At 39.5% G+C, this 57,671-nt stretch carries 51 protein-coding genes and 1 tRNA gene (2 of these 52 only partly in view); 20 read left to right on the top strand and 32 right to left on the bottom strand.

The genetic code is table 11. The features are described 5' to 3' along the window. From panB to ESZ36_RS09375, 3 genes are all read left to right on the top strand, one after another. Positions 1 to 451, top strand: partial view of a 3-methyl-2-oxobutanoate hydroxymethyltransferase gene (panB, locus tag ESZ36_RS09385; RefSeq protein WP_146786769.1) — the 3' portion only. The gene continues 344 nt to the left of window position 1, outside the view; the window shows 451 of its 795 coding nt (coding positions 345–795); the start codon falls outside the window, past its left edge; its stop codon occupies positions 449 to 451. A gap of 110 nt (positions 452 to 561) precedes the next feature. Next, positions 562 to 1,428, top strand: coding sequence for a pantoate--beta-alanine ligase (gene panC, locus ESZ36_RS09380; protein WP_146786766.1), 867 nt, complete (start codon positions 562 to 564; stop codon positions 1,426 to 1,428). Positions 1,429 to 1,515: 87 nt separating this feature from the next. After that, on the top strand, positions 1,516 to 2,028 hold the full coding sequence (locus ESZ36_RS09375) for a GNAT family N-acetyltransferase (protein WP_146786763.1): 513 nt from the start codon (positions 1,516 to 1,518) through the stop codon (positions 2,026 to 2,028). Between the two features lie 170 nt (positions 2,029 to 2,198). Here ESZ36_RS09375 and ESZ36_RS09370 read toward each other — a convergent pair whose 3' ends face one another. From ESZ36_RS09370 to dmeF, 7 genes are all read right to left on the bottom strand, one after another. Continuing rightward, positions 2,199 to 3,071: an urea transporter gene (locus tag ESZ36_RS09370; RefSeq protein ID WP_146786761.1), complete on the bottom strand. Its 873-nt coding sequence runs from the start codon at positions 3,069 to 3,071 to the stop codon at positions 2,199 to 2,201. Positions 3,072 to 3,221: 150 nt separating this feature from the next. Continuing rightward, positions 3,222 to 3,662: a YtoQ family protein gene (locus tag ESZ36_RS09365; protein WP_146786758.1), complete on the bottom strand. Its 441-nt coding sequence runs from the start codon at positions 3,660 to 3,662 to the stop codon at positions 3,222 to 3,224. A gap of 302 nt (positions 3,663 to 3,964) precedes the next feature. Beyond that, a complete protein-coding gene (locus ESZ36_RS09360) occupies positions 3,965 to 5,230 on the bottom strand; it encodes a uracil-xanthine permease family protein (RefSeq protein WP_146786755.1) in 1,266 nt (421 codons plus the stop codon). 56 nt (positions 5,231 to 5,286) lie between these two features. Continuing rightward, positions 5,287 to 5,913, bottom strand: a complete 627-nt coding sequence (upp, locus tag ESZ36_RS09355; protein ID WP_146786752.1) for a uracil phosphoribosyltransferase — start codon at positions 5,911 to 5,913, stop codon at positions 5,287 to 5,289. 451 nt (positions 5,914 to 6,364) lie between these two features. Continuing rightward, complete coding sequence (locus ESZ36_RS09350) at positions 6,365 to 7,303, bottom strand: spermidine synthase (protein ID WP_146786749.1); 939 nt, start codon at positions 7,301 to 7,303, stop codon at positions 6,365 to 6,367. Next, the gene (locus ESZ36_RS09345) at positions 7,296 to 7,958 is read right to left on the bottom strand and encodes a fused MFS/spermidine synthase (RefSeq protein ID WP_146786746.1); all 663 of its coding nucleotides are present in this window, start codon (positions 7,956 to 7,958) and stop codon (positions 7,296 to 7,298) included. The genes ESZ36_RS09350 and ESZ36_RS09345 overlap by 8 nt, the downstream gene beginning before the upstream one ends. Positions 7,959 to 8,301: 343 nt before the next feature. Beyond that, on the bottom strand, positions 8,302 to 9,198 hold the full coding sequence (gene dmeF / locus ESZ36_RS09340) for a CDF family Co(II)/Ni(II) efflux transporter DmeF (protein ID WP_146786743.1): 897 nt from the start codon (positions 9,196 to 9,198) through the stop codon (positions 8,302 to 8,304). Positions 9,199 to 9,304: 106 nt separating this feature from the next. Between dmeF and ESZ36_RS09335 the strand changes: the two genes are divergently transcribed. Next, complete coding sequence (locus ESZ36_RS09335; RefSeq protein ID WP_146786740.1) at positions 9,305 to 9,580, top strand: metal/formaldehyde-sensitive transcriptional repressor; 276 nt, start codon at positions 9,305 to 9,307, stop codon at positions 9,578 to 9,580. 183 nt (positions 9,581 to 9,763) lie between these two features. Here the strand turns inward: ESZ36_RS09335 and ESZ36_RS09330 are convergent, their stop codons facing one another. The 6 genes from ESZ36_RS09330 to ESZ36_RS09305 all read right to left on the bottom strand — a co-directional run bounded on the left by ESZ36_RS09330 (position 9,764) and on the right by ESZ36_RS09305 (position 26,082). Beyond that, positions 9,764 to 10,975: a beta-barrel domain-containing protein gene (locus ESZ36_RS09330; RefSeq protein ID WP_146786737.1), complete on the bottom strand. Its 1,212-nt coding sequence runs from the start codon at positions 10,973 to 10,975 to the stop codon at positions 9,764 to 9,766. Further along, a complete protein-coding gene (locus ESZ36_RS09325) occupies positions 10,965 to 13,268 on the bottom strand; it encodes a peptidase domain-containing ABC transporter (RefSeq protein ID WP_146786734.1) in 2,304 nt (767 codons plus the stop codon). Before ESZ36_RS09325 ends, ESZ36_RS09330 begins: the two co-directional genes overlap by 11 nt. Then, positions 13,255 to 14,607 (bottom strand): TolC family protein, encoded by a 1,353-nt coding sequence (locus tag ESZ36_RS09320; RefSeq protein WP_246129044.1) that lies wholly within the window; start codon positions 14,605 to 14,607, stop codon positions 13,255 to 13,257. Before ESZ36_RS09320 ends, ESZ36_RS09325 begins: the two co-directional genes overlap by 14 nt. Positions 14,608 to 14,744: 137 nt before the next feature. Beyond that, positions 14,745 to 17,402 carry a tetratricopeptide repeat-containing sulfotransferase family protein gene (locus ESZ36_RS09315; RefSeq protein WP_146786731.1) on the bottom strand — a complete coding sequence of 886 codons (2,658 nt, stop codon included), beginning with the start codon at positions 17,400 to 17,402 and terminating at the stop codon, positions 14,745 to 14,747. Between the two features lie 311 nt (positions 17,403 to 17,713). After that, the gene (locus tag ESZ36_RS09310) at positions 17,714 to 25,531 is read right to left on the bottom strand and encodes a cadherin domain-containing protein (protein WP_146786728.1); all 7,818 of its coding nucleotides are present in this window, start codon (positions 25,529 to 25,531) and stop codon (positions 17,714 to 17,716) included. Further along, positions 25,531 to 26,082, bottom strand: a complete 552-nt coding sequence (locus ESZ36_RS09305) for a hypothetical protein (protein ID WP_146786725.1) — start codon at positions 26,080 to 26,082, stop codon at positions 25,531 to 25,533. Before ESZ36_RS09305 ends, ESZ36_RS09310 begins: the two co-directional genes overlap by 1 nt. A gap of 230 nt (positions 26,083 to 26,312) precedes the next feature. On the opposite strand from ESZ36_RS09305, the gene ESZ36_RS09300 reads away from it, so the two are divergent. After that, on the top strand, positions 26,313 to 26,612 hold the full coding sequence (locus tag ESZ36_RS09300; protein ID WP_146786722.1) for a hypothetical protein: 300 nt from the start codon (positions 26,313 to 26,315) through the stop codon (positions 26,610 to 26,612). Between the two features lie 179 nt (positions 26,613 to 26,791). On the opposite strand, the gene ESZ36_RS09295 is transcribed toward ESZ36_RS09300, so the two are convergent. The 6 genes from ESZ36_RS09295 to rpsU form a co-directional block, all read right to left on the bottom strand. Continuing rightward, a tRNA-Ile gene (locus ESZ36_RS09295) sits at positions 26,792 to 26,868 on the bottom strand. 177 nt (positions 26,869 to 27,045) lie between these two features. Next, on the bottom strand, positions 27,046 to 27,663 hold the full coding sequence (locus ESZ36_RS09290; protein ID WP_146786719.1) for an outer membrane beta-barrel protein: 618 nt from the start codon (positions 27,661 to 27,663) through the stop codon (positions 27,046 to 27,048). A 107-nt stretch (positions 27,664 to 27,770) separates the two neighbouring features. Next, entirely contained in the window at positions 27,771 to 29,621 is a 1,851-nt protein-coding gene (gene rpoD, locus ESZ36_RS09285; RefSeq protein WP_146786716.1) for an RNA polymerase sigma factor RpoD, read from the bottom strand. Positions 29,622 to 29,838: 217 nt separating this feature from the next. After that, entirely contained in the window at positions 29,839 to 31,596 is a 1,758-nt protein-coding gene (gene dnaG / locus ESZ36_RS09280) for a DNA primase (protein ID WP_146786713.1), read from the bottom strand. Between the two features lie 245 nt (positions 31,597 to 31,841). Then, complete coding sequence (locus ESZ36_RS09275; RefSeq protein WP_146786710.1) at positions 31,842 to 32,291, bottom strand: GatB/YqeY domain-containing protein; 450 nt, start codon at positions 32,289 to 32,291, stop codon at positions 31,842 to 31,844. Between the two features lie 51 nt (positions 32,292 to 32,342). Next, on the bottom strand, positions 32,343 to 32,558 hold the full coding sequence (rpsU, locus tag ESZ36_RS09270) for a 30S ribosomal protein S21 (RefSeq protein ID WP_011045067.1): 216 nt from the start codon (positions 32,556 to 32,558) through the stop codon (positions 32,343 to 32,345). A 423-nt stretch (positions 32,559 to 32,981) separates the two neighbouring features. Between rpsU and tsaD the strand changes: the two genes are divergently transcribed. Beyond that, on the top strand, positions 32,982 to 34,031 hold the full coding sequence (tsaD, locus tag ESZ36_RS09265) for a tRNA (adenosine(37)-N6)-threonylcarbamoyltransferase complex transferase subunit TsaD (protein WP_146786706.1): 1,050 nt from the start codon (positions 32,982 to 32,984) through the stop codon (positions 34,029 to 34,031). 389 nt (positions 34,032 to 34,420) lie between these two features. Here tsaD and plsY read toward each other — a convergent pair whose 3' ends face one another. Then, positions 34,421 to 35,011 (bottom strand): glycerol-3-phosphate 1-O-acyltransferase PlsY, encoded by a 591-nt coding sequence (gene plsY / locus ESZ36_RS09255; protein ID WP_146786703.1) that lies wholly within the window; start codon positions 35,009 to 35,011, stop codon positions 34,421 to 34,423. A gap of 155 nt (positions 35,012 to 35,166) precedes the next feature. Between plsY and folB the strand changes: the two genes are divergently transcribed. The 4 genes from folB to ESZ36_RS09235 all read left to right on the top strand — a co-directional run bounded on the left by folB (position 35,167) and on the right by ESZ36_RS09235 (position 37,851). After that, positions 35,167 to 35,538 (top strand): dihydroneopterin aldolase, encoded by a 372-nt coding sequence (gene folB, locus ESZ36_RS09250; protein ID WP_146786700.1) that lies wholly within the window; start codon positions 35,167 to 35,169, stop codon positions 35,536 to 35,538. Then, positions 35,538 to 36,035, top strand: a complete 498-nt coding sequence (folK, locus tag ESZ36_RS09245) for a 2-amino-4-hydroxy-6-hydroxymethyldihydropteridine diphosphokinase (RefSeq protein ID WP_146786697.1) — start codon at positions 35,538 to 35,540, stop codon at positions 36,033 to 36,035. The genes folB and folK overlap by 1 nt, the downstream gene beginning before the upstream one ends. Before the next feature lie 61 nt (positions 36,036 to 36,096). Next, positions 36,097 to 36,918, top strand: a complete 822-nt coding sequence (locus tag ESZ36_RS09240; protein WP_146786693.1) for an undecaprenyl-diphosphate phosphatase — start codon at positions 36,097 to 36,099, stop codon at positions 36,916 to 36,918. Positions 36,919 to 37,008: 90 nt separating this feature from the next. Beyond that, entirely contained in the window at positions 37,009 to 37,851 is an 843-nt protein-coding gene (locus ESZ36_RS09235) for a tetratricopeptide repeat protein (RefSeq protein WP_146786690.1), read from the top strand. A 102-nt stretch (positions 37,852 to 37,953) separates the two neighbouring features. Here the strand turns inward: ESZ36_RS09235 and zapE are convergent, their stop codons facing one another. Next, on the bottom strand, positions 37,954 to 39,069 hold the full coding sequence (gene zapE / locus ESZ36_RS09230; RefSeq protein WP_146786687.1) for a cell division protein ZapE: 1,116 nt from the start codon (positions 39,067 to 39,069) through the stop codon (positions 37,954 to 37,956). Positions 39,070 to 39,488: 419 nt separating this feature from the next. Between zapE and ESZ36_RS09225 the strand changes: the two genes are divergently transcribed. The 3 genes from ESZ36_RS09225 to ESZ36_RS09215 all read left to right on the top strand — a co-directional run bounded on the left by ESZ36_RS09225 (position 39,489) and on the right by ESZ36_RS09215 (position 42,659). Beyond that, positions 39,489 to 39,944: a Z-ring associated ZapG family protein gene (locus ESZ36_RS09225; RefSeq protein ID WP_146786685.1), complete on the top strand. Its 456-nt coding sequence runs from the start codon at positions 39,489 to 39,491 to the stop codon at positions 39,942 to 39,944. Positions 39,945 to 40,071: 127 nt separating this feature from the next. Next, positions 40,072 to 41,451, top strand: coding sequence for a Do family serine endopeptidase (locus ESZ36_RS09220; RefSeq protein WP_146786682.1), 1,380 nt, complete (start codon positions 40,072 to 40,074; stop codon positions 41,449 to 41,451). 203 nt (positions 41,452 to 41,654) lie between these two features. Continuing rightward, positions 41,655 to 42,659, top strand: coding sequence for a trypsin-like peptidase domain-containing protein (locus tag ESZ36_RS09215; RefSeq protein ID WP_246129043.1), 1,005 nt, complete (start codon positions 41,655 to 41,657; stop codon positions 42,657 to 42,659). A 158-nt stretch (positions 42,660 to 42,817) separates the two neighbouring features. Here ESZ36_RS09215 and ESZ36_RS09210 read toward each other — a convergent pair whose 3' ends face one another. The 3 genes from ESZ36_RS09210 to ccoG all read right to left on the bottom strand — a co-directional run bounded on the left by ESZ36_RS09210 (position 42,818) and on the right by ccoG (position 45,995). After that, positions 42,818 to 43,462 carry a thiol:disulfide interchange protein DsbA/DsbL gene (locus ESZ36_RS09210; protein WP_146786676.1) on the bottom strand — a complete coding sequence of 215 codons (645 nt, stop codon included), beginning with the start codon at positions 43,460 to 43,462 and terminating at the stop codon, positions 42,818 to 42,820. Between the two features lie 83 nt (positions 43,463 to 43,545). Next, positions 43,546 to 44,532 carry a serine/threonine protein kinase gene (locus tag ESZ36_RS09205; protein ID WP_146786673.1) on the bottom strand — a complete coding sequence of 329 codons (987 nt, stop codon included), beginning with the start codon at positions 44,530 to 44,532 and terminating at the stop codon, positions 43,546 to 43,548. After that, positions 44,532 to 45,995, bottom strand: a complete 1,464-nt coding sequence (gene ccoG / locus ESZ36_RS09200; RefSeq protein WP_146786671.1) for a cytochrome c oxidase accessory protein CcoG — start codon at positions 45,993 to 45,995, stop codon at positions 44,532 to 44,534. The genes ESZ36_RS09205 and ccoG overlap by 1 nt, the downstream gene beginning before the upstream one ends. Positions 45,996 to 46,170: 175 nt before the next feature. Here ccoG and ESZ36_RS09195 point away from each other — a divergent pair, with 175 nt between their 5' ends. After that, a complete protein-coding gene (locus ESZ36_RS09195) occupies positions 46,171 to 46,527 on the top strand; it encodes a hypothetical protein (RefSeq protein ID WP_170235813.1) in 357 nt (118 codons plus the stop codon). A 47-nt stretch (positions 46,528 to 46,574) separates the two neighbouring features. Here the strand turns inward: ESZ36_RS09195 and ESZ36_RS09190 are convergent, their stop codons facing one another. Further along, on the bottom strand, positions 46,575 to 47,969 hold the full coding sequence (locus ESZ36_RS09190; protein ID WP_146786668.1) for a formimidoylglutamate deiminase: 1,395 nt from the start codon (positions 47,967 to 47,969) through the stop codon (positions 46,575 to 46,577). Positions 47,970 to 48,041: 72 nt separating this feature from the next. Continuing rightward, positions 48,042 to 48,830, bottom strand: coding sequence for an N-formylglutamate deformylase (gene hutG, locus ESZ36_RS09185; protein ID WP_146786665.1), 789 nt, complete (start codon positions 48,828 to 48,830; stop codon positions 48,042 to 48,044). A 296-nt stretch (positions 48,831 to 49,126) separates the two neighbouring features. On the opposite strand from hutG, the gene ESZ36_RS09180 reads away from it, so the two are divergent. From ESZ36_RS09180 to ESZ36_RS09165, 4 genes are all read left to right on the top strand, one after another. Beyond that, positions 49,127 to 49,855 carry a glutathione peroxidase gene (locus ESZ36_RS09180; protein WP_146786662.1) on the top strand — a complete coding sequence of 243 codons (729 nt, stop codon included), beginning with the start codon at positions 49,127 to 49,129 and terminating at the stop codon, positions 49,853 to 49,855. A 148-nt stretch (positions 49,856 to 50,003) separates the two neighbouring features. Beyond that, positions 50,004 to 50,255 (top strand): VF530 family protein, encoded by a 252-nt coding sequence (locus ESZ36_RS09175; protein ID WP_146786659.1) that lies wholly within the window; start codon positions 50,004 to 50,006, stop codon positions 50,253 to 50,255. 128 nt (positions 50,256 to 50,383) lie between these two features. Further along, positions 50,384 to 51,244 carry a formyltetrahydrofolate deformylase gene (gene purU, locus ESZ36_RS09170; RefSeq protein ID WP_146786656.1) on the top strand — a complete coding sequence of 287 codons (861 nt, stop codon included), beginning with the start codon at positions 50,384 to 50,386 and terminating at the stop codon, positions 51,242 to 51,244. 185 nt (positions 51,245 to 51,429) lie between these two features. After that, the gene (locus ESZ36_RS09165; RefSeq protein WP_146786652.1) at positions 51,430 to 51,960 is read left to right on the top strand and encodes a VOC family protein; all 531 of its coding nucleotides are present in this window, start codon (positions 51,430 to 51,432) and stop codon (positions 51,958 to 51,960) included. Between the two features lie 251 nt (positions 51,961 to 52,211). Here ESZ36_RS09165 and ESZ36_RS23170 read toward each other — a convergent pair whose 3' ends face one another. Further along, on the bottom strand, positions 52,212 to 52,307 hold the full coding sequence (locus tag ESZ36_RS23170; protein ID WP_425457380.1) for a hypothetical protein: 96 nt from the start codon (positions 52,305 to 52,307) through the stop codon (positions 52,212 to 52,214). Positions 52,308 to 52,396: 89 nt separating this feature from the next. Next, positions 52,397 to 52,528, bottom strand: coding sequence for a hypothetical protein (locus ESZ36_RS09155; protein ID WP_246129060.1), 132 nt, complete (start codon positions 52,526 to 52,528; stop codon positions 52,397 to 52,399). Positions 52,529 to 52,713: 185 nt separating this feature from the next. Here ESZ36_RS09155 and ESZ36_RS09150 point away from each other — a divergent pair, with 185 nt between their 5' ends. Further along, the gene (locus tag ESZ36_RS09150; RefSeq protein ID WP_146786649.1) at positions 52,714 to 53,694 is read left to right on the top strand and encodes a LysR family transcriptional regulator; all 981 of its coding nucleotides are present in this window, start codon (positions 52,714 to 52,716) and stop codon (positions 53,692 to 53,694) included. A gap of 21 nt (positions 53,695 to 53,715) precedes the next feature. Continuing rightward, positions 53,716 to 54,135: a secondary thiamine-phosphate synthase enzyme YjbQ gene (locus ESZ36_RS09145; RefSeq protein WP_146786646.1), complete on the top strand. Its 420-nt coding sequence runs from the start codon at positions 53,716 to 53,718 to the stop codon at positions 54,133 to 54,135. 208 nt (positions 54,136 to 54,343) lie between these two features. Here the strand turns inward: ESZ36_RS09145 and dnaB are convergent, their stop codons facing one another. From dnaB to ESZ36_RS09125, 4 genes are all read right to left on the bottom strand, one after another. Beyond that, positions 54,344 to 55,762, bottom strand: coding sequence for a replicative DNA helicase (gene dnaB, locus ESZ36_RS09140; RefSeq protein WP_146786643.1), 1,419 nt, complete (start codon positions 55,760 to 55,762; stop codon positions 54,344 to 54,346). A 181-nt stretch (positions 55,763 to 55,943) separates the two neighbouring features. Further along, a complete protein-coding gene (locus tag ESZ36_RS09135; RefSeq protein WP_146786640.1) occupies positions 55,944 to 56,909 on the bottom strand; it encodes a DUF4097 family beta strand repeat-containing protein in 966 nt (321 codons plus the stop codon). A gap of 86 nt (positions 56,910 to 56,995) precedes the next feature. Continuing rightward, positions 56,996 to 57,571, bottom strand: coding sequence for a hypothetical protein (locus ESZ36_RS09130; protein ID WP_246129042.1), 576 nt, complete (start codon positions 57,569 to 57,571; stop codon positions 56,996 to 56,998). After that, a protein-coding gene (locus ESZ36_RS09125) for an RNA polymerase sigma factor (protein WP_425457379.1) crosses the window boundary here: on the bottom strand, positions 57,564 to 57,671 show its end. It continues 507 nt past the right edge of the window; only the last 108 of its 615 coding nucleotides appear in the window; its start codon lies off the right edge, out of view; its stop codon occupies positions 57,564 to 57,566. Before ESZ36_RS09125 ends, ESZ36_RS09130 begins: the two co-directional genes overlap by 8 nt.

Genomic DNA, 57,671 nt, shown 5'->3' with positions numbered 1-57,671 from the left:
TGGCGCTTGGCTTAATGACACCATTTCTGCTCTTGTTGAGCGTGGTGTCCCAGTATGTGCTCATTTAGGTTTAACACCACAATCAGTGAATATTTTGGGTGGTTTTAAAGTACAAGGTCGTGATGATGATAAAGCCCAAAAAATGATCGCTGATGCAAAAGCACTTGAAGCAGCTGGCGCTCAATTATTGGTACTTGAATGTATTCCAGCAACTTTAGGTGAAGCCATCACACAAGCGCTTACTATTCCAACTATTGGTATAGGCGCAGGTAAAGAGACTGATGGACAAATTTTGGTTATGCACGATGCTTTAGGTATTGCGTGTAATTATATGCCTAAGTTTTCACGCAACTTCTTAAAAGATACTGGTGATATTAAACAAGCCGTTGAGCTTTATATCAGTGAAGTAAGTGAAGGTAACTTCCCAGGTGATGAACATATATTCAAGTAATCATTACAAACAAATGAATTTAGCTCTTCTCAGCAAAAATTCAAAATATAGCTCTATTAATAAGATACTAACAATAAAATACTTATAAGAAATAACGGCAAGATAAACTTATGAAAACAGTCAGTCAAATTAGTGAATTACGTGCGCAAGTAAAAACATGGCGTCAACAAGGTTTAACCGTCGCTTTTGTGCCGACTATGGGTAACTTACATGCGGGTCATATTTCCTTAGTAGCTGAAGCACACAAACATGCTGATAAGATTGTTGCCAGTATATTTGTGAATCCAATGCAATTTGGCGTAAATGAAGACATTGAAAACTACCCGCGTACGATGATTAATGATCAGCAAAAATTGACTGCCGCTGGTACTGATTTACTATTCACACCATCACCTGACATTATTTACCCAAAAGGCCTCGCTAAACAAAGCTTTGTTGAAGTACCAAATATCTCTGACGGATATTGTGGGGAAAGTCGTCCTGGTCATTTTCGCGGTGTTGCCACGATTGTCTGTAAATTATTTAACCTAGTACAACCAGATGTGGCTTGTTTTGGCTTAAAGGATTATCAGCAAGTGCAAGTCATTCAAAGAATGGTTGTAGACTTGTCGATGCCAATAACTATAATGCCAGTGGCAACCATCAGAGAAGAAAGTGGTCTGGCCCTGAGCTCTCGTAATGGTTATTTAACAGCCGAAGAGAAAGCTATCGCGCCTGCCCTACACCAAAGTTTACACTGGTTAGGCGAACAAATTAGTGCAGGTTATGCTCAACAAGATAGTATTGATTTTATTGGCTTAGCTAAACAAGCCGCTAAAACAATTAATGATGCTGGTTTACACACAGATTACCTACATGTCTGCCACGCACAAACATTACAGCCAGCAAGTGAAGATGATACTCAGTTAGTGATTCTAGCGGCAGCACATTGCGGTAAAGCTCGCCTAATTGATAACTTGCAAGTAAAGCTAGCTTAACGTCCTTTGCTCATTACTTTAAATGTTTACCTAGCTTATTATTCTTAGCTAAGTAAACATTTTGTTAGCGCCGATTTAATCATAGCAATGTCTCATAGTTCATTAAATTTTTATCCAGTACTATCGAAGAAAGCCGATAAAAAGGCCATTTTACGCTTCTATAGAGATAACCATTATTCCGCAAGATTTATTGGCTTTGATAATTGTTACTTTATTAAAATGGATGACAAGATTATTGCTAGTGTAATTATTTCACAAGGTAATAGATCGCAACAGATAGAAACAGCTAGTGAACTAACTTCCACTGATACTTCTCAAGACTTAAGCCAAAATAAACCACAGTACTTACTGCATGCATTGCTTGTTGCACCTGATTATCAGAAGCTAGGATATGCACAGCATCTATTAAAATATGCGCTAACACATCATCAGCCGCTAATTTGTTTTGCAGACGCTTCGTTAATCAGTCTATACCTAAAAAATGGTTTTACTCTTATTACAGACGACTTACTTAATAAGCTTTTAAGCCCTGCTCTATACAATCGATTCCAGCTGTATTCAAAAAACAAACCTGAACTCAAAGCCTTTATTAATAAGTAAGCTGTGTAATGAGAACTCGTTTAAAGTATATATTTTAACCACTAGATAAGTCTCGTTTTTAAAAAATTTTTATTTTGAAAGTTAACAATCATTTGATCCGCATTATATAATCCTTGGATACTCTTTTGCCTAACGATTACCTACTTTGAAAAATCATGGCTAAAACAACTTTAACCAAAATCGGGCTTTAATTTAACAACTCCAATCATAAGCCAAGTAGTCATAACAAACGGCGCAGTAAAAGCAGGTATGGCTACCATCTCAAAAACTCTTGTAAACACCACAGAGGATAAAATAGCTAACATGATAAGCCAATACTTATTAGGATAGCGATCGACAAGTGCGATAGCGACAAGGCAGCCATTGAAACCATAAAGTCCCATCATTGCTTTCTCTTGAGAAAAACCAAAAGTAGTCGCAACCAGTAAACCAATGAGTGAACCCAATATTGCCCATACTGCCTTTTTATAAGAACTGAACAATAATGCACAACAAAATATAGCGCCTGAAAGCCAGTTATCTTGCAACATAACTTGCCCAACACCACGAAGAACTCCGTGTAAAGAATCAATGAGTGTCGGTGATATAGAACCAGTAAAACGTCCCTGCATTGGACTTGAGAGTCCTGCAGAATCCATAATCAATACGACCGTCCATATTGAAAGAATAAAGGGCGTAGTTAATGCTGGAAAATCTGGCATTTTAGTTATCATCAAGTGCATTATAAGTGCCGAAAAAGCACCTCCCAATAGCACCAAAACAAGAGATATAAAACTAAGTGGTAAAAGTGAAAATACTGCGAGGCCAACCAATGCAGCATTGAAGCCATATAAACCTTTATTTATGCAGTTTGAATCATACTGAAGTAATTTAGCGATAGCTAAACTCGATGAAATTGCCAGTATGCATCCCAGCAACATCGTAGGTGAATTTACTCCAATACCTACCAAAAATAACAAGCCGGTGATCGCGTTTGATTGCAACATGATTTGAGCTGAGCTACTTAAAAAACGTTTAGCAAAAGGCTCAAATAGATAATTCATGAATATTTATTGACCGAAATAGGTGTATCGACAGTAACAACTAAAATTGCGACTTACCCTAACGGCTATACCGCTAGGATGAAGGAAGGCTAACCTTATGTATTCATTGTCACTAAAACTATCATCAGCTAGTGAGTTTAGCGTTTAAAGCTAGTTGCTACTGATATACTTTAACGTTGTTATCACTTGTTCAACCGATGTAGCCCAAGCTTGTGCAGTTGCGTCCACTTCTTTTAACGGGTGAATTAACTCTTCACTATGTAACGTAATATAAGGCTTATTTAATGCGGCACAATAACCCGCATCAAAAGCGGCATTCCATTGCTTGTACTTATCACCAAAACGGATAATAGCCACATCACAACGCTCAATAAGTGTTTTTGTTCTAATGGCGTTCACTTTTGCCGATTTATTATCCCGCCAAAACTGATCTGTTTCTGCACCAAGGTGGTCTCCCGCACTATCACTCGTTTCATGATGAGTAACTGCCGAAGAAAAGACGATGTTTAAATTACTTTCTTGGCAACCTTGAATAATTTTTTCGCGCCAATCGGTATGAATTTCACCAGAAAGATATACATTAAATTTCATTGTTAAGCCCTTATTTCTATTTAGCCAAAACTATATCCATCCATAATACATGAATTACGCGTTATTCAATATATCTATGAAGTGGAATGACATTTCACTATATGAAATACAGAGGAATGTAAGTGAATTAAACTTCACGGTCATTCAAGTTAATCTACTCACAACTTGGGAATTAAATACTAACAATAAGTACTCTATAAAGATGACATGATAAAACTGTCTCCTATAAAAGTAAAAAGCCCCGCTACGGTTAATTATCCATAGCAGGGCTTTAGTAACTTCAATTAACAACGATGTACTCGTTAATTTTTTTCTTCTTCAAGCTGAGTTTTTGGAAGAGCTGCATTAAGTGCTATGGCGACTAAGCCACATAAACTAATGCCTGTTAGACTGAAATCATCATTACCAATAGCCATGCCACCAATACCAAAGACTAGTGTAGTTGAGACGATCACCAAATTACGTTGCTCAGCAAGGTCTACTTGAGCTTTTATGAGAATGTTCATGCCTACGCCTGCGATTGAACCAAAAAGCAGAATCAGGATACCGCCCATAACTGGCGCTGGAATGGTTTGTAATGCAATACCAAATTTAGCTACGAATGCTAGACCAATAGCAAAAGCAGCAGCCCAAAGCATGATACGAGGATTGAACATTTTAGTGAGCATTACGGCACCAGTAACTTCTGAATAAGTGGTATTAGGCGGTCCACCAAATAACGAAGCTAAAGAGGTAGCTAAACCATCACCTAACAGTGTGCGGTGTAAACCTGGATTTTTAGTGTAATCTTTACCGGTGACGCTACCAATCGCGATAATATCTCCTACGTGTTCAATGGCAGGTGCAATGGCTATCGGAAGCATGAAAAGAATAGCAGCTAGATTAAACTCAGGCGTTACAAAATTTGGGATTGCAAACCACTCACTAGTCGCTATTGCTTCGGTACTAACCATGCCCATAACAGACGCCATAATATAGCCAACAAAGACTCCGGCCATAATCGGAATTAATCGGAAGATACCTTTACCTAGGGTTGCTACTAACAATGTAGTAATTAATGCTGACATAGACACTAATAATGAATCAGCATAGGGGAATAGTTCAGCAGCACCATCTCCTGTTTTACCCATAGCCATGTTCACGGCTATTGGCGCTAGACTAAGTCCGATGACCATTATGATTGGACCTGTTACTACTGGAGGCATTAGCTTATGCAAAAAACCAGCTCCGCGCACAGCAACGACGCCAGCAATTAATACATAGACTAAACCTGTAACAAATAAAGAACCCATAGCTGCCGCAATGCCCCACGTTTGTACTGAGTAGGCAATTGGAGCAATAAAAACAAAAGAAGATGCCAAAAATAATGGTACTTGCTGTTTGGTAATAAACTGAAACAAGATAGTACCAATACCCGCAGTAAATAAAGCTACACTTGGGTCTAGTCCTGTAATTAATGGCATTAATACCAATGCGCCGAAAGCGACGAACAGCATTTGCAGTCCGGCAAGGGCACTACGCCAAGAAGGTTGATTGAAGCTGCTTTGATTTAAAGAGGGTTCCGACATAAAGCGTCCTATTAAGTGATTTATTATTTAATTTATTTACAACTATCTAGCAGCTTTTACTTAGTACCAAATATTTTATCGCCCGCATCGACAAGTCCAGGAATGATATAACCACTCTCGTTCAAATGGTCATCAATCGATGCGGTATAGATATCTACATCTGGGTGGGCACTTTGAACCTTTGCAATACCTTCTGGAGCAGCAACTAATACTAAGGCACGAATATCAACACAACCTGCTTTTTTTAATATGTCGATGGTAGCATTCATTGAACCACCAGTAGCTAGCATTGGGTCGATAATCAAGGCCAAACGCTGGTCAATATCACCCGCTAATTTTTCGAAATAAGTGACGGGCTCTAACGTTTCTTCATCACGATAAAGACCTACTACACTAATTTTTGCACTTGGCATTAACTCTAATACACCATCCAACATACCTATACCAGCACGTAAAATTGGCACTACGGTTGCTTTTTTACCCACGAGACGCTGACCGGTAATTTCACCGTCCCAACCTTCCATTTGGAAGTCTTCCAGTTCAAGACCTTTGGTCGCTTCGTAAGTTAATAAAGAACCAACTTCAGCTGATAGTTGACGAAAGCTACGAGTACTCATGTCTTTGGCGCGCATTAGGCTAATTTTGTGTTGTACTAGTGGGTGTTTTATTTCGAATACTGACATGCTTTATAATCCAATGAAAAAATTTTGCTTATTTTCACATAAATTGGTCAGATATTGGAGAGATTTTCAGTATATTTCTCTACTTAGTCAGCAAGATCAAAGAAAATGAGTAGTGGTAATTACTGACGAGAAAATTATTTCTCATCAGTAAAAGTTATAGTCAACTTTTTGTAGTAATACCAATCGGACTAATTTATTGAACACTTAGCGAGAATTAAAAGGCTTAGAGGCAAGGCATTGATTGAAGAGAATGGTTACTCCCTTGTCAAAATCAATAACGCTGCTTATAAGCCTTTTAAACTCGCCCTTCAGGAGCTCATTAGCAAACTGATAACATCATAAAATGAATGAAATATAGACTAACTATGTTTAACTCATTTTACTTGTTTTAAGCTCACTAATGTAGCTCTAAGCTGACCAATAAAATAATCCGTTTGGTATAAATTCAGAATTAATCACCATCAATATTAAGTAAGTTCGCTGGAGAAAATTGATCCGTTAGTACTGGACTATCATCAGGCCAGTCTTGATGTGTAGCAGTTGATTTTATATTTTTATAAAGTTGCTTTGCATCGACACCAATGGTGAGTAATTTAATAGCTAACTTAGTGATACTTTCACTTTGCTCTATTGCCGCTTGCTCTTTATAAAGGTTTTCATCGAGTCCATTATTACGAGCTAATATTATTCGATTACTATTGTCAGGATTACTCACTTGATAATAATCACCAAAAACAGCTTTATAAGTTGCTGATTCATAGACATATAACTTACTAGAAGAAAAGGTATTAGCCGTTAGTATCCCTTGGGGAGAAAGCAAACGTTTGGTTTCTTCTAAATACTCTTTGGTCATTAAGTGCTCTGGAATATAATCACCGTTAAAAGCATCAAGTATAATCCAATCGTACTGTAGCTTCTTTAATAGTGCTCTTTTGACAAAAACCCTACCGTCTTGACTATACGTTTTTATTTGATCATTTTCTAAAAAGCCAAAGTATTGTCGAGCTACTTTAATAACACTTTCATCTATTTCCACATTATCAATATAACTATCAGGCAATAATTGGTGCAAGGTATTTGACATTGTGCCGCCGCCAAGACCAATGATCAAAATGCGCTTGGGCTTAGGATTAACTAATAAACCGGTGAGTAATTGTTTGGTATAATTAAAAACTAATCGTTGTGGCTGGCTTTTAAGGAGACAACTTTGCCGCGTTTTATTACTCTTAACATTAAATTTTAAACAACGTAAATCGCCTTTATCTTCCACCAGAATATTTCGATATAAAGAACGCTCACTGTGAATAACTTCAGCCATTGCATTATTGACAATACTAATACCCAATAAAAAGTAAAGGCCGTAGATAAGCTTACCTGCTGAATTAAGCATGACTAATATCTCGTTGTGCTTTCGATTTAAATAAACTTGCGTTCATTTTTGCAACCACAATAGTGATGAAACCTAATAAGCTTAGTAATAGGCTAACACTTACCACAATCGTATTTATATCAAACCATAAGACCAGGTAAAAAGAAGTAATAATGGTACCTAGAGCACTACCTAAGGTAGAAACGAAATATAATTTACCGGCAACCTGACCACTTTCATTAGAGTTTCTTACCAATAATCTTACCGAGTAAGGGGATAACATACCTAAAATAATCGTTGGTATAAAAAAGAGTGCAGTTGAGGCTAATAAAGATCCATAACGGGAATCCTCTACCGATAAGAAAATACTTTCCATTAACCAAGTACTTGATGTAACTATTGGTAGCAAGGTGAGGCCAGCAATAATGAAAATAGCACCATATCGGGTAAGTGATGCTGAGCGAGTGGAAAGCTTACCACCAAATAAATAACCTAACGCTAAACTGAGCATGAAAACCGTGATGATACTGCCCCATATATGGACACTGCTGCCAAAAAATGGGGCAAGAATTCGCCCAGCTAACAGCTCAATACACATTATGGAAAAACCACTGGTAAAGGCAAGAAAATAAATAAAAAGGTTGTTGTAATTAATTGATTTTTTGGGTTCTTGCATGCTTTGTATAATTTTTATTATTTAAATTTATATAAGCACTGTAAATTATTTTTCTGATTTTGGGTAGTAAGCAACAATATATCGCTGATGGAACAATGTTCTTTGCTCTATTATTTCAGATGTTAATAAGCAAGCTGGCGTTACAAAAAATAAAAGTAGTGGGGCTTTCCTTACTCATAAAAGCCATGGGATAAGATAAGTTCATCCGTATGAAATAGTATATCTGTTTATAGCAATAAAAACCCTTACACCACTTATTAGCGAACCAAAACAACGGGTTTTCGATATTTGAATGAACCGTGGAGCCATCATTATAATCAGACCTCCCACGGTGTCATGAGTTTTAATCACGGCAAATTTCAATGGATATATGTGAAAGCTGCGGCAATATTTCCTTTAAAATACCTTCGTATTCATCTGAATTCAGTGGTTGCGCAGAAGTTACTTTAAGAATTGCAGCTTGGTGAGCTGTCGCTATTGTCCATATATGTATATCGTTAATTACAGTATTTTTTTTGCTTAATGCTTTTGAAATTTGTTCTAACGTTGATTTTTTTACCGATTTATCGAGAAGAATGTTACTAGAATCCTTAATTAAACCATAAGACCAACGTAAGATTACGATGGCGCCAACAATCCCCATTAATGGATCCATCCATATTAAACCGACATATTTTCCTACTAATAAAGCAACAATGGCTAATAACGACGTGAGTGTATCCGCAAGTACATGAAAGTAAGCTGCTTTCATATTATGGTCGTGATGATGGTGGTGCTCTCCATGATGATCATCATGGAGAATAAAAACAGAGGCAACATTGACAACTAAACCAATAATGGCAACAACAATTGCTTCATTAAAATGAATTGATTGTGGTTCTAATAGCCTTTGAACCGATTCAACTATCATCAACAATGCGACTATTGCTAATGCAATAGCACTGGCAAAACCACCTAAAGAATTGACTTTACCAGTACCAAAGCTGAAGTCCTTATTGTTTGCATGTTTTTTTGCATAGGAATAAGCGAAAATCGCAATTAAAAATGCTGCAGAATGAGTGCCCATATGCCACCCGTCAGCAAGAAGGGCCATAGAACCCGACCAAGTACCAGCACCAATTTCAAGCACCATGATCACTGTGGTTAACCAGAAAACAGTTTTGACTTTATTTTCATGAAGTTTATTATCAATACCGAAATTATGAGAATGTTCCCATTGAATACTACTATCGTTTTCCATTGAACTTCCTAATATTGATTACTTTATGTTACTTAGAAATAGCATATATTTTAAACCTGAAATATACTACCCCCCTGTATATTGTTTTTTCAAACAAAGGAAAAGAATGTCACATACCATAGTAAGTAAAAAAAAGCTGCTCAGTCGCGTTAGACGAATAAAAGGTCAATCTATTGCTTTAGAAAGTGTTTTAGAAGGTGAGCCAGACTGCATGGCAGTGTTACAACAGGTAGCGGCGATTAAAGGCGCTGTTAATGGACTCATGAAAGAGGTATTAGAAGGTCATTTAAGGGAACACTTAGGTGCCGACGATTTGACTCAAGAAGAAAGAGCAGAAGAAGTTGAGCAAGTTATTTCCGTTTTAAAGAGTTACCTAAAATAAATTGAGCAATGGAGAATTTTTTAGCATTGTATTTTACTCTTCGAAACGAGCAATACGTTAACCAACTTTAACTTTGTTCTTCTTAGTGGAGTAATCAGCTACTTTGGGGGAATGGTCACAGATATAAATACCTCATATGGGATAAGGCAATAACACGAAATTAATAATAGCATGTAGAGTTATTTATCGTTCACCAAAAGATTCTGCCAATGTTTTACGCAAAGGTTTCAGTAAATAATTCAACACTGTACGGTCGCTTGTTTTAATATCAATCTGTGCTGTCATACCCGGTAAAATATCTAAAATCTTACCTGAAGTCGTTGTCACAGGATTTGTTTTTGTTGAAACATGCACACGATAATAGATCTCTTCACCTTGGCCTGTTTCTTCTTTTAAGGTGTCAGCACTAACATAAACGACCTCCCCAATAACACCGCCATAAATAGTATAATCGAACGGGTCAAAACGTATAGTGGCATTAAGCCCCTTACGCACTTGAGCAATATCTGCAGGACTAATTTTCGCTTCAAGAATTAACTCATCACCCACAGGAATGATTTGCATTAACTCTTCCCCGGCGCGCAGTACACCGCCGATGGTAGTTACGCGAACATTTTTCACTATTCCAGGTAATAGTGCCTTAAAAATACTATCTTCTAATTGCTGTTTACGTTGCGTTAGCACTTGTACATTTTGAGCAATTTCATCTTCAGCTTTTGCTAATTCCGCCCCGGCATCTTCAAGGTAAGTATTTTTTCTATTCAATAATTTGGCTTCACTGTCATTCAAGCTTCTAGCGGCTCTAATAACTTCAGTACGATTCACATCACCTGACGCTGATAATTTTTTAATCAATTCAGATTCTTCTCGCGCTAAATCTACCCCTTTTTTTAAAGCCTTTAACTCTTCAGCCAGCGTTGTACTTTTTTGCTCAAATAAAGCACGTTCAACCTTTATCTGTTCTGGAAAACGCAGTAAATCATCAGCAAAAACTAACGTTTTTTTGCCAAGAATTTCTGCTCGTAATCGCGCTGCTTTTGCTCTTAGTGCAGAAAGGCGTGCATCAACCTCTTTCACGGCAGCGCCAATACGCGTGGTATCTAATGTCGCAATTACCTGCCCTTCAGTAACGCTATCCCCTTCTTTTACATATAAATTGGAAATAACACCACCATCAACTGATTGAATAATTTGTACACGGCTACTGGCAATCACTTCGCCTGTACCTCGTGCCACTTGGTCAAGCCGAAAGTTTGAAGCCCACAACACAAAAACAACCAGCCCGATAAATATCCCCCATAATACTAATGAATAATTACGCAGGTAATAATTCTCTAAACGCGCGGTTGTCTTTTGATTACCGTCATCATCGGAAAAAAAGCTATCAAATAACATGATTATCTCCTTGACTCACGTTAGCCGCGACAAAACCTTTTGGTGTGCGTAATGTTGGCGCATCTCTGTTTGAGACAGTTACTTTATTTTTCGTAACATTAGACATAACTTTGGACAGAACCTCCTCCGGTATCCCATCATTGATTATCTCACCATGCTGCATCACAATAACGCGATTCGCGATCTTCGCCGCTAAAGCTGGGCGATGAGTTGAAATAATTAAGATATCATCGGCTTTAACATTGTCTTGTAATGCCTGTAATACTTTTTGTTCCGATTCATTATCTAAGGTCGCCGTAGGCTCATCCAACAACCATACTTTAGGTTGTGCTAAAAAGGTACGTCCAAGACCAACCAGCTGACGCTGACCGCCTGATAATCCTTCTCCGCCTTCACTTATCGCTAATTCCATACCTAAGGAATCATCAGCGGCAATTTTATCAATACCAAGTTGCTCAGATACCTGTAACAAATGAGAGTCACTTACCGCGCCAGACAATGCTAAATTACTACGTAAGGTTCCCTTAAATAAATGCACACTTTGGGGTAAATAACTGACCTGATCCGCGACAATATTGGGCTCTATTTCCCATAAATCAGCCTGACCCAGTTTAATTCTGCCTTCCGCTGGTTTATATAAGCCTGCTAGCACTTTAAGTAAGGTAGATTTACCTGATCCTATCGCGCCAAGTAATACAACACGCTCCCCCGCCGTAAAGATTAATTTATTAATATTTAATTGCCGTATAGGCGATTCAGGGTAGGAAAACATTATTCCGTCTAAACTGATTTTTTTAGGTAACTCATCGGGTAATAATAAGTTTTGATCTACGCGGCGCTCCGTGTTTAATAATAATACCTGGTTCACCATTTCTAAGGCTTGCGCAACATTTTGCCACTGCGAAAAATACTGCACACTTTGCGCAACTGGGGCAATAACACGGCCACCTAAAATACTACAAGCAATCAACGCGCCCATGGTTAAATTACCGGCTTCAATTTGGCCAACACCAACAACAATAGCACTAATATAAGCAGCTGTAGATAAACTGCTGGTACTAACAGTGGCAAAATTGCTGATCGCTTTTTGACGTATATTATAGCTCGAAATTGTTTGCGTTATCTCTTGCCATTTTGCTGAGAAGCGCCATGTTGCATTATTCGCCCGAATAGATTCAGCGCCTTTAATGGCATCAACTAATAACCCTTGCCGTTCATTAGAGCGCATCATTTGCTGTTTAAGTAATCGGCGTAATCGTCTTTGTGTGACCCAACCTAAAGTCAATGCTACAGGTAATAACATCAGATAAACCCAGCCAATATGGCCGCCAATGAGTGCAATCATAGCAATAAAAAATAAGGCAAAAGGTAGGTCTACTAAAGCAAAAACAACCCCAGAGCTAAAAAATTGTCTAACCGAATCTAAACCACCCACTTGCGCGGCCAGTGTACCCAAACTACGAGGACGCTCATCTAACTGCAAGTGCATCACATGGTCAAACACTTGTTGTGACACCGCTTTATCTACCGCACAACTCACACTGTCTAAGGTACGTGCACGGATTGTTTTTAAAAACCAATCAAGTACAACCACAATAAACATCCCCATGACTAAGGTAGTTAGAGTGGCATACGCTAAGGTTGGAACCACTCGATCATAAACTTGCATTGCAAAAATAGCGGTCGATACCGCCAAAATATTAATAATAACCGTGGCAACAATAATATCGATGAGCCAACGACGGCTTTTAAACATTTCACTAAACACAAGTCGAGCGGCAATATTGCCCTTTAATGAAAAAATGGAGGTTTGCTCACGTTTTTTTTCGACGCGAAGCCACAAGACAATGCCCGCTTCGAGTTGATCGTGTGTACGTTGCTCGCACTCACCTGCCTCATTCGTCACTAATAACTTATTATCTTTTGCATGTTCAACCAATACCCAGCCCGAGTGCGTAAAAAGCATGGCCGGTAATCGACGTTGGTCAAAACGCGCCCACCTTACTTGAGCTGCCTGTATACCTTTTAATTTTAATGTATTAAAAACAAAGTACAGTCGTTTAATTACCGGCGCTTGTGGCAGTTGCGTTTGAGCCTGCTGACAAGCGTCAACTAAAGCACCTGCTTGCACCGAAAGAGCTAACTTATCCAATAAATTTTTTAATACATTAGCTGGTAGCGCTTGATGTAATAAAGCCTGCTCTAATGTTAATTCATCTACTGTATTGGGTGCAGCCGCTTGTGTGGCTGCTTTTGCTACAGTTGGCTGTTCTACAGTATTACTGCTGTTCATATGTATTTAATCCCGCGGGGTCATCCAACATCCCCATTAAGGTCAATAATTGTAACGACAACTGCTGCCAATCACTGGCTATCTGTACAAGTTGTAAACGTAGCTCTGTTAGCTCTCGTTGGTTATTAAGTACTTCTACCCATGATTTACGTCCTGAATTATATTGGCGTAAAAACGATGCCATCGTTGCTTCAACTTCATCTACTATATCTTTTTGTGAACGCATTAAATCGTGTTGCACGTCCCTATTAATCATTAACACATTGATTTGGCGCCTAATGTCATTCAAGGCAGACTTTACCTCTTCGTCTGCAGCATTTAAACGCGCAGCAGCGGCGTTCACCCGCCCTACGCTTACTAAGCCAAGTCCTTCCATATTACCTTCGAATACTAAGCCAGCCCTAGTTTGGTCGACACTTATGTCGTTATCAAAGAAATCATACTCAACACGAAAAGAAATGGTCGGCAGTGATGCCACTTTTTCCTGTTTTAAATTTAAACGTACCACCTTAAGTTGCTCACGCTTATAGCGAACATTTGCATCATTTTTCATCACTAATTTGTTAACCACCGAGCGCTGAGGCAAACCTAATAAACGATCATCAATAGCGCCTTCGCTAGAAACCCTGATTTGTGTTAATGCCTGTAACTCAGCTTGAGCCACTAACTCCTCGCCCAAAATACGTTGTAATCTTGAACGCGCTTGCAGTAAACGCGAGTAAGCTAATCGGGTATCTGCATTAGAGGCTAACTGGCCCTGTTGACGACGAGAAATACGACCATGTAAGTTTTCATGTTCTGTAATATTTTGTTTTGCCACGATAATACGTAGCTTAATCCCTTGTATTTTGGCGTAAATTTTTGCGGTATCGCTTATCAACTCACGCTGTGTTTGTATTAAGCCCCATTGCTCAGCGGTATAATTGGCGGTCGCTTCATCAATCGCCGTATCTATTTTACCAAAGGCCCACAGTGGTTGATTTAACCTTAGTGTGCCTTGGTCTGCATTATTATTTAAATTATTGGCCTGCGCAGATAAAGTGGGATATCGCCTCGCTTTTGCACTGTCAATATTCGACTCATACGAATTAAGAGCCGCTTGTTGGCCTTTTAATGCAGGGTTATGAATCATGACCGCTTGTAACGCGTTTAAAAAATCACGTGGTAACGTTGGCTTTTTAAGCTGTGTAAAATCATCCTGTTTTAATAGCGTAACTGATGACATAGTCGAACTATTGTCCTCTATATTAGGGGTATGCTGAGCCTGAAATTCTGTTGCCTCTATTGCCATTGATACCATTGCGATTAACGATAGCGTGATTAATAACAAGCTAGGCATAGATAAAGAATACCTACATCTCAGCTTGGTATTAATTGTCCTTATTTTCTGCATTTTTTTTTGCATTAAATATTAAGCCTCTGTTCGATTAACAAACACTTTATGGTGTGAATAGCAAAGCGTGGTTATGCTATTTTTTATAAAAAAACTGTAGTCTTCGTTGTAAAAGCATCACTGGTAGCCGTTCGTTGGTAACTTTTATTAAACGCCGCTATTTTATTTGTTTCACCTTCTTGCTCATACGCTTTCAATAAGTTTTGTCGCCATTCTTTTTGCCAAGGACAGCTAGCAACTGCTTTTTCAAAGTGGCGAATACCATCTTGAGCATGGTTTTTAGATAAATAAACCAGCCCGACCATATAATGACACGCTGCATGCTCAGGGTTATGATGTAACATCTTTTTAAAGCACATTTCAGCTTCATCAAGCTTACCCTCTTTGTATAGTGCGACACCGTCAGTTAAAAAACCGGGCTCTGGCAAGGTGAACAAATCAGTAATAGGGTTTGATACTATTTTTGTATTAGTGCCTTTAATTAATGGTGTTAACTGGGTTTGATAATGCTGCCACTTCGCTTTTGATGTTTTATAAATATGTTGGCGTACCTGCCAAACACTGGCCGTTTTAACTGTACGCACTAACTCATTAAATTTAAGCACTCTGGGTTGCCAATCTACGCCAATATAATTCAACATTTTACGGGCGCTACCCTCTAAGTTATCAACGACATCTTCATAATTAATTTCTAGAATTTCACCAGGAAAAGTTTGCTGCCAGTGATGCATTAACAGATTATGGTCGGCTAACTGTTCTCCAATATGCTCTAGATCATAAGCAAAGCCCATTCCGCCATGTTTGGCTTGATAATCGGTAAAATAATTAGACATAGCTATGTCGCGTGGGTCGCGACATACTGAAATGATTTTAGCATTGGGGAATAGAAATTTAATTAAGCCAATATTTTCAAAGTTATGTGGCATTTTATCCACCACATATTTCGACTCTGGCTTAGCTTCTGCAGCGAGCTCTTGTAATTCTTTTAGCACATTATTGGCAATACCTGCGATGGCATAGGCATTAAAATCGTCAATACAATCCGGGTATTGTCGACCAGAGCCAGTGTGGCGTTCCCAGCGATTTATCCCCTGTACAACTTGCGGAATAACCCCTAACTCACCGGCACCAAAAATATCACTGTGCCCGGATAAAATTTGTTCAATCAAGGTAGTGCCCGAACGAGGCATGCCTAACACATATACCGGCATTGATGATCCAATGCCGTAGTTAGGCCTATGCTGATACAAGGTTTTGTTAAAACAAGCACGTAATCGCGCACAGTCTTCTCGGTGTTTTTGAGCATTGTATGATAAAAGTTTTTTACTGGCATTATTGGCCTGTTCAGCAAAAATAAAAGCTTTACCATAGTCTTCCTTTTTTTCCCACGCGGCCGCTAATTGGAACAAAATACCGGCGCGCAGCGAGCCCTCCATGCTGGGCTTGTTGGCCGCAATAGCCATTTTATCTAAGGTACCTACATCATCAGGAAAACGCCGAACATTAATTAGAGCCGAATAACCTTGTAGTGGGTCAATGTCTTTAACACGTTCAAACAAGACTACGGCTTCATCAATATGCCCCTGCTGCATTTGTTGCTGACCTAAGCCTAGCAGCGCCGGTAAAAATTGGCTGTTCTCAGCTAAAATACCACGATAGAGCTGCTCTGAAACTTCAAAATTTTGCCCTTGGCTTTCTACTTGCGCTAAGGCATTATTTGCCTGGGCTTGTTTCATTTTAACCAGCACTAAGGATTGTTGATCTGTAACCTCTAGCGTTTCTGCCAAACTGACCGCACGCACTGCCGCTTTGCGTGCCTTTTTATCAAAACGGTACAAACAGGCTGTTGATAGCTGCACCCAAAGGGCACTATTTCCTTCATCCTTTTTTAACGCTTTCTGCAGTAAGTTAATGGCCTGCATAAAGTGCCCTTGTAATTGTGCTAGTTCAGCAAGTGCCATGAAGAGCTCTATGTTATCGTTATAGCGCTTTAAGTATTCACGTAAAATATCCGTTGCTTGTTGATGAAAATTTTTTTCCGCTAACACTTGGCTATAGCTTTTAACGCATTGTACTAATACGGCCTCTTCACAGTCACCCATTTGTTGTTGCATACCTAACTGAGAAAGCCATTCTTCAGCAGAGGTAAAAAAGCCTTGCGCTACCCATAGTTGTAATTGCGTAGTGTTCAATTGCAACCAATACTGCTGATAAAGCGCATCACTGACCGCATGATTATTGTCTAGCACTTCTGTTGCGCTATCGAGCTGTTTTTGTGCCTGACTGAGCTCATTTTGTGCAATATATACGGCCACTAAATTGCGGTGTACGACAAAGCGCTCAGGAGTAATTATTAATGATTTTTTAAAAAAGTGTTGCGCCTCAGTTAAGCGGCCAGAAGCTAAATAACAATACGCTAAGCGTGCCAGCGCTAATGCATGGTTGGCTTGTTCCACCAAGACATCACTTAACATTTTAATGGCGTCATCTATACGCTGCATCACAATTAACACCACCGCCAAATCACAACGGGCATCGGCGTCAAGCACGTCAAAATGTTCAAGCGATTGTTGGTATAAGGCTTGGGTATTTTCTTTCAATCCCATATGGGCGTTTGCTGTCGCTAACAAGGGTAATACTGCCGGGTTGCCGCTGTCATACCAAAGTGATTGCGCCAATTCGAGCAAACTAGGGTATTGTTGATTTTCAGCAAGTTGTCGCAACAGAATTAATTCATTCATCACTACTTCTTTATGTTGTTATCAGTTAATTTCTAACTGAATCAAGGTTTATTCACTTTTGTTTTAAGCAGTATCCCAATAAAATCTTTATAGGACGAATTTATAAAGGCTTTGATTGGCTAAGTTATCAAATGAATGAACAAAGGTTTTATGCCGCCGCCCAGAGCCTAAAACATGATATAACAAAAATATGTCAGCGTTACGAACACGCTAAACAACGCTGTTTATCAAGCCAACGAACAATGTCGTTGGCGACAGATTATGATCAGTGTTGTTAACAATGGTAACTGACAAGCTTTACCGATGGAGCGCTACGCGAGACCTTGGCTGGTCATTATGCCTACTGGCATGGTATTAGTGTATAAGTCGCTGCCTGCCCCAGCATCTAGCTGCATATTCAGTACTGTTCCGGTCCAAATATCAAAAGTGTCGTTTTCTCCGTCTACATTACGAAACAACATCCCCGCTTGATTAATAACCACGACTGTCGTTGAACCAGTAGTCCATAGATTTAATGCATTAACCGTTTCTGATACTGAAGCCACCGGTAAGTTACCCGCTCCACCTTTTAAATCCAAGCCATTCCCGGCGATTATCACTCGGTCATCGCTGCCCAAATTATCCGCCCCCGACCATAAACCCCATGTCCCATTTGCACTGTTTTCATTAGTGAGTAAAGTACTAACACTCGAATCGACCTTAATATAGATCGTATAAGTTGTATTACTATCGAATGTTCGGCTTGAATGGTCCGATGAAGTCCCTCCGACTAAATCAAACACCACGACAGCTTCATTGACCACCACTGTAGTATCTATAGCGAAGTTATCTGATGTAACGGCGTCTGTTGGCACATTTCCTGCTAAATCAGCTATCCCCGTATTGACTACGGTTATAGTATTGCTCGTATCTGTGATCCCGTCTGTTGGTGTAAATGTACCGGTCCATGTCACGCCGCTATCACTTGTACTAATTGCCGACAGTGTGCCGTTTGCACCCGTTAAATCAATGTCGTCGTTAGTAAAATTGGTTACCGCCTCACTAAAAGTAATTGTTAAGGTCGCCGTTTCACTTTTAGCTAAGTCTGTATCACTTAATACAACACTGTTAATAATCGGTGCGACCTCATCCAGATCATTAATATCAAGCGTGACGACTTGTTCACTACTGTTATTGCCGGCATCGGTCGCCACCACGATAAAGCTGTAATCGGCTTTGATTTCATCATCCGGGTTTGCCGTTAACGTCACTGCTCCTGTACTGCTGTTGATGGTAAATAGTGCCGCATCATCACCGCTCTTTAAGCTATAAACTGTTGCGCCCGAGGCAATATCACCGCTATCGGTTGACGTGACCGTGTACACCACTTGACCAGCACCACTGTTTTCATCAATAGCGGCTGCTATCGCCGCCGAGGTGATCGTCGGCGCGATTTCATCAAGATCGGTAATATCAAGCGTGACCGCTTGTTCGCTGTTGTTACCAGCACCATCACTCGCCACCACGGTAAAGCTATAATCAGCTTTGGTTTCATCATCCGGATTAGCCGTTAAGGTCACTGCTCCTGTACTGCTATTGATGGTAAATAGTGCCGCATCATCACCGCTCTTTAAGCTATAAACTGTTGCGCCCGAGGCAATATCACCGCTATCGGTTGACGTGACCGTGTACACCACTTGACCAGCACCACTGTTTTCATCAATAGCGGCTGCTGTCGCCGCCGAGGTGATCGTCGGCGCGATTTCATCAAGATCGGTAATATCAAGCGTGACCGCTTGTTCGCTGTTGTTACCAGCACCATCACTCGCCACCACAGTAAAACTGTAATCGGCTTTAGTTTCATCATCCGGATTTGCCGTTAAGGTCACTTCTCCTGAACTGCTGTTGATGGTAAATAATGCCGCATCTTCACCGGTTTTTAACCGGTAAGCTGTTGTGCCCATGGTAATATCGCCGCTATCGGTTGACGTGACCGTGTACACCACTTGACCAGCACCACTGTTTTCATCAATAGCGGTTGCTGTCGCCGCCGAGGTGATCGTCGGCGCGATTTCATCAAGATCGGTAATATCAAGCGTGACCGCTTTTTCGCTGTTGTTACCAGCACCATCACTCGCCACCACGGTAAAGCTGTAATCAGCTTTGGTTTCATCATCCGGATTAGCCGTTAAGGTCACTGCCCCGGTACTGCTGTTGATGGTAAATAGTGCCGCATCTTCTCCGGTTTTTAAGCTATAAACCGTTGCGCCCGTGGTAATATCACCGTTATCGGTTGACGTGATCGTGTATACCACTTGACCTGCACCACTGTTTTCATCAAGGGCTGTCGCGCTGGAAGCTGAGGTGATCGTTGGTGCAACTTCATCAAGATCGGTAATATCGAGTGTGATCGCTTGTTCGCTGCTGTTACCGACACCATCAGTCGCTACCACGGTAAAGTTGTAATCGGCTTTGGTTTCATCATTCGGATTGGCCGTTAAAGTCACCACCCCCGTACCGCTATTGATGGTAAATAATGCCGCATCATCCCCAGTTTTTAAGCTGTAAGCCGTTGTGCCCGTGGTAATATCGCCGCTATCGGTTGACGTGACCGTGTATACCACTTGGCCGGCACCACTGTTTTCATCAAGGGCTATCGCGCTTGAAGCTGAAGTGATCGTTGGCCCAACTTCATCAAGATCGGTAATATCTAACGTGATCGCTTGTTCGCTGCTGTTACCAGCCGAATCACTCGCCACCACGATAAAACTGTAATCGGCTTTGGTTTCATCATCCGGATTGGCCGTTAAAGTCACCGCCCCCGTAGTGCTGTTGATGGTAAATAGTGCCGCATCATCACCGCTCTTTAAGCTATAAACTGTTGCGCCCGAGGCAATATCACCGCTATCGGTTGACGTGACTGTGTATACCACTTGGCCAGCGCCACTGTTTTCATCAATAGCGGTTGCTGTCGCTGCCGAGGTTATCGTCGGTGCAACATCATCAAGATCGGTAATATCGAGCGTGATCGCTTGCTCAGTGCTGTTACCAGCACTATCACTCGCCACCACAGTAAAATTATAATCGGCTTTGGTTTCATCATCCGGGTTTGCCGTTAACGTCACTGCCCCCGAACTGCTGTTGATGGTAAATAATGCGGCATCATCACCGTTTTTTAAGCTATAAACCGTTGCGCCCGAGGCAATATCACCGTTATCGGTTGACGTGATCGTGTATACCACTTGACCTGCACCACTGTTTTCATCAAGGGCTGTCGCGCTGGAAGCGGAGGTGATCGTTGGTGCAACTTCATCAAGGTCCGTAATATCGAGTGTGATCGCTTTTTCGCTGCTGTTACCGGCACCATCAGTCGCCACCACGGTAAAGTTGTAATCTTGTCTGATTTCATCATCCGGATTGGCCGTTAAAATCACCACCCCCGTACTGCTATTGATGGTAAATAATACCGCATCATCTCCCGCTTTTAAGCTGTAAGTCGGTGCACCCGTGGCAATATCACCGCTATCAGTTGACGTGACCGTGTACACCTCTTGACCAGCACCGCTGTTTTCATCAAGGGCTGTCGCGCTTGAAGCTGAAGTGATCGTAGGCCCTACTTCGTCAAGATCGGTAATATCGAGCGTGATCGCTTGTTCGCTGCTGTTACCGGCGGTATCAGTCGCCACCACGGTAAAGTTGTAATCGGCTTTGGTTTCATCATCCGGATTGGCCGTTAACGTCACTGCCCCCGTACTGCTGTTGATGGTAAATAATGCCGCATCATCCCCAGTTTTTAAGCTGTAAGCTGTTGCGCCCGTGGCAATATCACCGCTATCAGTTGACGTGACCGTGTATACTACTTGGCCAGCACCGCTATTTTCATCAATAGCTGTCGCACTTGAAGCTGAAGTGATCGTTGGTGCCACTTCATCAAGATCGGTAATATCTAACGTGATCCCTTGTTCGCTGCTGTTACCGGCGGCATCACTCGCCACCACGGTAAAACTGTAGTCGGCTTTGGTTTCATCATCCGGATTGGCCGTTAACGTCACTGCCCCCGTACTGCTGTTAATGGTAAATAATGCCGCATCATCCCCAGCTTTTAAGCTGTAAGCTGTTGCGCCCGTGGCAATATCACCGCTATCGGTTGACGTGACCGTGTATACCACTTGACTAGCACCGCTATTTTCATCAATACCTGTCGCGCTTGAAGCTGAAGTGATCGTTGGTGCAACTTCATCAAGATCGGTAATATCGAGTGTGATCGCTTGTTCGCTGCTGTTACCGGCGGCATCACTTGCCACCACTGTAAAATTATAATTCGCTTTGGTTTCATCATCCGGATTGGCCGTTAAGGTCACTTCCCCCGTATTACTGTTGATGGTAAATAATGCGGCATCATCACCAGTTTTTAAGCTGTAAGCCGTTGCGCCCGTGGTAATATCGCCGCTATCGGTTGACGTGACCGTGTATACCACTTGGCCAGCACCACTGTTTTCATCAAGGGCGCTTGCTGTCACTGCCGAGGTTATCGTCGGCGCAACATCATCAAGATCGGTAATATCGAGCGTGATCGCTTGCTCACTACTGTTACCGGCGGCATCACTCGCCACCACCCTAAAGTTGTAATCTGCTTTGGCTTCATCATCCGGATTGGCCGTTAACGTCACTGCCCCTGTGCTGCTGTTGATGGTAAATAATGCGGCATCATCACCGGTTTTTAAACTGTAAGTCGTCGCGCCCGTGGCAATATCGCCGCTGTCAGTCGACGTGACCGTATACACCACTTGGCCAGCACCACTATTTTCATCAAGGGCAGTGGCTGTCGCCGCCGAGGTTATCGTCGGCGCGACTTCATCAAGATCGTTAATATCTAACGTGATCGCTTGTTCGCTGCTGTTACCGGCGGCATCACTCGCCACCACGGTAAAACTGTAATTGGCTTTAGTTTCATCATCCGGATTTGCCGTTAACGTCACTGCTCCTGAACTGCTGTTGATGGTAAATAATGTGGCATCTTCCCCGGTTTTTAAGCTATACGCCGTTGCGCCTGAGGCAATATCACCACTATCGGTTGACGTAACCGTGTACACCACTTGGCCGGCACCACTGTTTTCATCAAGGGCTGTCGCGCTTGAAGCTGAAGTGATAGTTGGTGCCACTTCATCAAGATCGGTAATATCAAACGTGATCGCTTGTTCGCTGCTGTTACCCGCGGTATCAGTCGCCACCACGGTAAAGTTGTAATCGGCTTTGGTTTCATCATCCGGATTGGCCGTTAACGTCACCACCCCGGTACTGCTATTGATAGTAAATAATGCAGCATCATCGCCAGTTTTTAAGCCGTATGCCGTGGCGCCCGTGGCAATATCACCGCTATCGGTTGACGTAACCGTGTACACCACTTGGCCAGCACCACTGTTTTCATCAAGGGCGGTTGCTGTCGCCGCCGAGGTTATCGTCGGCGCTACATCATCAAGGTCGGTAATATCGAGCGTGATCGCTTGCTCACTACTGTTACCCGCGGTATCAGTCGCTATCACAGTAAAGCTGTAGTCAGCTTTACTTTCATTATCTGGATCCGCCGTTAAGATCACCGCCCCGGTACTGCTATTGATGGTAAATAATGCCGCATCATCACCGGCTTTTAAGCTATAAGCCGTGGCGCCCGTGGCAATATCATCGCTATCGGTTGACGTGACCGTGTACACCACTTGGCCAGCACCACTGTTTTCATCAAGGGCGGTTGCTATCGTCGCCGAGGTAATCGTCGGCGCAACTTCATCAAGATCGATAATATCGAGTGTGATCGCTTGTTCACTGCTGTTACCCGCGGTATCAGTGGCCACCACAGTAAAATTGTAATCGGCTTTGGTTTCATCATCCGGATTGGCCGTTAAGATCACCGCCCCGGTAATGCTGTTGATGGTAAATAATGCCGCATCATCACCAGCTTTCAAACTATAAACTGTTGCGCCCGTAGAAACATCATCGCTATCGGTTGACGTGACCATATATACCACTTGGCCGGCTCCGCTATTTTCGTCAAGGGCGATTGGTGTCACCACCGAGGTAATCCTCGGCGCTACATCATCAAGATCCGTAATATCGAGCAAGACCGCTTGTTCGCTGCTGTTACCGGCGGCATCACTTGCCACCACGGTAAAATTGTAATCCGCTTTGGTTTCATCATCCGGATTGGCCGTTAAGGTCACCACCCCCGTACCGCTATTGATGGTAAATAATGCGGCATCATCACCGGCTTTTAAGCGGTAAGCCGTTGTGCCTACAGAAACATCATCACTATCAGTCGACGTGATCGTGTACACCACTTGACTGGCGCCGCTATTTTCATGGATGCTGCTAGCCGTCGCCGCCGACGTAATCATTGGCGCGACTTCATCAAGATCAGTAATATCGAGCGTGACCACTTGCTCACTACTGTTACCTGCCAGATCGCTCGCCACTACGGTAAAACGGTAATCAGCTTTGCTTTCATCATCAGGATTAGCAGTTAAGATCACCGTACCTGTAATGCTGTTGATGGCAAATAAAGCGGCATCATCACCCGTTAAGCTATATCTGGCATTCTCATCATTAGTAACTGCTTGATAAACAACCTGATGAGTACCACTGTTTTCATTTAAATCAGTCGCAAGAGAGCCAGAATCAAAAACTGCATTAATGGTATCTACATTAATAATAGTTGCCGGACTTCTAACTTGTTCGCTTATATGAGAGGTAACTTCAATACGTCCTTCACCGCCAGCATTTATAACTGAGCCTGGGACTAAAATGGTTGCTACGCCATCTAGCAGCTCAGCACCACTAATTTCAACAATATGAAATTGGTTACCCCATTGGATAACAACCGAATCGCCAATTTTTACATTGGCTACCTGAACAGCTACACCAGCCTCACTTTCTACTTTATTAACGCTGCCCTGCGCTGCATCAATGATAGGAGGTTTAATCAATGCGGCGGCTAAATCAGCCTTTTCAGCATTCACACCCGCTTCAAAAGCCTCCACTCCGTCCTGCAGTAATTCAAATCCAGACTTCGTAAAGGCCAACTCACCATTAGCCTGCGTTTCTATCTCGGTTCTTATTTTATTAATGGTCACATCAATACTCAGTGTTGATGTTGAATCACCCCCATTCAAGCTTGCTAATGCATTCTCTGTTCCTGATAACAATGCCAAAATATTACCGTACTGCTCTGCGGCATTAAGGCCATCTGAACTGTCATAATCGGCATCTAAGATAGTTGTTACAGGGGCTAATATATCTTCAACATCGAATAACTTGGAAACATCAGCGTTTACTGCAACATTTTCTGTTGTTACTTTATTGTCTTCACTAATACCTGCCTGACGCGAAGCAAGCTCAGTTAAAGGAGTAATGCTCATAATGACATCACCAAAGCCATCAGTGTGTCCCATTGCACGCAGTGACGAATCGCCTAAACTAACAAGTTTCCCGGTAGTTTCATCCAGATAATCACCTTCACTCCCATTGCTATCGACAACCTTAGCTAATAGTGGTCCTTGATAACCATTATCAATGGTGAAAACAACCGGTCCATCACTAAAGTCATGCTTTTTATTTGCCAGCTCATTACCATCTTTATCATATAATGTAACAGTCGCAATTGACTTAAAAGGACCAGCTACTGGATTCAATGTCACCTGGTAGCTTGGATAATCTTCATCATCACCATCCAACGCTACGGAGACAAGAACACTAGCGCCAAATAAGCCAACACCCCATGTTAAAGGGGACAGTCCTAAAAAATCATTATCCTCTTGTGATTTTCGAACAATAGGTTCATTGCCTTCAATAATAACTGGTTTATCCGTACTGCTGACACTCATCCCTTCAGCGGGCGTAAAACTACCATCCGCTGAGAAATTCGCAGTCATCGATTCACTATAAAAGCCTTCAACTTTAGCAACAGTTACCCCTTCTACCTCCACTTCTAAATCATCATCTTTACGCTTTAACACTAACTCTTGAGGAGCTTGTTGAGTTCCTTCTTTAACCACCGTATAAATTGCACCATTTAATGCGGTCAATATCTGTAATTCGACCAAAGAAAATGTTTGACGTTCGCCATTTGCTAATTCAACAAGTAAAGTTAACTTTATCATTATATGCCCTTTAAAACGGCGTTATAGCGTTGAATGTTGTAGGATTGAAATACCTGAATTAATCCACCATTGAATACCATACTCAACGCTTCTTTTTTTAATGCTTTACTGCTTCTATTTACGAGAAAATCACACCAACCAAGCATATAGTCTTTCGTTATATCGCTTCGTTCTTTAACAATGAGTACCTTTATTTTATCTTTGTTAGAACCTTGTTCGCCTTGTTTACCACGTTTTCTAGATACACATTCGAAGATAGTTTTATTTCCTTCAAGTGATACTGAAAAGAAGGTTTCATCCGATTCTATTATTCCACTGACTTCATTAGATCTTGCTTCCGTTTGCGCAGCTAAACATCGATATCCCCATCGATAAATTGCAGTACTAACGCAATGTGCAAAACAAATTACTTCACCTTTAATATTTTCAATCATTGATTTAGTTTGAGTACGATTTAACTCAGATTTAACCACATCAAGAAACCCACGTTTTTGTGTGCCAGTAAGATTAAAAAATGAATGAATAATTTGTCTAAATTCGTGATTGTTCATAAGAAACCATCTCGTCTATCTCAACGACATGGTATTAGTTTAGTAGAGAGCTACAATTAACGCTAATAGCTCTTTTAAAGTCTAGATAGAGGCGAGTAGATATAGCTAGAGGTAAAATACCGATAAAAAATGCTTATGGTAAAGAGCATAATTGAAGTAAAAATAACTAATTGTATATCAATATTTTCAGAAAAATAGTGGAAGGTGTTATCACTAAATCAACAAAATAAATGAACTACCTAAACGGTATTCAAATCATCGAAAAAAATGTTCTATTAGTACAATTTACTGATAGAGACATCGAGTTATCACATGATTATACTTTTATTAACTTCAAAGAAAAGATAGATAATTATTCTGATGTAGATGGTTATTTATACTTAATTAATGGCCTAAATAAGACATCAATAGATAGCTCGATATCTTCTGGTATAAATAGTATTTGTCAGCTTGATAAAATGAAAGATAAAGATATTTTATCTTTCAAGGATATTGGAAGTGTTTCACTTAAAAAACTAGCACATCAATAGATGGACATTAATCATAACATTGAAAATAAACGTAAGATATTTTAAGACTCATTTGCACTAATTATTTAGACAGGGATAAATAGTAAAAATAAATTCCTAACTAGACCTACAAGTAGACCTTGGCTGGATTTCTTATTGATTAGCTTTGTGATTGCTTACTGTAGATGTGCCTAGGAAAATGGTGGGCCTTCGCAGACTTGAACTGCGGACCTGCCGATTATGAGTCGGATGCTCTAACCAACTGAGCTAAAGGCCCATTTTCACATGTTTGGCCTGATATTTTCTAACGCGTTTGTTGGTGCAATTAAATGAGTGAACTAACAAAGCGGGTGCAGTATAAGCATTTTTTATTTTATTGTCACCTAATGAACTTTAAATAATCGTGTTTTTTTACTGACCGCTCATTTCTTAAACAAACAGAGGTATCTTCGCACTAAAATCGGTAAGTTAACCCTACACTCACTTCAGTTTGAACCCAAATACTACTAGAGATGTATATCGCACAAGTTTCAACATCACAAAATATTGCGCTATCAGAATTAAAAAATGTTCCGTATACACGACTATCTAGCCTTAGGCTAAATCGTTCACTTAGCTCAATTTTACTAGCTAAACCAATATTCACTGAAAAACGTGTTTCATTACTGAGTTGTTTATCATTAGGAGCAAGGTGAGTTAAACCAAGGCCGCCTGTTAGATAAAAAGGAATCGGTCCTTCAGAGATAGGCACATTACCGCCTAAGTGGGCATAGGTGATACCAAGACCCGTATTGCTTGCAGAAAAATCACTCGACTCAGAGAAATTGGTATTGTAATGGCTTATTAAGAATTCACCTTGTCGTTTTCGATCAAAAGACCAAGCAGTTAATAAACCGTAGCTAGTTTCATCACTTAACTCTATTCGATTGTTGATATTATCTTGAGTCGTATCAAAATCACCGCCGAAGCGATACCCAATCAAAGGAGTAATTTCAAATTCTAGTGCTGGTTTTGCCATAGTGGGCATAGATATGATGGTAAGTGCACAAAACATGGCTAAAATAACGCGCATAAAGATTCCTATCTTATAAAGTAAAAAGAGTAAGCTAGGCTACTAACTTACTCTTTTTTATGTCTATTTAAAATAGAATTTAAAGGACTATTTTAAATTTTTAGTTTTTATTCACCATCTAAGAAGCTTTTAAGCTGCTCTGAACGAGATGGATGACGTAACTTACGCAAAGCTTTCGCTTCAATTTGGCGAATACGTTCACGTGTAACGTCAAATTGCTTACCGACTTCTTCAAGCGTATGGTCAGTATTCATATCAATACCAAAGCGCATTCTAAGTACTTTAGCTTCACGAGCAGTTAAACCAGCAAGTACTTCATGAGTTGCACCTTTAAGGTTTTCTGAAGTCGCTGAATCAACAGGAAGTTCTCCACTACCATCTTCAATAAAGTCACCTAGATGCGAATCTTCATCATCACCGATTGGCGTTTCCATTGAAATTGGCTCTTTAGCTATTTTCAATACTTTACGGATTTTATCTTCAGGCATTACCATACGCTCAGCTAATTCTTCTGGCGTAGGTTCACGTCCCATTTCTTGTAACATTTGACGCGAAACACGGTTTAGCTTGTTAATAGTTTCAATCATGTGCACAGGAATACGAATAGTACGCGCCTGATCGGCAATAGAACGAGTGATTGCTTGACGAATCCACCACGTTGCATAAGTTGAGAATTTGTAACCACGACGGTATTCAAATTTATCAACGGCCTTCATTAAGCCAATATTACCTTCTTGGATTAAATCAAGAAATTGTAAGCCACGGTTGGTGTACTTCTTCGCAATTGAGATAACTAAACGTAAGTTTGCCTCAACCATTTCTTTCTTTGCACGACGAGCTTTCGCTTCACCAATTGACATACGACGGTTAATATCTTTAATGCCGTGAATGTTTAGGTGCGTTTCTTCTTCAATTTGGTTAAGTTTGTAAATGCAACGACCAATATCATGCTCAATATCACCAAGCTTCGTTGAATACGGATTACCTGCAGCTTTTTCTGCTTCAAACCATTCTTTTGAGGTTTCATTACCCGGGAATATTTTGATAAACGTCGTTTTAGGCATGCCAGCACCAACACAATGCTTCATGATCAAACGTTCTTGGACACGTAATCTGTCCATCATGCTACGCATGTTTTTAACTAACTTATCAAATAACTTAGGGATTAAACGGAATTCTTTAAATACTTCGGCAACTGCATCAATGGCTTCTTGAGCATCTTTATGACCACGGCCTTTTTTCTTTATTACTGTGCTAGCATTCTCATGGGCTTCACGTAACAAAGTAAATTTTTCACGTGCTAGCTCTGGATCTGGACCAGTATCTTCTTCTTCTTCCTCTTCTTCTTCAGCGTCGCCTTCTTTCTTCTCGCTATCTTCATTAGCGAGTTCTTCTTTAGATAATTCACTACCAACATGTGTTGCTGCTGCTGGTACATCTTCATCTTCGGCATCAGGGTCTAAAAAGCCAATAATAATATCAGTTAGACGAACTTCTTCAGCTTCAAAGTTATCCCACATATCTAATAAGTAGTTTATCGCTGGTGGATACTCAGAAACACTGCGCTGTACTTCTTTAATGCCTTCTTCTATACGCTTAGCAATGACGATTTCGCCTTTACGCGTAAGAAGTTCAACAGTTCCCATTTCACGCATATACATACGTACAGGGTCAGTTGTGCGACCAATTTCACTTTCTACCGTTGCAAGCGCTTGTGCTGCTGCTTCGGCTGCATCTTCATCAGTATTCCCTTCGCTCATCATCAAGGTGTCTTGATCCGGCGCATTTTCAAATACTTGAATACCCATATCGTTAATCATACTAACGATATCTTCAACTTGATCAGAGTCGATTATGTCTTGTGGAAGATGATCATTAACCTGCGCAAACGTTAAATAACCTTGTTCTTTACCTTTGGTTATCAGGTCTTTAAGTCTAGATTGAGGGGCTGGTTCCATTGACGAGTGTCCACCTGTATATTATAAATATGGGATGTAAAATATGCGTTTAAAACATTAGTAAAAGCTAATAAATGACGCAATAAAGCCGGAAATTATAGCGAATTTTTAACGCAGTTACCAGCAAATATCCTGTCTTAATCGCGTGTTAACATTTCAAGCTAATATATTAGCTCTAATCTCATTAGTGCTTACTAAGTATAGCTAAAACTAAGAGTTAAGCATTGAGTATTGCTTGTAACTCTTGCTTTTCCTCAGCAGTCATTTGTCCAGCTCGTGCTTTTTGTAATAATACTTCAGCACGTTGTTCAACAAAGTTATTCAGCAACTTCTCAATACTATCAAGAAAAACATCGGTTGCTGCATCGGCTTCTACATGGTGCTGCCAACACATCAACTTTGCTAATTGTGATCCTTGCTCTGTACCACGAAAGTATTCAAGTAATTGCGGTGACTTAATATCAGGGTTTTGCTGGCACACACCAAGTACCTGCATTAACAGCGGTATTCCTGGTGCAGTTAACGGCTGCAATACACTAAGTTCACCTAAGCTATTTGCTATATGGGGATGTTCTAACAATAAAGCAAGTGCTAACCTCACGGGGGTTACTTTTGTGCTGACTTTAACGGGTGACTTGACTGCTTCACCTTTTAAGCTTTTAGTGAACTTTGCAAGAAAGTGCTCACTCCCGGTACCAAAATTATTAGCAACTTCATTAATCATTGCATCTTTTAAAATACTGGCCGGAAGCTTTGATAAATAAGGCTGAAATGACTCAACTAAAGCCGCTCTTCCTTCTAGAGAACTCATGTCAACTTTCTGCATGAGTTGCTCAAATAGGAATTTGGATAACGGCATAGCGTTATCAATAATATTTTCAAAGGCTTGCTGCCCTTGTTCACGAATAAGTGAATCTGGATCTTCACCATCCGGTAAAAAAACAAATTTTAATGAAAAGCCGTCTCGAATAAGCGGTAAGGCATTTTCCATCGCTCGCCATGCAGCTTCACGTCCGGCCCTATCACCATCATAACAACAGACAACATCGGGAACCGTGCGAAATAAGGTTTGTAATTGTTCAAAAGTTGTCGCTGTACCTAACGATGCAACAGCGTAATCAACGCCATGTTGTGCTAACGCCACAACATCCATATAACCTTCAACAACAATCAAACGCTTAAGTTGTTTATTAGCCTGTTTAGCTTCATGTAAACCATAAAGTTCTTGGCCTTTATGGTAAACACGTGTTTCTGGAGAGTTTAAGTACTTAGGTTTTGCATCACCTAAAACGCGGCCACCAAAGCCAATGACTCGTCCACGTTTATCGCTAATAGGAAACATGATACGTCCACGAAAGCGATCATAAGGCCGCTTTTTATCACCTGCAATAGCCATCCCTAAATCAATTAACTGCTGATTAGCCTGACCATTACGTGAGAAGGTACTCATCATACCGTCCCAAGCATCACTGATGTAACCGATACCAAATCGCTTAACAACTTCACCACTGAGCCCTCGACCTTTTAAATAATCTATAGCGACTTCTTTATCATCAGCCACTTTTAATTGCTGCTGAAAAAAACGACTAATTTGCGACATTAGCTCATAGTCATCTTGTTTTTGTTGGTAAACTTGTTGCTGTCGACGTTGTTCTTCTGGGCTAGCAGTATTTTCTTCTCGGACAACTTCCATTCCACAATGAGAAGCAAGCTCTTCAACCGCATCAACAAAATCAAGGCGGTCAAACTCCATCAAAAAGGAAATAGCATTACCGTGTTCACCACAGCCAAAGCAGTGATAAAACTGTTTATCTTGGCTCACAGTAAACGAAGGGGATTTTTCATTATGAAATGGACAACAAGCTTGGTAATTTTTACCCGCTTTTTTTAACGGTACTCGGCCATCAACTAGATCAACAATATCTGCTCTGCTGAGTAAGTCATCAATAAATTGTCGAGAAATGCGTCCAGCCATAGTGTTTTAGAGTCATCTTTAAAGGGAAAATATATACCAACAGGACTAATTTATTGATTACTTAGCGAGAATTAATCTGTTTGGTATTACACCAGTATTCTACACAATACTGGTAAGAAAGTTGCTGGTATTTTTAAGTTTCAGCGACATAAACCTTAAAAAAAAATCATAAAAAAACCGTAATAGCTAAAGCCATTACGGTTTTCTTTAATGTAGTAAATATAGTATTCGCTATAAAGCCTTAACTATAAACCTTGAAGACCTGCTCTTACTTGACCGCTTACTGCGCCCATGTCTGCTTTGCCTTGCATTAAAGGTTTTAACACTGCCATCACTTTACCCATATCAGCCATAGAGGCTGCTCCAGATTCAACGATTGCCTTGCTTATTAATTCATTAATTTCTTCTGCACTAAGCGGTTGCGGCATAAAAAAGTTTAAAGCAACGACTTCCGCAGCTTCTTTTTCTGCCAATTCATCACGACCACCTTCAGTAAACATCTTAATGGATTCTTTGCGCTGTTTAACCATTTTGGTTAAAAGCACAACGATGTTCTCATCAGTTGCTTCGGTTTTATGATCAATTTCTGCTAGCTTAATTGCAGAAAGCGCCATGCGAATTACACCAAGACGTAATTTGTCTTTGGCTCGCATAGCAATTTTCATTTCATCTTTGAGTTGACTTAGAAGTGACATATTTCTCTCCATAGTAGGCAATCTCTTAGAATAGTTATACTAAGATAATTCTTAGTACATGCGAACGCGACGAGCGTTCTCACGAGAAACTTTCTTCGCAGCACGTTTAACAGCAGCTGCTTTCTTACGTTTACGTTCCCAAGTCGGCTTTTCATAAGATTCGCGACGACGAACTTCTGAAAGGATTCCTGCTTTTTCACATGAACGTTTAAAACGACGTAATGCAACGTCAAATGGTTCGTTTTCTCTTACTTTAATTACTGGCATGTACTTTATTACCTTAGGGTAGCTATATAAATTGGTGACTGATTTCGACTGAACAATACAAATATTTGTAATGCTTGCCTCATCCACACCCACTCTATTAAAAATTGGTGCCGTATTCTACTGCTAAGCCCCCATCAATGTAAAGATTAATTTAAGGCCTATTGCTCTTTCAGGACTAAATTTATTCAATGTTAAGCACCTTTAATCGCGGCGCGAGTTTTGTACTCTGGTATTCTATGTGAAAAACGAGCGACAATGAGTAAAGCTGCTTTAAATGAGCCCAAAGGGCAACCTTTGTTTGAATACGCTGGTGTCTACCTTATAAACACAGTAAAATTACCTCGCTAATATTTATGGTTATTTAACCGAGTAATTATTGGTTACACTTCCTATTTTTTGAGCTTTTTTTGAGATTATATATTTATGCGTATTTTGGGTATTGAAACTTCTTGTGATGAAACAGGTATCGCCATTTATGATGACGGCCTAGGTGATAGTCCTGAAGGCATACTCGCCCATCGCTTATATAGTCAAATAGCCGTTCATGCTGATTACGGTGGCGTGGTGCCTGAACTAGCATCAAGAGATCATGTCCGCAAAACTATTCCTTTAATTAAGCAAGTATTAGCAGATGCCAACCTTACTCCTCAAGATTTAGACGGTGTTGCTTACACTGCAGGCCCTGGTTTAGTTGGCGCACTATTGGTTGGTTGCTCTATTGGTCGAAGCTTGGCTTATGGTTGGGAGCTACCCGCTGTTCCTGTACATCATATGGAAGGCCATCTATTAGCACCTATGCTTGAAGATGATGTACCTGAATTTCCTTTTGTCGCTTTACTAGTTTCTGGCGGACATACCATGCTGGTACGTGTCGATGCTATCGGTGAATACAAGCTACTCGGTGAATCAGTTGATGATGCTGCCGGTGAAGCTTTTGATAAAACAGCTAAATTACTAGGGTTAGACTACCCTGGAGGACCAGCGTTATCTAAGATGGCTGAAAGCGGTGAAGCAGGACGTTTTAAATTACCTCGCCCTATGACTGATAGACCAGGCTTGGATTTTAGCTTTAGTGGTTTAAAGACAGCGGCAGGAACCTTAGTTCGTAAAGAATGCACAGATTTAACTGATACAGAACTGAAACAAACTAATGCCGATATCGCTCATGCTTTTCAACAAGCAGTGGTAGATACCTTAGCGATAAAGTGCAAACGAGCCCTGCAACAAGAGAAATTAAGCCGATTGGTGATTGCTGGTGGTGTAAGCGCTAATACTGCTTTACGAGAGCAGTTGGCAATAACCACAAAGAAACTTGGTGGTAGTGTTTTTTACCCTCGTCCTGAGTTTTGTACTGATAATGGCGCTATGATTGCTTATGCGGGTTTACAGCGTTTAAAAGCAGGTACAGATGCCGACTTAACCTTTAAAGCTAACCCTCGATGGGCTTTGGATTCGCTGCCTCCAGTAAAATAACAACTATACCCGCTCCACTTGAAGGTGCTCGTTTCAGAAAGGCTGAGCGATTCATAATTAAGGCACATTTTTTTATTAAGGGTTATTCCCTTAAAAATAAATGTAACGTAGAGTATGATTTGCTCAGCCTTCCCCAACGGGCTGGTTTAGAAACGCTTTATGCTGCGTTATTGATTTCGACAAGGACGCTGCATGGATGCAGCTTATTAGAGAATGCAGGAGCATATTCTCCTGAGCAACCATTCACTTCAATCAAAGCCTTGCCTAAAGGCGTTTCTAATTCCAGCTGAATCATGCACCTTCAAGTGGAACGGGTATAAACCTAGAATACTAATCACCTGTGCACTATTCGTGTATATAGGTGATTACTAAGTTTTATAGATGACTTATTAAATTTTATGGGTGATTTTACTTTCTGTACCTTTAAGTAAACGCTTAATGTTATCTCGGTGGCGAAATAATATCAGAGCGCTAAGCATCAAAGTTGGATAAACATATAGCGGTTTTAAGAAATAGACATAAAGTGGTGCAATAGAGACGGTGACAATGGCCGCTAGACTGGAATATTTAGTAAGCTTCACCACTGATACCCATGTAAGAATTAACAATCCTCCCAACGTAAAACCAATGGGTAATAAAGTACCCAACGCTGTAGCTACCGCTTTTCCACCCTTAAAATTGAAAAATATTGGGTACATGTGCCCTAAGCAAGCGGAAACACCAATAAAGCCTAAATATAGGGAATCTATTTTTAAAAAATAAGCTCCCCAAACAGGAATAGTCCCCTTAAGAATATCAAGAAATAATACCGTTGCAGCAATGAATTTATTGCTCATACGTAGCACATTCGTTGCGCCAGGGTTTTTTGACCCTGTTGTCCTAGGATCTGGAAGACCTGAGAATCGGCATACTAAAATAGCACTCGAAATAGAGCCTATTAGGTAAGCGGCAATGATCATAGTGAGCGTAAGTAGCAACATCTAAATGACGAAATCCATTGTTAAGTACTATAAGGTTAATATTCTATCTTCATCTCTGCTAGTTTTTCTACCACTTCGCAGGTAAAATCCTTTCTTATTTTGTAACAATTGCCTAAGTACTGCAATAGTTCTTCTAACAACATAACAGGTAAGTCATGGATAAGGTGTTCATCAAGGGTTTAAGTATCCAAACCACTATTGGTTTTTTTCAGTGGGAAAAAGAGATAAAGCAAACCTTGGTCATTGATCTAGCCATGGGCTGGAATACGGCCAATGCAGCGCTGAATGACGAACTAGCAAAAACATTGGATTATGCCGATATCTCAGTCGCTATAGAGCGCTTTGCCAACGATAATCCCGTTGACTTAATTGAGACGCTTGCTGAACGCTTAGCAAGTTATTTAATGACTCAATACCAAATACCCTGGTTAAAGCTATTCATTGGTAAACCTGGCGCAGTTCATAATGCCCAAACTGTTGGTGTTGAAATTGAACGTGGTACGCAAACTGTTGAGATAATCGCTTAATGGCTCAAATCTATATTTCATTGGGTAGCAACATTAACCGTGAGCATTACGTTAAGCAAGGTCTACTCTCGTTAGCTAAAGCATTTGAGCTGCCATTTGAACAGTTAACATTATCGTCCTTATTTGAAAGCAAGGCCGTTGGTTTTGATGGTGCCGCTTTTTATAATATGGTGATAGGCATCAAATGCACACAAAGCATCGAAGAAGTGGCCAGTATGTTACGCGCCATAGAATTTTCTCACGGCCGTGACCATAACGCGAAGAAGTTTAGCCCACGTAGCTTAGATCTTGATTTGTTATTGTTTGATGATTTAATTATTGACCAACCAGCACAACTACCCCGTGATGAAATAACTAAAAATGCCTTTGTTTTATGGCCTTTGAGTCAAGTTGCACCTGGGCTTACCCACCCTATTGTAAAACAAAATTATCGAGACTTATGGCAAGCCTATAATAAAACCAGTCAGCAACTTAGTATTGTAGCTAACTGCTGGTAGTGACGATTCTGATTAAATTTAATTATCCCATCCAAAAATAGTAAAGGACAACTAACACCCCATGAGCACTTTAGAAATAATTATTCTGGCCTTATTACAAGGCTTAACCGAATTCTTGCCTATTTCCAGTTCAGCACATTTAATATTGCCCTCACAAGTTTTAGGTTGGCAAGATCAAGGTCTAGCCTTTGATGTTGCTGTGCATGTTGGCACTTTATTGGCTGTTATGATGTATTTTCGTAAAGAGCTTGGTGTTATGGCAGTTGCCTGGTTAGGTACTGTCGGCGTAGGTCCAGAGAAAGGTCGCGGAAGTTTTGATGCTAAATTGTCATGGTGGATTCTACTCGCTACGATTCCCGCCGGCTTATTTGGTTTATTAGGTAAAGACTTTATCGAGGAGCATTTACGTTCTGCATTAGTGATTGCTGCGACTACCCTACTTTTTGGTTTCCTTTTAGGTTTTGCCGATATCAAGGCAGGTAAACGCACTAAACATAAACCTATGGAAAAATTAGGTCTTAAAGGCGCAATGTTAATTGGCTTAGCACAAGCTGTTGCTTTAATACCTGGAACCTCACGTTCAGGTATTACCATGACTATTGGTTTAATGTTAGGTTTAAGCCGTGATAATGCCGCTCGTTTTTCATTTTTACTGTCTATCCCTGCTATCGCGATGGCGGGTAGTTATTTAACCTTAAAACTCATTTTATCAACTGAGAGTGTCGATTGGTTTGCTATGGGATTAGGCAGTTTGTTAGCTTTTGTTAGCGCCTATGCTTGTATTCATTACTTTCTCATTTTATTAGAAAAGCTAGGCATGATGCCGTTTGTTATCTATCGATTAATTCTAGGTGTTGGCTTACTTTGGTTTATCTTAGGATAGAATTCCTTTACCGGGCTCAGTAGAAACAGCACCAATCACATATTAAAAATATAATTATCAAAATATTACCAACACATTCGAGAATAAAATATGATTGCTATTACCCTAGATAATTTTCAACAAGTCGTTGTTGAAGAGTCAAGAAACAAGTTAGTACTCGTTAGCTTTTGGGCTGAACAAGTGCCAGAAAGTGTTGAGTTACGAAATAAGTTAGCGGCTAAACTATCAAACCTAAGCGAACATATCACTTTAGCGACTGTTGATTGTCAAAGCCAAGGACAAATCGCAGAGCAATTTGGTATTAAAGGCTTACCTACGGCTATTTTATTAAAAGATGCCCAGCCTCTAGATGGTATTTCTGGACCACAAGATGACGCAAGCATTGCTGAATTTCTAGATAAGCACTTACCAAAACCTGAAGATTTCTTACTCGGTCAAGCCAAAGCGGCACTTGAGGAGAACCTGCTAGTTGAAGCTCAAAATGCCATAACACAGGCCTATGAAATTGATAATAGTCGCGCTGACATTAAGTTAATCTTAATTGATGTTTACTTACAAACAGGTAAAAACAGTGAAGCAAAAATATTATTAGACACCATAATGATGGTTGACCAAGATAGTGAATATCACGCTTTAATAGCCAAGTTAGAATTAGCTGAGCAAGCGGAAAATTCTCCAGAAATAAAAGCGTTAGAAGCACAATTAATAGCAACGCCTGATGATATTAACCTCAGTCAGCAACTTGCTGCTCAGTACAGCCAAGTTAATCGCCAAGAAGATGCACTCACGATATTATTTCGTTTAGTACAAGCAGGTGATGAGAGTACAAAAGAGAGAAGCAAAGAATTATTTCTTGATGTATTAAAAGCTTTACCTGATGGCGATCCTCTCGCAGCAAAGTTTCGTAGAAAGCTATACACTTTAATGTATTAATAGTTATAACTAAATGCTGAAAGATTAGCGTATAAATAATAAAAAGCCCGGTTCATGAATGAACCGGGCTTTTTAGTTATTTTTCCAGTTAGAAGCTACCGCCTATGGAAGATGTTCACTGGCAAGATAGTCATGAGATTGCATTTCTTGTAAACGGCTTAAGCAACGCTTAAATTCAAAGGCTAAACGACCACCGCTATACAGATCATCTAAAGGCAGCTCTGCCGACATAATCAGCTTCACATTACGTTCATAGAATTCATCAACCAAAGCAATAAAGCGGCGAGTTGTGTCATCGCTATCAGGCCCCATTTCTTTAACATTAGCCATTAATACCGTGTGATAAAGTTGACTAATTTCCATGTAGTCACCCTGGCTACGTGCACTTTCACAAAGTACTGAAAAGTCAAAATACACCACGCCATCACTCACTAAAACAGTTTCTAATGGACGATTATGAATCTCAATAGATTGCCCTGCTTTACCCTCATCTGCCGAGAGTTGCTTAAAGTAATGCTTTAAGTTTTCATCTGCTTGAGCATCAAGAGGATAATGAAATATTTCCGCTTGCTCTAAGGTTCTTAGACGATAATCAACACCACTATCAACATTAACAATGAGAGTATGCTGATTGATAAGTTTTATAGCCGGTAAAAAGCGCTCACGTTGCAATCCATTACGATACAACTCATCAGGGATAATATTAGATGTCGCTACTAACGTGACATTATGCGCAAATAATTCCTCAAATAATGTGCCTAAAATCATGGCATCGGTAATATCAGAAACAAAAAATTCATCGAAACAGATGATTTGTGTTTCATCTGCAAATTTCTTAGCAATAATTTTCAGCGGGTCAGACTGTCCTGACAAACCTTTGAGTTCTTGATGAACTCTGTGCATAAAACGATGAAAGTGTACTCGCATTTTATTTTTAAAAGGTAAGCTGTCAAAAAAAGTATCAACTAAGTAGGTTTTACCTCGACCCACTCCCCCCCAAAAATATAAGCCTTTAATGGGTTGTTGTTCTTGTTTTTTATATACTTTTTTCCAGCGGTTAAGTACTTTTTTAAAACCGGAAACAGCTAATGGCTTGCTTTGTAAGTCGTCATATAAGCGTTGTAAATGAATAACAGCATTTTCTTGTGCTGCATCAAAAAGAAAATCATCTCTGGTTAAATCTTGTTTATACTTATCTATAGGAGAGAGCTTTATCATTGAGAGCCTATGTTATTTTGAATCAATTATTAATATGTCGATACCCGTTACTATTGAAAGTGCAAGATTGCAGTGAGAATTAAAATAACCCTAGGCAAGAAAAATAATTTACGCATAATTACTCTATGGTTTAATTATTTAACGCGCTATAAAGTTACGTTAACTCAATGGAAAAAGTACTTGAGCAATATCACCAAATCGTTACTGTGACTTATAATGAAATAATCATTATTTCATTACAGCACCTTGAAATGAAATTGTTCAAGTACTCTAAAACATGCATCTTGATTGATAACGAAAATATACACTTGAAAAATAAATTTTTACCTAGATATTTTTACTAAGTAAATTGTTTAGATGATAGTATAATCTATCTTGGCACCATATTTAATTTCTATTTACAATGTAAGGTACACTCTATGAATGTAGTAATAGCTCTAGTCATCTTTATCATCGGCGGCATCGGTGGTTTTTTCGCAAATCGTCTTCTTTCTAGTACAAGCCAAGAGCAACGTAAATTAGCGGACCAAGTCAATAAAAGTGAAGCCGCTTTAGATCAATATAAACTAGATGTTGCCGAACATTTAGAAAGTTCAGCCAAGTTACTTGACCAAATGAATAACACTTGTCAAACAGCCATGAAGCAAATGCAAGAGAGTACTCAGTTACTACAAAAAGCGACTACGGTAGAAGTTGAAGGTATGCCATTTTTCTCTGCAGAGACTCAACAACAACTTGCACAAACGGCGACTTTACGTCACCAAAAGCGTGCTAGTGAAGCAGCTGAAGCCATGACTGAAGCACCGCTTGATTATTCTGGTAATCCAAGTGGTTTATTTGCCGACCAGAAACAAAAAGTTACAACTACAGTGTAATTTGATACATGATTAACTGAACTAAAGCTTTTTAGTTCAGTCTATTTAGGAGTATTTATTAAAGTTAACTGAACTACAGTTAGCTTTTTTTATTGGGTTAACAATAAACCTCGGAGAACGCTTAAATATGAAAAAATCATTTACATCATCTAAATTATCTATTGTAATCAGTGCCGCATTATTATCCTCTACCTTAGCACTTACTAGCGCTCCTGCATTAGCAAACTTACCTGCCCAAGTAGATGGTCATGTAATGCCAAGCTTAGCTCCAATGCTTGAACATGCAACTCCAGCTGTTGTTAGTATCTCTGTAATAGGCACCCATAATGTGCCACAACAAAATGTACCTGACGCATTCAAATTTTTCTTTGGTAATAAAGAAAAAAATCAAGGACAACCTCAACAGAGACCTTTTCGTGGCCTAGGCTCAGGTGTAATTATTGATAGTGATGAAGGCTATGTTGTTACCAATAATCATGTCATAGAAAATGCTGACAAAATTATGATCACCTTAAAAGATGGTCGTCAGTTGGAAGCGAAAAAAATTGGTAGTGATGCAAAAAGTGACATTGCCTTATTACAGATTGATTCTGAAAACTTAAGTGAAATCAAATTAGCCGATTCGGATAATTTGCGTGTTGGGGATTTTGCCGTTGCTATTGGTAGCCCATTTGGCCTAGGACAAACCGTCACTTCTGGCATTGTTAGTGCCCTAGGACGTAGTAATCTGAATATCGAACATTATGAAGACTTTATCCAAACCGATGCTGCCATAAATAGTGGTAACTCCGGTGGCGCTTTAGTTAACCTACGCGGTGAATTGATAGGTATCAACACTGCGATATTAGGGCCTAGTGGTGGTAATGTCGGTATTGGCTTTGCTATCCCAAGTAATATGATGCATAACCTAATTACACAAATAATTGAATTTGGTGAAGTACACCGCGGTATTCTTGGTGTATCTGGACGTAGTGTTAATAGCGAGATTGCTAAAGCAATGGAGCTAGAAACTAGTCAAGGCGGCTTTATCGAGCAAGTTATGCCCGACTCTGCTGCCGACGAAGCGGGTATTAAAGCAGGTGATGTGATTATTGCCGTCAATGGTAAAGCAATTAAGAGCTTCTTTGAATTACGCGCTAAAATTGGTTCAATTGGCGCGAATAAAAAAGTTAAGTTAACGGTGATAAGAGATGGTGACAACAAAGTATTTACCGTTAAGTTAAAGCAAGATCAAAGTGCTGACATTGCTGCCGCCAGCATTCACACTATGTTAGATGGTACTAAATTAGAAAATGACACCAAGAAGCAAGCGATTATCATAGCACAAGTTGCCGAAGGCTCTCCGGCACAAATGGCAGGATTTCAAGCAGGTGATATCATCACAGGCGTTAACCGTAGTCGTATCAAAGATATTGCTCAATTACGTGATTACCTTAAAGATAAAAGTGGTGTATTAGCGCTAAACATTGTTCGGGATAATCATTCCCAGTACATAATGATCCGTTAACACTACAAAGGTATTGAGTAAATGATACCTAAGCTGATTAGATTGACGAGACCGACTTGCTTCGGTTGAACTCAATGTAATCAGCTTTTTTTATGTTACACTGAAAAACATTGGTACAACATAAAATAAGATAACCTTTGAAACTCTTCTCTTCAATAAAATATACAATTACAGCAATAAGTTACGGTGTCCTGATCGCTGTAGTGTTATTACTCCTAATACCTGGATTAGTCCCAGGCTTAAACGATACCAGTTTAGCAACAAGCCTTTTTAAAGGCAGCCAAGCACAACAAGCACCACTTTCATTCGCCAAAGCCGTTAGCATTGCTAGCCCTGCTGTTGTTAATATTTATTCTCAACAAATTGAAGTGAATCCACAATACGGTCGAAAAGCGCGTAAAAGTACTCGCTTAGGCTCAGGCGTGATTATGGACACCCATGGCTATATATTGACTAACTTGCACGTAATTCGCCAAGCTGACCTTATTCAAGTACTACTACAAGATGGCCAGATATATCCAGCCGAGCTGATCGGTTTTGACCATTATACTGACTTAGCAGTTCTAAAAGTAAATGCTAACAACTTGCCTATAATCCCGCAAAAGGAGCAGCAAACATCGCTAGTTGGCGATATTGTTCTTGCGATTGGTAACCCACTAAACTTAGGTCAAACCGTGACTCAAGGTATTATTAGTGCAACAGGCCGTAATGGTCTGAGTAACACTAGCTATTTAGAGTTTTTACAAATGGATGCTGCTATCAATGAAGGCAATTCCGGCGGAGCACTTATTAACAGTAATGGTATTTTAGTCGGAATTAATTCAAGAAAATTCACCCAGTCAAATCCACAATTATCAATCCAAGGAATTTTCTTTGCTGTACCTTATCAATTAGCTTACAAAGTAATGCGACAAATAATTGAAAATGGCAAAGTGGTACGTGGTTGGTTAGGTATTTCCACTAACCGTTACCATAAAGAGCTCAAAGGGTTTGTTGTTGAAGAAGTAATGGATAATAGTCCTGCAAAAGCAGCTGGAATACAAGTAGGTGATGTCGTTTATCAGATCGATAATGAGTCGATTAATAGCGTAACTGATGCCTTAGATATCATTGCTGAAACCCAGCCAAATACAGAGCTAACCTTCAAGATTTATCGACAAGGCAATACCATAGAAGCTAAGGTAAAAATCATTGAGTTGACCAACTAACTTTAGTTATAACAAATCAATATAGTCACCCATAAAAAAAAAAAGGCAGATGGTATAAGTACCTTCTGCCTTTTTATTAACTAACTTTAATAACTACTTATATTAACTGAAGTGCTATTAACCAAGTATTATCAACTAGCTGCCATTGGTTGTAACGCTTATGAGTCTAATTCAAGTAAGTATTTTACTAAGTTTTGGTAGTCTTGCTCAAAATTATTTTTGTCTAATTTAGCAGGGTCAATTTTATATTTCCCATTAACAATAATCGTTGGCACACCCGTTAATACGCGTTTAGCGGTCATATTGTCTTGGTTTTTTTTCATTGATTTTGCTTGAGAGTTAACACTAAAACTTTTCATTAACTTATCAAATTTATCACCGTCAGCACCGTTTAAGACAAATATATTGCGTAAATCTTTTTCTGAAGTAATAACCGCTCGCTGTACCTGAATATAATTAAAGACAGCACCAATCAATTTATCTGTGTCACCTAATTGCTCTGCGACAACAGTAGCTTTAGTGATCATTTGCTGAATCTTAGGGCTAGCCGCACGAAGAAAATCTACATGATTACGCTCAAATGAAGCATCCTCGGGTAAACTCTTTTTAAGACCATGCATGATAGGTTCAAACTTAAAGCAGTGACCACAATATACTGAGAAGTATTCTCTCACTTCTTTTTTCTTAGTTACCGTTTCATTCACTTTAGTATATTGCTCACCCTCAGTGTATTGTGCAGCTGCAGCGTTTACCGATAAAGCCAACAACGGCATTAACAAAAGAGATCTTAGTAATTTATTCATTATTATTTCCTAAAGTAAAATTGCCCCACCACAGTAACTAATCTCAGTAATTTACATTACTTACTAATTATCAGTAATTAAAGCTAAAAATTATTCAAACTTAACGGCGGTTGTTGCAATGCTGACATTTGCTCTTTAAGCATTAGTATTTGCTGCTCCCAATACTTCTCAGTATTAAACCAAGGAAAGTTTTGTGGGAAAGCTGGATCATGCCAACGTTTACATAACCACGCCATGTAATTAACAACGCGCATAGTTCTTAGTGATTCTATCAAAAAAAGCTGGTCATTTTCAAACGTAAAGAACTCTTCATACCCCATTAATAGTGTATCAAGTTGTAACAGCTGCTGTTGTCTATCACCTGATAGCATCATCCAAAGGTCTTGAATAGCAGGTCCTGTTCGACAATCATCTAAATCAACAAAGTGAGGTCCTTCATCACGCCATAAAATATTACCTGCGTGACAATCACCATGTAAGCGAATTTGCTGCATGTGCTGTGCAGGTAAATACTGCTTAGCTGCTACCTCAATGACTTGGTCCAAAATAGTAAAAAAGGGTGTAGTTAAACTTTTTGGTACATAATTTGAAGCTTTGATAGTTTCACGGGCTTGGAAAAGTAACTCATCGCTATTAAAATCTGGCCGCTGTATGAAGTCATTTTGCGACGAAACAGCATGAATGCGCGCAATAAAGCGCCCCATCCATTCTAACTGGTTAAGGTTATCAACCTCAAAAATACGGCCGCCTCGACAGGGAAATACCGCGAAATGATAACCTTTGTGCTCAAATAAACTTTGTCCGTTTATTTTTAGTGGCGCAACAATGGGTAACTCTTGCTCCTCCAACTCAAAAGAAAAGTCATGTTCTTCGTTTATTTGGGCAAGCTGCCAACGCTGTGGTCGGTAAAACTTGGTCACATATTTAACTAAATTATCATCATGAAATTGATAGACACGGTTCTCATAGCTATTAAGTGCTAATAAACCACTATCAACACTAAAACCGGCACTCTCTAAGCCATCAATAATTAAATCTGGTGACAAGGCACTGAAATCAAATGATGCCATTAGCGTTTATTAAAAAATCGGCTTTCTTGCTCGATTCTCGCATCACTTTCCGGTGAAACTTGTTCTACAACAAAGGTAATATTACTCATGTACTTTTCCAATTCATATGGGTCAACCGAAATACTGATAGGCAGTGTATAAACTGTCGCAGCCTCAACTAGCACTTCTTGTTTGCCGTGCCACAGGGTATTCTCAATACCCTTTACAGAAAGTTTATAAGTATTATCAGTTTGTGACATATTAAGAATTTTTAACGTATAAACATTTTCAATTTCACCATTAAAATTTTCTCTTGCTAACTCAGTGCGATCGCGAATGATATCTAACGATAAAGGTACACGATTAACAATTTCAAGTAGTAACATAGTGCTCATAATAACAAGCAATACCGCATAACCAATAAGCTTAGAGCGAACTAGATGAACTTTCTTGCCTTTCAATTCATGCTCTGTGGTATAACGAATGAGACCTTGCGGATAATTCATCTTACTCATAACACCCGAACAAGCATCAACACAAGAACCACAATTAATACATTCATATTGCAAGCCGTTACGGATATCTATACCAGTAGGGCAAACTTCAACACATAAATTACAATCAATACAGTCGCCAAGTCCCATTGCCTTATGATCTTGTTTACGACCACGTGCACCTCGTCCCTCGCCGCGTTCAGCATCATAGGCAACCGTTAGGGTATCTTTATCAAACATAGCTGACTGGAAGCGCGCATATGGGCACATGTGCAAACAAACAGTTTCTCGCATCCATCCCGCATTACCATAGGTGGCAAAGGTGAAAAAGGCTAAAATACCCGCCATCATCACACTGGTATCTAAGGTGAAAACATCAACGAATAGATCTTGCATCGGTGAAAAGTAACCAGCAAATGTCATCGCGGTAAATAAGGAGAATAATAACCAGGCACTATGTTTTAAGGTTTTTCGAATAACCTTATTACTAGTCATCTTTTGTCCGTCTAGCTTCCTACGCTGGTTAGCCGTACCTTCAATCTTTTCTTCAAACCAAATAAAAATGAAGGTCCAAACGGTTTGTGGGCACATATAACCACACCACACACGCCCTAAGAAAGTGGTAACAAAGAAGAGTAGAAATGCACCTAGGATAAAGAACCATGCCAGCAGGGTTAAATCTTGTGGCCAGAGTGTTAGGTTAAATATGGTAAATCGCTGTTCACTAATGTCGAACAATACAGCTTGATGACCATTAAATTGAAGCCAAGGAAGCATTAAAAAGAAAGCAAAATAAACCAAGTTCATACGTTGTCTTAGTTTTTGGAAAAAGCCAGATACTTTACGAACATATATTTGGTCACCTGGTTTATAGCGTTCTTTACCCGTATTTTTACTGCCATGAATCTTGACATTTTTGATTGGGATATGCTGCTCTACCACAGGCTTATTTGTCTTAGGCGTAGAGGATGATTGGTCGTTTGCTCTCACGATAAATCCTTGTTAAGCGAAAAATAACTACTAAAAAAAATGACTAACTGGCTACAAGCTAGTATCAAAAAGATAAATGATTTTATTAACAAAAGCCGACAATAGCTAATAATTTATACCGTAAACCGACTAATTAATATAAAATCCACTCTTCTCATTTATTATATGGCATCTTATGAAGCATTTATTGATCTTAATCGTGGCCGCATCACTCTATTTACATTTCTATCCAAACGAAAAAGTAACTGAGTTTTATAACGAGCAAAAGCAAGCTCTGCTTGATGGTTTCGGTGAGTTCAGTGATACTAAAGTACGCTTAAAGGCCGATAAGATTTATCTAGATTTAGAAAGTGAACTAGAGAGTTTTTCAGAGAAAGAAGTTGAACGGTTAAAAGCAATTACCTCTTCAAGAGATAATGTTAAGGCATTTTACTTAAGCATTTGTCAAACAGACACCAGAGACATTGATTTTCATATTACCAATGAAAAGAAAGTTTGCTCAACTATAGATCGCTACACAAATATGCTTTAAACCTTGGGTTTAAAGCATATTTCTCAGACCTGCACGTAAAACCTATACTAGTTAGCAGATAACCTTATGAGTAAGTTAGCAAAGTTATCGCTCGCTTGCTTTTGTTCAACATGCTGTTGCGCTCTTATCTGCCACACACCATTAACCATTACATCTGACACTGGGTTTTGCTGACTCGCAAAAATCATACTATCGAGTATATGATGGCTAGCACTGGCAAATAATTTGGTTTTATCCTTGTCCAGTACTAATAAGTCAGCCTGCTTGCCAATGGCTAAACTCCCGGTATTGCTATTGGTACTTTGCGCACCGCCCATTGCCGCTTGTTGCCATAAGTTTTGCCCAACAGAAGCATGCTCATCTGTTGCTAAAATAGCACGTTGTTGCTTTATAAGGCGTTGCGAATATTCAAGCCAGCGTAATTCTTCAATCGGATTTACTGAAATGTGGCTATCAGAGCCAATAGCAATAGTGCCTTTATCAGCGAGAAACTCTGTGGTTGGGAAAATTCCATCGCCTAAATTAGCTTCAGTTGTTGGGCAAATTCCTGCAATGGCCTCTTTAGCAATAATGCCTTTTCTTTCTGTTTCATCAATATGCGTTGCATGAATTAAACACCAATGTTTATCAAGCTCAACATTATCAAGCAGCCATTGCACCGGTCTTTTCCCAAAATGGGCCAAACAATCATCAACCTCCTTTTGTTGCTCACTAATATGAATATGAATAGGTGCTTGATTGTCTAAGCTACGCACATGTTCCACTGCACTAAGTAGTGATGTTTTATCAACAGCACGTAAGGAATGAGGCGCAATACCCACATTAGTATTCGAATATTGTTCACTTAAGGTAAAACAATCACTGACTAATTGATTAAATTGCTCAGTTGAGTTGATAAATCGTTTTTGTCCATCACTCGGTGCTTGTTCACCAAAGCCACTGTGTTGATAAAGTACAGGTAACAACGTCAAACCAATACCAGACTCTTTTGCTGCATCAAAAATAGCTTGTGCCATAGTAGTTAAGCTAGCTGAATTGTCTGCAGTAAGACTAGAATCATAACGGCTACCATCAATATCATGATGTAAATAATGAAACTCGGCGACACGGGTATAGCCCATTTTTAGCATTTCAATATACAGCTGTTTAGCAATGTTTTTAGCATCAACATCAGTCAACTGTGCCAAAAATTGATACATGATCTTTCGCCATGTCCAAAAACTGTCTTGTCCTTCACTGCCTTGTTCACTAAAACCTGCGAAAGCACGCTGGAAAGCGTGTGAATGACAATTAACCATGCCAGGAAGCACAGCGCCCTCAGCTATTTCAGCGCCTTCAATCATGCCAGCGTCAATAGCGGTGATTACGCCCTGCTCTATAGTGATAGTTTGTTTACTTGCCCAACCATCATTTAATAAAATATTTTCTGCGTATAATTTCATATTGCTCTACTAATTGGTCTACTGAATTTGTCTACTGGACTTGCTTGCTTAATTTGCCAAAGAGGTAAAGGCTTACTTATATTGAGTGAAATCGGCTAAACATTGCACAAACGCCAGCAACTTTTCTTTCACTTTTTCTGCTTTTAACTCATTGTAATGATCACTTGGTTCATCCATATAAGTTCGTTGTGATAGCTCTAACTGAAGTGCATGAACATTTTCTGCTGGGCTACCATAGCCACGAGTAATGTATCCGCCCTTAAAGCGACCATTGACCACAGTAGAGTATGGCGATAAATCAAGTTGTTCTATTTTATTAATCAGTTCAGCACTACAGCTCGATCCATTAACGCTACCAAAATTAAAATCAGGCAATTGTCCTTCAAAAAACCGCGGAACTTGTGACAATATTGAGTGAGCATCAAGTAACACAACTTTGCCATATTGTGCTTTCATTTCGGCTAGCGTATTTTTTATGGCTTGGTGATAAGGTTGCCAATAACATTCAATTCTACGGTTGATCTCAGCCTCATCAGGCTCTTTCCCGCTGATATATAATGGCGATAAATCAAATGAGGTTGTTGGGCAAAGCTCAGTACTGTTCGCTCCTGGGTATAAATTTATACCATCAATATTTCTGTTTAAATCGATAACGTAGCGACTGTATTTAGGCTTAATAATAGAAATACCAAGATCTTGAGCAAAATCATAAAGCTTATCCATATACCAATCGGTATCAGGAACCTGATGAGCAGTCTTCGTCATGTTACGGACTATGCTGTCGGGAATTAATTGCCCGTTATGTGGCATACTAATTAACATAGCAATATTACCCGTGGTCAAGTCATAACTTGTATTCATACTATCACCTATAATTGGCTACCGATCAAATTGTATATACAACTTGGTAGCAGCTAATTTATCATGCGTTAGTTACTCTGAGCAAGGACAGATGAAATTCTTTTCTTTTGCTCGTTTTAATATGATAATTTTGATATGTTGTTAACTCGACTTATTAATAGGTTAAACCTATTGCAGTGATAGGTTTAATAGATTTTACTTAAAAAACTTGAACTATCATAATAGCTGCATCTTAACGAATTGAGTCAAGTAGTTACTTGGCAAAAAAATGACAACTAACCCTAAAGGATTTCATTATGTTTACTGATATTACCGGTCAAAAAGTCCCTTCAGTTACCTTTCCAATTATAGCTGATGACACATGTAGTACTCGCAATTCTGAGGAAATTTTTGCCAACAAAACAGTGGTAGTTTTTTCATTACCTGGTGCATTTACACCAACGTGTTCATCATCTCACCTGCCACGATATAACGAATTAGCGGCTAAATTCTCAGCCAATGGCGTTGATGAAATTATTTGTATCTCTGTAAATGATACCTTTGTAATGAATGCTTGGGCAAAAGATCAAGATGCCGATAACATTAGCTTTATTCCTGATGGTAATGGTGAATTTACTCAAGGCATGGGCTTGTTAGTTGATAAAGCAGCAATAGGATTCGGCAAACGAAGCTGGCGCTACGCTATGTTAGTTAAAAATGGTGTTATTGAAAAAATGTTCATTGAACCTGATTTACCGGGTGACCCATTTGAAGTATCTGATGCCGATACCATGCTTAACTTCATCAACCCTGAAGCAGTTCAAAGCACTGAAGTGGCTATTTTCACCAAACATGGTTGTTCTCACTGTACTAAAGCTAAAGCATTATTAGCTGAACAAGGTTTACAGTATGAAGAGTTAGTACTAGGTGAAGACACAACAATTACGGCAATGCGTGCTATTTCAAATGCTGATACCACACCACAGATATTTATCGATGGTAAGCATATTGGCGGTAATGATGAATTAGTAAAGCACTTTAGCTAGTACGTATTTAGACTATTAAAGCGCTAAAAAACTAAGCTATACCCCAATAAAAACACAATAATGATATACTCTCGTTATTGTGTTTTTTGTTTACATGCTACTACTAGTTCTCAATAGCTAGTAACGATGTTACTTATTGGAATAAATAATGGATAACCAGCCTTATAACCCTCTTCATGGCCTAACGCTCAAGACCATAGTTACTGAATTAGAAGCCTACTTTGGTTTTGAAACGTTAGGTAGAACAATCAAAATTAAATGTTTTACTGATGATCCAAGTATTCAATCTACATTAAAGTTTCTGCGTAAAACGCCGTGGGCTAGAGAAAAGGTTGAGCAGCTTTACATTAAAAATAAAATTAAAATTCAAAACTCATTTGAATCAGATGATTTGAACTAGTTCGACAGATTCATTCGCATCTCTGGCTACTAATTTAATAAAATTTAGGATCAAAGTACTGGTATTGCAACGAAAAATATCTAATGATGGCGGTAATACTAATTACTAAATAGGCACATAAGTACGTTATGTCTTCAGCTACTCATTATATTTTAACTTGGCAATGCCCGGACAATACTGGCGTGTTAGCCAAAGTATCGCAAAGTTTGTTTTCCCACGGTGCTTTTATCACCGAAACATCACAGTACAGTGACCCGTATAGTGAAACCTTTTTTTCACGTATTGCTTTTGATGATCGTAACTTAACGGTTTCCAGTAGTGAATTCGTTAAAGCATTAAATGAGTTAGCCAAACCACTCGCCATGCAATATCAATTACGTAAACGTGCTGATGTACCCAATGTCCTGATTGCAGTGTCAAAAGACGATCATTGTTTAGTCTCATTGTTAACTAAGTGGCGTTCTGGTGCTTTACCGATCAATATCGTTGGCGTTATCTCTAATCATCAAGATTGTCAGGCGTTAAGTGAATGGCATAATGTTCCCTTTTACCATTTACCAGTCAATGCAGAGACCAAACTCGATCAAGAAGCTCAAATTACCGATTTGATGGAAGAACTTAATATCGACTTATTAGTATTAGCCCGTTACATGCAAATACTTTCTGATGGTTTATGCCAACAACTACAAGGTAAGGCCATTAATATCCATCACTCATTCTTACCTAGCTTTAAAGGTGCTCGCCCTTATCACCAAGCTCATGCTCGTGGTGTTAAAGTCATTGGGGCAACCGCGCACTATGTAACAGCTAATCTTGATGAAGGTCCAATTATTGCTCAGGAAGTAAAACCAATTAACCACGCTTTTACCATAGAGCAAATGGTACATATGGGCCATGATTTAGAAGCGACAGCATTAAGCCACGCCGTAAGGATTCATGCTGAACAACGCGTTTGTATCAATGGCGATAAAACAGTTATTCTGGCTTAGCTTTGTTTTAGTTTTAGTTTAATTTTAGTCTAACGATACATTTCAAGGTCGGCTGTAATTAATTTTGTACAGCCGTCAACTCCCCCTGACGTAAAGTGTTTTACTAAATAAGGGTAAAATTAGCCTAAGTGTCCACTTTGTGATTAAAATTACCTCATAACCTATTTTAATAAAAAGTCCTGATCATGATTAATATAGAAAAAATTCATCACGTTGCTTATCGCTGCAAAGACGCCAAAGAAACAACCGCTTGGTACAAAGACAAGCTAAACATGGATTTAGTGCTCGCTATTGCTGAAAATGAAGTACCTTCAACCAAAGCGCCAGATCCTTATATGCATATTTTCCTCGATGCGGGAAATGAAAATGTTTTAGCCTTTTTTGAATTACCTAATTCTCCAGCCATGGACAGAGATCAGAATACTCCGGCTTGGGTGCAGCACATTGCTTTGAGAGTAGCGAGTTATGATGTATTAGTCTCTGCTAAAGAAGAGCTTGAAAGTAAAGGCGTTGAAATTTTAGGTCCAGTTAACCACGGTGTTTTTAAGTCTATTTATTTCTTTGATCCTAACGGCCACCGTTTAGAACTTGCTGCCGATACTGGCACAGCAGAGCAATATAAAGAACTTAACAGAGTTGCTCACGATATGATTGAAGAATGGTCAGTGACTAAGCGTGCACCGCGCCATGCTGCTTGGTTACACGAGCAAGATTAATTTTAACTCATAGACTTAAGTTTTACGGTTAAATATATAACCAAAAAGCACCAGAGTTAATTACTATGGTGCTTTTCTCACATTAGACGTTAATCATCTTCTCACTTACAAAAATTACACTTCATATTCTTTACGTAATTGCTTAGCAGCATTAACCATGTTCACTAACGCCAGCTTAGTCTCTGCCTATGCACGTGTTTTAAAACACTATCAATTAAATAAACCACCTAATCGCTAATAGCGTACGCAATTTATTTGGATACTTTTTCACGTGATAAATCATCACGATAAAACGACCAACATAACATAGTAATAGGGTCCGTGAGCATAGCTTGAACTGGTTTAATCCAAGCAAAAATCTAGTATTTAGTTCATGATCGTAAGAGTAAAAATCTCCCATGAGTAATAATTATACGCCAGCCTCTTACTAAATTTGTCAATTTTGTTGACGACGACTTTGACACTCAGTTAAAAAATTAGTTTGTGATAAGTCACCGCGCCAGTATTTTTCTAAAGAGAATTTTAGTTCACATTTTGCATCTGTACGTGGGAAACCTAAATAATGAATTTGTCGTTCTACTCCAATATGTTTATTTGATCTGCTAGTTAAACGGTAAGAGCTCTGTTAACTGGTTCATATCATTTTTTACAAAAAAACAAATAGACGTCTAGACGTTTAAATGGTTATACTCTAAAAAAGTGTCATTCGAAATAAGCGCAATAAATTCATCAGGGTGTAGAAATAAATTCATTATGTTCGAAATAAAACATTTAAAAACGCTGACAACCCTTGCCAATACAGGGAACATTCGCAAAGCTGCTGAAGAATTATTTAGTAGTCAGTCGGCTTTGTCGCATCAACTAAAGGATCTTGAGCAACGTTTAAATGCTCCTTTATTTATTCGTAATACTTCACCCGTTGAGTTTACTAAAGCAGGAAAGGTGCTGCTTGACCTTGGCGAAGAGATATTACCAAAGATTAAAGAAGCTAATGACACCTTAAAGTCACCCGTATTAGCACCAACTTCCTTAAAAATAGCCATAGCATGCCATGCCTGTTTTCAGTGGTTATTGCCCGTAACAAGCTACTTTTCACAGCAAAAAAATAACGTTGAACTTGAGTTTATTGATGAGTCGTTTGAAATTCATAGGCACAAAAAACAAAGTGAGGATAAAGTTGATATTTTGTTTAATGACGAGAAATTAGCAGAAGAAGATGTAATTTACCAAGAGATTGGTCAATTTGAGGTAATGGCTGTGCTCTCTAATCAAGCTGTCACTAATCAAATACGACCTAATGAAGAAAGTAAAAACCTGATATTTTCAAAATGGGTTGAGCATTTTCATCAAGATGAAGGAATTACAGCGCCCTATTTACTGCCCGAGCATTTTAGCCAGTTGACTTTGTTAACGTATCCTTTACCGCCTGAGCAATTAGATATCTTTAAATTATTTCTAACGCCAGCTAAATGTAAACCGAGTAAAATAAAGCAAGTGACTAATAGCCATGTTATGTTGCAAATGGTCTCAGCAAACATGGGTGTGGCCACATTGCCTGACTGGTTAGTAACAAGTGTTACCCAGAAGTCGCTATTTCATTGTATGCGCTTAGGTGAAACAGGCATTCATAAAAAGCTCTACGCCCGTTATGATAAAAAGAGTAAACAGATAGATATGATAGAAAAACTATTACCTGAAGCTATCAAAGAGTTTGCGAGTTTGTATACTAATTAAACTAAACTATTGAGGTAAAGCATGTGGCATCAAACTGAACTAAGGTTGAAAGCGAGAAAGCGTGGTTTTCACTTAATCACTGATGAAGTACTAAGCCAACTACCAGAGCTGAACAAGGTTAACTGTGGCATTCTTCACCTTTTTATAAAACATAGTTCCGCGTCCATTACCCTTAATGAAAATGCTGACCCAACGGTTCGCTCAGATATGGAAGCGCATTTTAATCACTTTGTTCCTGAACGAGCACCTTATTATCAACATACCTATGAAGGTGATGATGATATGCCTGCGCATATAAAAGCCAGCCTACTGGGTAATAGCCTGAGTTTACCGATTAGTCATGGGCAATTAAATATTGGTATTTGGCAGGGAATATATTTAGGTGAGCATAGAGATCATGCTAGTAACCGCACGATTGTGGTTACTATCAATGGTGAATAAAGAGCTAAAACGTAAGGCTGGATATAACCTAACCTCAACAACGTCTTTCCCGAATTTAATTATTAGGCGTCTACTTATCGATAATAGCATTCAGCTTTAAGTTGTATTGTTCAAGTTAAAGAAAAGAGCACGGGGCTGACGTTAGTCAATGAGTACTTTTGACGCCTAAATTGGACCATACAACGACAAGCTGAATGTTATTCAACAACTAGTCTTCTTCTAATACATGCGGCCCAGCATAGTTATCAAAGCGAGAATATTTACCTTGGAAGGTTAGTGGCACACGTCCAATCGGTCCGTTACGTTGTTTACCAATAATAATCTCTGCCATGCCTTTAAATTCACTGTCATCGTGATAAACCTCATCACGATAAATAAACATAATTAAATCGGCATCCTGCTCTATTGAGCCAGACTCACGTAAATCGGAGTTAATTGGGCGTTTATCACTACGTTGCTCCAAACCACGGTTTAACTGAGAAAGTGCAACTACTGGTACTTTTAATTCTTTAGCTAAAGCTTTAAGTGAACGCGAAATTTCAGCAACCTCTAAGGTACGGTTATCTGAGAATTGTGGTGCACGCATTAATTGTAAATAATCAATCATGATCATACTGATACCGCCATGATCGCGATGTATTCTTCGCGCTCTTGAACGAACTTCTGTTGGCGTTAAACCGGCAGCATCATCAATAAACATTTTACCTTTTTCCATGAGCAATCCCATGGTTGAAGAGAGGCGTGCCCAATCTTCATCTTCTAGCTGACCAGTACGAATTTTGGTTTGATCGATTCGTCCTAAAGAGGCCAACATCCTCATCATAATTTGATCTGCAGGCATCTCTAAACTGAAAATAAGCGCAGGATGTTCTTGTGTCATCGCAGCATGTTCAGCCAAGTTCATCGCAAAAGTTGTTTTACCCATCGATGGACGTGCAGCAACAATGATCAAATCAGATTTTTGTAAACCGGCCGTCATTTTATCTAAATCAGCATAACCACTTGGTACACCCGTAACACCACCTGATGGTGTTGAACAAAGCTTTTCGATTCTATCGACAGTTTTTTCTAAGACAGAATTAAGACTTTCAGGGCCTTCATTCTTATTGGCTCTTTTTTCAGCAATAGCAAAAACTTTGGTTTCAGCAAAATCGAGTAAATCTGCACTGCTTCGACCTTGCGTATCGTAACCTGCTTCAGCAATTTCATTGGCAACACTGATCATTTCACGGGTTACCGCTCGTTCACGTACAATGTCGGCATAAGCGGTGATGTTTGCTGCACTCGGCGTATTTTTCATCATCTCTGCGAGATAAACAAAACCGCCAGCATCATCAAGTTTTTGATCGTTTTCTAGGGCTTCAGACAGGGTGATTAAATCAACAGGCTCACCTAACTCAATTAACCCACCAATAGTTTCGAAGATAAGGCGATGTGAGCGACTATAAAAATCAGCAGCTACAGCTTTTTCAGCAACACGATCCCATGTTTCATTATCGAGTAACAAACCACCCAATACAGATTGCTCAGCTTCTAACGAGTGCGGGGGTACTTTTAATTCATCGATTTGTTTATCTCGAATAAATTGTTGTTCTTTTGCAAATTTACGTGGCTTTTTGTCGGCCATTACCTTAACCCTACTCTGCTACATCACCATACTCGCGCTTGTCTTAACTATTGCTTCACCCCTTACTATAACTAAGGTAAAACAACACTGGCGAGTATCTAAAAAAGGAGTGCTAATGTAGCAGAATTTACCTTGTGGGAATATAAAATTTTCCCCTAAAAATAGCTTGAAGTTAAAAATATTATTTACTACCAACCTCTATATTACCGCTAACCGTTGACACTCTTACTAAAGCACTGCCATTGGCCGTTTGAAAATTTAACTCTGCGCCCGGACCATATTCATCATGGTCAGTTTTAACCTGAGTAATATTGTTATCTATGTCGCCGCCAACACTTGATTTAAGGCTAAAATCAGCATCAACATCTTTTTGAAAAGTAAATACTAAGTCACCACTTACGGTTGACGCTTTAAGTAAGGCTTTCTCCTTTAAGATGAGTTTTGCATTTAAATCACCACTGACAGTTCTAATACGTAATTCTATGACTTCGGCTAAATTAAGTTTACTTTGACCGGAAACATTATTGAAAAAAACTTCCTTGGCTTGGCTGTTGATAACAACTTCACCACTCACCGATCTAATTTCTAACCGACCGGTGGAGTCTGTATCTTTTATATCGCCACTAACGGCTGATAACGATACTTTTCCGGCTAATTGATCACTATTGATATTGCCACTAATACTATTAAGATCAACACTGTGCGTTACATTTTTCGCCAAAACATCACCACTAACGGTTTTCACTTCAACGCCACCATGTAAGTTCGATAAATGAATATCGCTAGAAATACTTGAGGATTTCATGCGGATGTTTTTTGGCATAAAAACAGTTATCTTTGAACCATCAGCACTCCAATTATCCATTCTCGGGTATTCAACTTTAATAAGAACTTGTGCGCCTTTTTGTTCAAAAACAAGCTTTTCTGCATCGTCATCTAGCGTGCCTGTAACGGATATTTTATCTTTATTCCATCCCACTACGTTAATAAAACCACTGTGATTATTAATGGATACGTTGGTGACATTATCACTTGGTAAGCTCTCTGCCACTTCAATGGCTGCTAACGATTGTCCACTTAATATTAAGCAAGTCGTTACTGTGACGATAGTTGCGCATTGTTGTATTTTTCTTGTTAATTTATTCATTGGAACCTCTTCTTTTTGCTATTTATTACGGTGTTTAGCGAACTATTTTTTTAGTTAACTCTGCTGGGCGTTAACATTGTAATTAGCTAAATCACTTGATATTGGCGATATAATTGCTGTAGCAGCTTCAATTCTTGTTGCTGAGTAAAGTCTAATAAATTTAATAAGTCAGCATTATTTTCATCTGTTAACAATGCTTTCCTTATTGATGCTCTTGCATCCGACAGTTGCGTTAGTTCTTGTTGCATTGCTTCAGGTAATTTATCAAAAGTAGGTTGACCATAACTTGCTAATAAGGTTTGCTTTTGTTGCTTAAAGTTTTGTTGCATAAAATTAACCAACTGCCCTTGAGTAACGCTATTTTTTTCTTGCTTTTTCACCAACTCAGGAGCACTTTCTTCATTAGTCGATGGTGAAAAAGTAAACCAAGACATCAACATTACCAGTGCAATAGAAGCTGCCCAGGCGCTTGGCATAAAAACATTACGCTGCTTATCTACTGATATTTCTTGGCTCTTATGATTGATGGCTCGCTCGATACCCGACCATAAATCTCGTTCGGGTGTCATTTCAATGGGTAACGCTGCCACTTGCTCTGCCAGTGTTTTATCTGAAATTTTATTGTTTAGGTGCATGTGCTCTTGAGGGTTGTAGTTACTCATGATTTATTTCCTCCTCAATAGATACAAAGCCATTAGCTAGTAATGATTCTTTTAATAAATTTCTCGCTCTGTGGTATTGAGATTTACTTGAACCTACTGC

It is taken from the genome of Colwellia demingiae (assembly GCF_007954275.1).
GTDB lineage: Bacteria > Pseudomonadota > Gammaproteobacteria > Enterobacterales > Alteromonadaceae > Colwellia > Colwellia demingiae.
This window is presented reverse-complemented; position numbering and strand designations above follow the sequence as displayed.

Excerpts from the sequence above, each read along its gene's own strand:
- panC (WP_146786766.1), top strand. The coding sequence starts at position 562 with ATGAAAACAGTCAGTCAAATTAGTGAATTACGTGCGCAAGTAAAAACA.
- ESZ36_RS09375 (WP_146786763.1), top strand. The coding sequence starts at position 1,516 with ATGTCTCATAGTTCATTAAATTTTTATCCAGTACTATCGAAGAAAGCC.
- ESZ36_RS09370 (WP_146786761.1), bottom strand. The coding sequence starts at position 3,071 with ATGAATTATCTATTTGAGCCTTTTGCTAAACGTTTTTTAAGTAGCTCA.
- ESZ36_RS09365 (WP_146786758.1), bottom strand. The coding sequence starts at position 3,662 with ATGAAATTTAATGTATATCTTTCTGGTGAAATTCATACCGATTGGCGC.
- ESZ36_RS09360 (WP_146786755.1), bottom strand. The coding sequence starts at position 5,230 with ATGTCGGAACCCTCTTTAAATCAAAGCAGCTTCAATCAACCTTCTTGG.
- upp (WP_146786752.1), bottom strand. The coding sequence starts at position 5,913 with ATGTCAGTATTCGAAATAAAACACCCACTAGTACAACACAAAATTAGC.
- ESZ36_RS09350 (WP_146786749.1), bottom strand. The coding sequence starts at position 7,303 with ATGCTTAATTCAGCAGGTAAGCTTATCTACGGCCTTTACTTTTTATTG.
- ESZ36_RS09345 (WP_146786746.1), bottom strand. The coding sequence starts at position 7,958 with ATGCAAGAACCCAAAAAATCAATTAATTACAACAACCTTTTTATTTAT.
- dmeF (WP_146786743.1), bottom strand. The coding sequence starts at position 9,198 with ATGGAAAACGATAGTAGTATTCAATGGGAACATTCTCATAATTTCGGT.
- ESZ36_RS09335 (WP_146786740.1), top strand. The coding sequence starts at position 9,305 with ATGTCACATACCATAGTAAGTAAAAAAAAGCTGCTCAGTCGCGTTAGA.
- ESZ36_RS09330 (WP_146786737.1), bottom strand. The coding sequence starts at position 10,975 with ATGTTATTTGATAGCTTTTTTTCCGATGATGACGGTAATCAAAAGACA.
- ESZ36_RS09325 (WP_146786734.1), bottom strand. The coding sequence starts at position 13,268 with ATGAACAGCAGTAATACTGTAGAACAGCCAACTGTAGCAAAAGCAGCC.
- ESZ36_RS09320 (WP_246129044.1), bottom strand. The coding sequence starts at position 14,607 with ATGCCTAGCTTGTTATTAATCACGCTATCGTTAATCGCAATGGTATCA.
- ESZ36_RS09315 (WP_146786731.1), bottom strand. The coding sequence starts at position 17,402 with ATGAATGAATTAATTCTGTTGCGACAACTTGCTGAAAATCAACAATAC.
- ESZ36_RS09310 (WP_146786728.1), bottom strand. The coding sequence starts at position 25,531 with ATGATAAAGTTAACTTTACTTGTTGAATTAGCAAATGGCGAACGTCAA.
- ESZ36_RS09305 (WP_146786725.1), bottom strand. The coding sequence starts at position 26,082 with ATGAACAATCACGAATTTAGACAAATTATTCATTCATTTTTTAATCTT.
- ESZ36_RS09300 (WP_146786722.1), top strand. The coding sequence starts at position 26,313 with ATGAACTACCTAAACGGTATTCAAATCATCGAAAAAAATGTTCTATTA.
- ESZ36_RS09290 (WP_146786719.1), bottom strand. The coding sequence starts at position 27,663 with ATGCGCGTTATTTTAGCCATGTTTTGTGCACTTACCATCATATCTATG.
- rpoD (WP_146786716.1), bottom strand. The coding sequence starts at position 29,621 with ATGGAACCAGCCCCTCAATCTAGACTTAAAGACCTGATAACCAAAGGT.
- dnaG (WP_146786713.1), bottom strand. The coding sequence starts at position 31,596 with ATGGCTGGACGCATTTCTCGACAATTTATTGATGACTTACTCAGCAGA.
- ESZ36_RS09275 (WP_146786710.1), bottom strand. The coding sequence starts at position 32,291 with ATGTCACTTCTAAGTCAACTCAAAGATGAAATGAAAATTGCTATGCGA.
- rpsU (WP_011045067.1), bottom strand. The coding sequence starts at position 32,558 with ATGCCAGTAATTAAAGTAAGAGAAAACGAACCATTTGACGTTGCATTA.
- tsaD (WP_146786706.1), top strand. The coding sequence starts at position 32,982 with ATGCGTATTTTGGGTATTGAAACTTCTTGTGATGAAACAGGTATCGCC.
- plsY (WP_146786703.1), bottom strand. The coding sequence starts at position 35,011 with ATGTTGCTACTTACGCTCACTATGATCATTGCCGCTTACCTAATAGGC.
- folB (WP_146786700.1), top strand. The coding sequence starts at position 35,167 with ATGGATAAGGTGTTCATCAAGGGTTTAAGTATCCAAACCACTATTGGT.
- folK (WP_146786697.1), top strand. The coding sequence starts at position 35,538 with ATGGCTCAAATCTATATTTCATTGGGTAGCAACATTAACCGTGAGCAT.
- ESZ36_RS09240 (WP_146786693.1), top strand. The coding sequence starts at position 36,097 with ATGAGCACTTTAGAAATAATTATTCTGGCCTTATTACAAGGCTTAACC.
- ESZ36_RS09235 (WP_146786690.1), top strand. The coding sequence starts at position 37,009 with ATGATTGCTATTACCCTAGATAATTTTCAACAAGTCGTTGTTGAAGAG.
- zapE (WP_146786687.1), bottom strand. The coding sequence starts at position 39,069 with ATGATAAAGCTCTCTCCTATAGATAAGTATAAACAAGATTTAACCAGA.
- ESZ36_RS09225 (WP_146786685.1), top strand. The coding sequence starts at position 39,489 with ATGAATGTAGTAATAGCTCTAGTCATCTTTATCATCGGCGGCATCGGT.
- ESZ36_RS09220 (WP_146786682.1), top strand. The coding sequence starts at position 40,072 with ATGAAAAAATCATTTACATCATCTAAATTATCTATTGTAATCAGTGCC.
- ESZ36_RS09210 (WP_146786676.1), bottom strand. The coding sequence starts at position 43,462 with ATGAATAAATTACTAAGATCTCTTTTGTTAATGCCGTTGTTGGCTTTA.
- ESZ36_RS09205 (WP_146786673.1), bottom strand. The coding sequence starts at position 44,532 with ATGGCATCATTTGATTTCAGTGCCTTGTCACCAGATTTAATTATTGAT.
- ESZ36_RS09195 (WP_170235813.1), top strand. The coding sequence starts at position 46,171 with ATGAAGCATTTATTGATCTTAATCGTGGCCGCATCACTCTATTTACAT.
- ESZ36_RS09190 (WP_146786668.1), bottom strand. The coding sequence starts at position 47,969 with ATGAAATTATACGCAGAAAATATTTTATTAAATGATGGTTGGGCAAGT.
- hutG (WP_146786665.1), bottom strand. The coding sequence starts at position 48,830 with ATGAATACAAGTTATGACTTGACCACGGGTAATATTGCTATGTTAATT.
- ESZ36_RS09180 (WP_146786662.1), top strand. The coding sequence starts at position 49,127 with ATGTTTACTGATATTACCGGTCAAAAAGTCCCTTCAGTTACCTTTCCA.
- ESZ36_RS09175 (WP_146786659.1), top strand. The coding sequence starts at position 50,004 with ATGGATAACCAGCCTTATAACCCTCTTCATGGCCTAACGCTCAAGACC.
- purU (WP_146786656.1), top strand. The coding sequence starts at position 50,384 with ATGTCTTCAGCTACTCATTATATTTTAACTTGGCAATGCCCGGACAAT.
- ESZ36_RS09165 (WP_146786652.1), top strand. The coding sequence starts at position 51,430 with ATGATTAATATAGAAAAAATTCATCACGTTGCTTATCGCTGCAAAGAC.
- ESZ36_RS09150 (WP_146786649.1), top strand. The coding sequence starts at position 52,714 with ATGTTCGAAATAAAACATTTAAAAACGCTGACAACCCTTGCCAATACA.
- ESZ36_RS09145 (WP_146786646.1), top strand. The coding sequence starts at position 53,716 with ATGTGGCATCAAACTGAACTAAGGTTGAAAGCGAGAAAGCGTGGTTTT.
- dnaB (WP_146786643.1), bottom strand. The coding sequence starts at position 55,762 with ATGGCCGACAAAAAGCCACGTAAATTTGCAAAAGAACAACAATTTATT.
- ESZ36_RS09135 (WP_146786640.1), bottom strand. The coding sequence starts at position 56,909 with ATGAATAAATTAACAAGAAAAATACAACAATGCGCAACTATCGTCACA.
- ESZ36_RS09130 (WP_246129042.1), bottom strand. The coding sequence starts at position 57,571 with ATGAGTAACTACAACCCTCAAGAGCACATGCACCTAAACAATAAAATT.